Origin of the sequence: Streptococcus huangxiaojuni, from assembly GCF_040930515.1 — a bacterium.
Taxonomy (GTDB): domain Bacteria; phylum Bacillota; class Bacilli; order Lactobacillales; family Streptococcaceae; genus Streptococcus; species Streptococcus huangxiaojuni.
Genome location: NZ_JBFQEG010000014.1, coordinates 1 through 54,735, shown reverse-complemented (window position 1 = coordinate 54,735; position 54,735 = coordinate 1). Strand labels below are relative to the sequence as shown.

Here is a 54,735-nt window from a genome sequence, read left to right as displayed (position 1 = left end):
GGATAGTGAAGTGGCCGAACTGCTGAGTCCTTACACCATGGAGAATTTATGGGACAGTCAGGCAGAGGCCCAAAATCTGGCCGAAGCTGATGCCTACCAGAACAGGATGATGGCTTTTGCGGATAAGCTGGATGCAGCAGCTGATAACTTAACAGCGGCGGATCAGGAAGGGGCAGCTTTGTTTTCGACTAACAACAAGTAGGCAGATAAAGGGCATTGTCACTTATTGGAACTGAACACGCCCTAAACGCTGCGGGAAAAAGATGTCCTGACTTAGAATCTGGCGATTCGTCAGTCAGTCCCCTATTTTCCTTTTGCGTTCTTAACGGGCTTTGTATCTTGTTGGAACTGAACACGCCCTAAGAGCTGTGCAAAAAAGATAAAATTTCCTATTTTTGCTGTGCTCTTTTAACGGGCTTTGTATCTTGAGGAAGGGATGTTATGGGAGTAACGGCTGATTTAGACACGCTTGTCCAAGCGGCCAAAGAGACTAAGAAAGCGCAGGAGCGTTTGGCCATTCAGGGGGCTTTGTCGGCAAAGCAAGGCGATTGGGAGAGCTAATCGTTTGATTTACAGAACCGCTTAGAGACGAAAGCTTCTGAGCTGCAGACTTTAGCGCAGGGGACGATAGCTTCTGAGCTGGCGGATTGTTTTATGGGTCAGGCAGCTGACAGTGCAGCGGCCTATCTGGCCGAATGGCCTCAGGCAGACTTTAGCAGCTTGATACGGGCTTAGAATCGCTGGCACAGCTGCAGATAGAAGAAGCCAGTCATTATCAGAACCTCTCTGATTTATTGAATCTTTTATAGAACAGCCGGTCTTTAGACTGGCTGTTTTTCATTAGGCTTTATCGGCAGTGCGGACACATTAAATAGGGTTAGTAAAAATGATATGGCACTGAGTAAAAAAATAAAAAATATCAAAAAAGAGGAAAATTTTTTAAAAGATATTGACAGCGCTTGCATTTCGATTTATAATAATTCTGTAAAAAGTTACGGTTTTTTTTGACAAAAATTTCACAAAAAGAGGTGAACTATGGACTATAAAGAATTAGCTCAGGCTATTGTAACAAATGTCGGCGGCCCTGAAAATATTAATATTTTGTCGCATTGTATGACCCGTCTGCGCTTTAACCTGAAAGATGTTTCTAAGGCCAATAAGGAGAATTTAGAAAATCTCAACGGTGTTATCGGTGTCGTTTATGCCGGCGGCCAGTATATGGTCATTTTAGGCGAGCATTTGCTTCAGACCTATGATATTCTGATGAAAGACTACGATATTAAATCCGGCGGTGTCGTTGATGAGAATCTTGATGGGGACCTTGCTCCCAAAGAGCCTTGGACCTGGCGGAATGCAGGAAATAAAATCATCGGCTTTGTCGCAAATTCCGTGACACCGATGATTCCTGGTCTGATTGCCGGCGGTATGCTCAAAGTTGCACTTTTGCTGGTTGTCACTTTTGTCAGTTCTGATTTTGAAGCGACATCAAGCTATGCTTTGCTATCAGCAATTGCCGATGCACCGTTTTATTTTATGCCTATTTTTGTTGCTTACGGTGCAGCCACAAAGCTTGGCGGCACACCTATTTACGCTATGGCAGCTGCAGCCTCTCTGCTGCACGGCAACTTTACAGAATTAGTCACGCAAGGCGATCCTATCAGCCTTTTTGGCCTAAATGTCCGCCTGCTTTCTTATGGCACATCGCTTCTTCCTGCCTTACTGATTGCTATTGTTGCTTATTATACTGAAAGATTGTTGAATAAGCTGATTCCTAATATCTTTAAGGCAATTTTTGTCGGAATGGGAACAATCTTTGTCGCCGGAAGTCTGGGCTATTTGATTTTAGGACCGCTGGGCAACATGATCGGACAAGGCATAGCGGCTGCCTTTATGTTCTTAGACAATACAGTCGGTCCGCTGGCAGTCGGTTTATTGGCAGCTGTTCTTCCTTGGCTGGTTATGGCCGGAATGCATACAGCCCTGACCCCTTTTATGCCGCAGCTTTTGGTGAAACCAGGTTACGATGCTATGCTGCGTCCCGCCTTTCTTATGCATAATATGGCTGAGGGCGGAGCAGTCATCGGTGTTATTGCTCGTACGAAAGATAAAATCAAGCGCAGTGAGTATATTTCTATTGCCATCGGCTGTATTGTTGCCGGCGTAACTGAACCAGCTATTTACGGGGTCAACCTGAAATACAAAAGGCCTATGTATGCTGTCATGGCGGGCGGTTTTGCCGGAGGTGTTGTCGCTAGTTTATTAGGTGCCAGAGCCTACGAGATGGGCTATTCTAATGTCTTAGCCCTGCCAATCTTTGCTGAAACCGCCATGGCAGCCGCTGTTGGGATTGTTGTAACGATTATTGTTGCTGCAATTGTCAGTTATATTTTAGGAGTTGAAAACGATGCAGAAAAAGAGCAGAAGCAAGTGACAGAACCTGTCCAGCAAAAGGTTGCCGATTCAGCTGTTTTAGCTGTTGCTGATGCCGAATTGCTTCCTCTTGAAAAGGTTGATGACCCTGTATTTGCTCAAAAACTTATGGGAGACGGTGTCGCTTTTAAACTGGAAAGTGATTTTATCTCTGCTCCAGCTAACGGTGAGCTGACAACTGTTTTTCCAACCGGACATGCCTTTGGTCTGACACGCCCTGATGGCGTAGAGATACTCGTACACATCGGCATTAATACAGTTGAATTAAACGGCGAAGGCTTTGATGTTCTGGCAAAGACCGGTGATAAGGTGCGTGCCGGTCAGCCGATTGTTAAAATTGACCGGGAAGCTATCGCTAAGCAAGGCTATGATGCTACAACCATGCTGATTATTACGAATTCGAAAGATAAGACTATTAAGCTCCTAGCATCCGGTAAGGTGAAACAGGGACAAATCCTGAATGAGGAGGAATAAGACTTATGACTTATGAATTGCCCAAAGGCTTTTTATGGGGCGGAGCTACAGCTGATTTTCAGTACGAAGGCGGTTTTTCTGAAGGCGGCCGCGGTCTGTCATCGCACGATTATGAAACGGACGGCTCCAAGGATAATCCCAGACATCATACGATGAAGATGCCGGACGGTCAGATTATTGCTCCCAGAAGTTCTTTCTTTTATGCCGATCCAGTTCCTCCGGAAGCACAGCCGGTCTTTCTGGAAGATGCCTACTATCCCAGCCATCAAGCAGTAGATTTTTACCACCATTACAAGGAAGACATTGCCTTGATGGCCGGGATGGGCTTCAATGTTTTTCGTTTTTCAATCTGCTGGAGCCGCATTTTCCCAACAGGTGAAGAAACGGAACCAAATGAAGATGGACTTGCCTTTTATGATCAGGTTATTGACGAGATGCTCAAATACGGCATGGAACCGCTCATCACTATTTGCCATGATGAGATGCCCATGCATTTAGCTCTGAAGTATGACGGCTGGTCCTCCCGCAAGGTTATTGACTGCTACCTCAACTATTGCCGGGTGCTTTTCGAACGCTACGGCGACCGCTGCCGTTATTGGCTGACTTTTAATGAAATCAATGCTGTCCGCGGCTTTGGTCCTTGTGGAACTCGGGAATCAAGCGGACAGGCGCATTACCAGGCTGTGCATCACATGTTTGTAGCCAGCGCCAAAGCGGTAAAATTGGGACATGAGCTCATGCCTGGCAGTCAGTTTGGTACCATGTACGCGATGAGTGAACTTTATCCAGCCAGCTGTAAACCTGAAGATGTCTTCCACCGTCTGCAGGAACGCCGAGAGAATTGGTATTTTATTGACACGATGGGCCGCGGTTATTATCACCCTTATGCTAAAGACATTTGGAAGCGGCGGGGGGTCAAGGAGATTGTAATGGAAGCTGGGGATACAGAGATTCTCTTAGAGGGTCAGCTGGATTTCATCTCTTTCAGCTATTACCGCTCGAATACGACCAAGGCAGGTGATGATTGGTTTACTGTCGGTGGTTCACCTAATCCGTATCTGGAGGAAACACCGTGGGGATGGCCGGTTGATCCGCTCGGTCTGCGCCATGTAATGAACGAGATCTATGACAGGATACAAAAGCCGATTTTTATTGTGGAAAATGGTATGGGGGCTGTTGATGAGCTGGATGAAAACGGCCTAGTTCAAGATGACTACCGCATTACTTATCTGCGTGACCATCTCCAGACAATGGCCGATGCCATTAATATTGATGGTGTTGACTGTCTGGGTTATACGATGTGGGGGCCTATTGACTTGATTTCACTGTCAACAGGAGAGATGAAGAAACGCTACGGCTTTATTTATGTGGATATGGATGATAAAGGCCGGGGCAGTCTTAAGCGGACCCCTAAAAAATCCTATTATTGGATGAAGGAAATCATTGCTTCAAATGGCGCTAAATTAGCAGAATAAAAAAGGGCGGAACAGATCGGTCAGTATCAGAAACCGATTGTCCCACTCTCTTTTATTTTTCACTGAATTGACTGAGACGGATAACTTCGATTTTGTATCCATCAGGATCAGTGATAAAGTAATACATGTTTGGCTTGCCAGGCAGACCTGACAGCTTTGTCACAGGATAGCCCGCTTCTTCATGAGCTGCATGGCTGGCTTCAAGGTCATCAACGCCGACAGCGATATGGCCGTAACCGTTTCCTAAATCATAAGCCTCATGGCCGTAGTTGTAAGTTAGCTCCAATTCATAATCAGCGTCATCCGGTAAGGCCAGATAGACCAGAGTAAATTCAGCATCAGGGAAATCATTGCGGCGCACTTCCTTAAATCCAAGAGCTTCTTGATAAAAAGCCAATGATTTTTCCAAATCTTTAACACGGATACAGGTATGTAAAAATTTCATAAAAACCTCCATTTACACAAGATACAAAGCCCGTTAAGAACGCAATGGGAAAATAGGGGATGGCAAGTGATGTCTTGCATCACGCTGACATCCATCTTTTTCCCGCAGCGTTTAGGGCGTGTTCAATTACACAAGATACAAAGCCCGTTAAGAGAGCACAGCAAAAATGACGGTAAGCCAGAAATCTATGATTTCGTAGGCGCACCCCTGCCAGAACGACTAGAAGGGTGCGGTCGGCTGTAAAGACGACAAAGCCTTCAGACGTTTACGGCTGACGGTAAGCCAGAAATCTATGATTTCGTAGGCGCACCCCTGCCAGAACGATTAGAAAGGTGCAGTCGACTGTTAAGGCGACAAAGCTTTCAGTCGTTTACGGCTGCCTAACTGTGAAATCAGTTCTATATTTGACAATGCTTTTTCCCGCAGCGTTTAGGGCGAGTTCAATTAACAAGATACAAAGCCCGTTAAAAGAGCAAAGCAAAAATAGGAGCCTGACCTCCGAGTCATCAAAGACTCAAGGGAGGGCTATCTTTTTTGCACAGCTCTTAGGGCGTGTTCAATTCAAACAAGATACAAAGCCCGTTAAGAACGCAACAGGAAAATAGGCGCACCCCTGCCAGAATGATTAGAAAGGTGCGGGCAGGCCTTTTTGCTGCTTCAGTGTTTTTTAGCGAGGCTGGTCGTTAAAAATAACTTCAGCCCGCGGTTTGCGGGAGCGTGGATGCTTAGGGTCACGCAGGCGGTATCCCAGAGAAAGCATTGAGGCAATCCCTTCTTTTTCCTGATCAATCAAGCCATACTGGGCTAAGATACTATTGACTTTCTCATAGTTAAAACCTTCAATAGGACAAGAATCAATACCAATCATTGCTGCCGCTGTCATCATATTAGCTAAAGCAATATAGGTTTGTTTAGCTGTCCAGTCAAAAAGAGCCCTTGGATTATCAGCTATCTGCATATCATTTTTCTGAAAAGACTCATAAGTAACTAAGCGTTTAGACAATGCCTCACCTTCACCGACCCCTCGCCTTACTAGGCTTTCTCTGACAGAATCAGTGTCATAGCGGGCGTTTTTCTCAGCGATGAGCAAAACAAAATGACTGGCTGTTTCTAACTGATATTCAGCTCCCCAAGAAGCATCTTTAAGCGCTTTTTTAATAGCTTCATTTTCCAGAAGAATAAAGCGCCAGGCTTCCAGACCTATTGAAGAAGGGCTGAGCCAGGCAGCATCCAAAATATAATCCAAATCTTCCTGAGGAATTTTTTGGTCATTATAAACACGGACCGCCATCCGAAAATCAAAAGCAGCACGAACCTGACGCTTGATATCCTCTTTATTACTCATAAAAAACCTCCATTCCACAAGATACAAAGCCCGTTAAGAACGCAAAAGGAAAATAGGGGACTGACTGACGAATCGTTAGATTCTAAGTCAGGCCATCTTTTTCCCGCAGCGTTTAGGGCGTGTTCAATTAACAAGATACAAAGCCCGTTAAAAGAGCAAAACAAAAATGGCGGTAAGCCAGAAATCTTCGATTTCGTCTGCGCACCCCTGCCAGAACGACTAGAAGGGAGCAGACGCTCTTTTCTCGCAACCTTTAAATATGTTCTTACCCCTATAATAGCATTTTCATAAAAAACTTGCTAGCTTTGCTGTTATTATAAAAACGGTAAAATAAACTGGACCCAAATAAAGGATAAAGGCATGACGAGTACCATAGCCGGAATCATGTCGGCAATGGGGAACATTCTCAGTCTAGCTATTCGAAAACCCGTCGCCAGCATAAGAAAACCGCCGCAGGCTTTAAAATCAGCAATCATATCAGGAGTTGTCAGAGGCATGATGAAAACTGCCAGATAGAAAAGACAGCTGAGAATGATAAACTGCGGGACAGCAATCAGTGAGACGACATAGCCTAAATTACAGGCAAAGATAGCAGCGGTAAAGAAGTCTAATATAGATTTTGAAATAAGGATAGTGGAATCGCCTGTTATTCCCGCATCCAAACTGCCATAAATACCTGTGCCGCTGGCACAAAAAAGCACAATAATTGTTAGCAGGCTGGCGAGGTAGTCTTCCTGTGAAAGGGCTGAATGGCCATTTGGAACTAATTTTGCCATACTGCGCTGCATCAGTGCACCGCCTTTGTTAATCCAGTCACCAAGGTGGAGAGCAAGTCCAATCCCTGTTCCGATAACAAGGGCAAAAATGACTGCAGGCATATATTTCATCAGTCCGATAGATGAGATGCCCATTCCCATTGAACAGACGCCGAAAATCATGTTGATTTGTGTTTTAAAATTCTCAGAAAATTTATTTCCAATGAGACCACCCAGCAGTCCTCCCAAAACAACAGATAAAGAATTGGTTATAACACCGGTAGGCATACCGTTTCCTCCTTGATATATTTATCATTATTTTATCACGAAATCTTTAAAAACAATACGAAATAAGCATAGGCTTTCCTCCAAAATTTGATTTGCAAAACGAAGGATTCATTAAAATAGTGATTAAATACAGAAAAATAAAAAAAGTCTTGACAACGCTTTCACGTTGGTGTAGTATAAGAGTATAACTAAATAAGGATTGTAACTCTTCGTTGAGGCATTACCGTAAAACATTTCAGTAAAGGGGTGTGGTGTGTCTTCGGAGAGTTTTTTTGCAGTCTGGGAGAAAAGTCCCGCAGTTAAAAAGAGGTTAAAGGTAGACAGAAGATGAAGGTTATTAAAAAGATTAATAACAATGTTGCTGCATGTGTAGATGATAATGGCAAAGATTTAATTGCTTTTGGGCGCGGAATCGGCTTTCCCAAAACACCATATCAGTTAAATGATTTATCAAAGATTGATATGACATTTTATAAGCTGGATTCACATTTCCAAATGCTCTTGGATGATATTCCTGAAGACCTGATGCTGCTCAGTGTGGAAATTGTTCAAAAGGCTCAGAAGAAACTAGCTGGCAGGCTCAGTCAGACTCTGGTTTTCAGTCTGGCCGATCATATTCAGTTTGCAGTTAAGCGCCTGAAGGAGTTCAAGGAAATGAAAATTCTTTTTTCACAAGATATTGCTCAGCTTTATCCTAAAGAAACCAAGCTGGCAGAAGAAGCCTTAAGTATTATTAATGCTTCGCTGGATGTTACCCTCCCTCACAGTGAAGTTACTAATATTGCTATGCACTTTATCAACAGCCGGACAGATTTCACGATTGATGAGGAAGAGCAGGCTATTGAGGAGCGTATTGAAATCATAACTCAACTTATTGAAAAGCAGCTGAACATTGTGATTGACCGAGATGAATTTAATTACCAGCGTTTTCAGGCCCATGTCCGTTATTATTTGAAGCGCCTGAGTTCAGGCGAAACTTTTATTGACGGTAATAAAGCCATTTTACAGCATTTACGTGCAGCACAGCCTGCTGTCTACCAAGCCGCTGCAGCCATCATGGACTATATCCGGCAGACTCAGGATATGGTTCAATCTGATGACGAGTTACTTTATCTTATGGTACATCTCAATAGGTTAAACGAGAAAAGCGGCAGGAGAGCGGTCTCCAATCATGATTAAATCATCTGTTTTCTACCGTATTTTCCTTGACTGATTACCTGAGAGTAAAAACATTACTAGAAATGGAGAAGAAAATGACTGATAATAATAAATTAATGGCTGAAAAAATTCTTGCAGCTGTCGGCGGCAAGGAAAATATCAGCAGTGCAACCCATTGTATGACACGTTTGCGTTTGAATTTAAAAGATACATCAATTCCCAAAAAAGACGATTTAATGGCGGTTCAAGGTATTATTGCAGTTGTTGAGTCCGGCGGGCAGTACCAGATTGTTATTGGACAAAATGTTGCTATAGTTTATCCAGAGTTTACCCGGCTGGCAGGCTTGACAGCTGAAAAGCCGATTGATGAAAATTTAGACCAGCCGAAGGAAAAACTAACCTTAAAAGGAATAGGCTCCCGTATAATGAATTATCTGTCTGGTTCAATGACGCCGCTAATTCCTGCCTTAATCGGGGCAGCCATGTTTAAGACGATTCAGGTCGTTATCGGGCCAGATTTGCTTCGCTTGGTTTCTGCCGAAGATGATACTTATCTATTGTGCGGTTTTGTCTACAGTGCTTTCTTTTATTTTCTGCCTATTTTCTTAGGCTTTACAGCAGCAAGAAAACTGGGGGCCAGTCAGTTGCTGGGCGCCATGCTGGGGGCTCTCCTTTTAGTTCCCGATTTTACAGCATTAAATGGACAGACTTTTCATATTTATGGCTTTTTGTCTACCAAAGTTTATGATTATTCACAGTCCATTCTGCCCATTATTTTGACCGTATGGGTGATGACTTATATTGAACGGTTTTTCAAAAGAATCGTACCGGATGTTTTATCCACTATCTTCGTTCCTTTTTTAACGCTCTTAATCACGGTTCCGATTGAATTAATCGCTTTAGCACCGCTGGGAAATGTCCTTGGTGATTTTATCGGCCGAGGGCTGATTGGTTTTGGAGATTTTGGCGGCTTTATTGCGATAGCGCTTGTCGCAGCACTGTGGGAATTCTTGGTCATGACCGGCATGCATCAGGTTTTAATCCTTTTTGCTATTGCAGGTATTGCACAAAATGGCTATGATAACTTTGTTACAGTGGCTGGCTTTGCTGCAACATGGGCAGCTTTTGGCATGGCTTTTGGTGCCTTTATCAAAATTCGCAATAAGGAACAAAAGGCAACGGCCTTTGGAGCTTTTGTATCAGGTATATTAGGCGGGGTGACTGAACCTGCTCTGTATGGTATCGGTATGCGCTATAAACGCCCATTTATTGCTTTAGCTATAGGTGGTGGGCTTGGCGGCCTTTATGCCGGTCTGACCGGTGTTGCCAACTATTTGATGGGGGCGACTAATTTTCTGGCTGTCCTCGGATTTGTTGGCGGCGGTACAACGAATATCATCAATGGCTGTATCGGATCTTTCATCGCCTTCTCTGCTACAGCCCTGTTAACTTACTTTATCGGTTTTGAAAAAGAGAGCCAAGCTTTGAAAGAAGGGAAATAATGAAAAAAATTCTTTTACGTGCAGATGACCTCGGTTATTCTGAGGCGGTTAATTACGGGATTGAAAAAACCATCAAAGCTGGTCTTATCCGCAGTCTGGGAGTTATGGTTAACATGCCGGCTACCCAGCACGGTGTTGATTTAATCAAAGACTGTGATCTGGCTCTTGGCGTACATACTAACATTTGTGCTGGTAAGCCTTTAACGAATCCTGCGCTTATTCCAAGTCTGGTTGATGAGAATGGTGAGTTTAAATCATCGAAAGTATACCGTTCTGCTAAGGAAGACTTTGTTGTCTTTGAGGAAGTGGTCTTGGAAATTGAAGCACAGTACCATCGTTTTGTAGAACTTTTCGGCCGGCAGCCGGACTATTTTGAAGGGCATGCGGTAGCTTCAGAAAATTTCTTTAAGGGATTGGAGCATGTGGCAGATAAATACCATTTGAAATATTCCGGTTTTTCTATGGGAGGAGCTCCCCTTAGGATAGGCCAGTCACAGGTCCAGTTCAATATGGAATCGATGGCGCCAGATTACAATCCTTTTGATATGTTAAAACGCATGGTGGCAAAGGCAGATGAGGAAGTGGTCCAGCTGGCTGTTTTTCACCCCGGTTATCTTGATGATGAGATTCTAACGCACTCCAGCCTAACCATCCCTCGAACACAAGAAGTTGCTGTGCTAACAAGCCCTGATGTCAAACAATGGCTTAGCAGGCAAGACGTTGAACTGATTGATTACCGAGATTTATAAAAAGTATCAACAATATTTTAAAAGTGATAATCTGTCTTATTTCTGAAAAAATGGGTGTAGGGCTTGCATATCACTTGACTTAAACAGAAAAAGGCAGGGAACTCCCTGCCTTTATTGTTACACCTCGTTTTGTCTCAGCTTTTAAACCATTTTTACAGCTGTTTAATCAAGAGCACCCCAGCTTTCATGCTTACCCTTCAAAGTAAAGCAATTCTTTTGGTGTTTGTGTAAAGACTTCAAAGCCAGATTTTGTGACATGGCCGCAATCTTCAATACGGACACCAACTTTTCCAGGAATGTAGATACCAGGTTCAACCGAGAAGCACATGCCCTCCTCCAGTATTAAATCATTTCCTTCCATAATGGAAGGAAACTCGTGCACTGCCATACCAAGGCCATGTCCGAGACGGTGGTTGAAGTAGTCACCGTAGCCTGCTTTTTCAATAACGTTTCGAGCTGCAGCATCTACTTCAGCAGCAGTGACACCAGGCTTGATAAACTCTTGGGCAGTTAGTTGTGCTTCTAAACAAAGTTTATAGATACCTTTTTTGAAATCATCGGGATTGCCGACAGCCACTGTGCGCGTCATGTCACTGGTATAGCCCAGTGTTTCGACCCCCAAATCAAAAAGTAAAAGCGCATCGTTCTCAATTTTATTTCTACCAGGGATACCATGTGGGTTGGCAGCATTGTTTCCGGTCAAAACCATTGTGTCAAAACTCATCTTACTGATGCCCTGTTTTTTCATTTCAAATTCAATTGCCGCAACGATATCTGTTTCTGTAGCCTCCAGTGAAATGTGCTCAAAGCCTATTTGAACCGCTTTGTCCGCAAACTGACCGGCTGTCATCATTTTTTCAATCTCATCTTGTGATTTGATGAGACGCATCTTCTGAATCTGAGGTGTCAGGTTTTGAAAATGTCCCTCAAAGACCGTTTGCAGGCCTTGGAATTTTGTCACATTAAGATGATCAAATTCGGCCAGAACAATTTGTCCAGCTGTTGAGGGCAAAACATTTTTCAGTATCTGCCAAGGATTTTCAGAATCATCATACCCGATAACTGTAACATCTAAAATCTGACTGGCGCGTACGGTTTCAAGGGCTGGCAGGAAAAGAACCGGCTGCCGGTCACTGTATACAAAGAGAAACATTTGCCGTTCGTGCGGGTCGCAGTAAAAACCCGTTAAATAATTAACGGTTACAGGATCAGACAAGACGGCAATATCAGCCTTTTTGTCATTGAGATAAGAACGGATTTGATCTAATTTTGTCATTAAAGTAACCTTCTTCTGATAGGATAAACGGAGAAGATAAGCTGCTGCAAAGAGTTATCTTTTTATCTATTTTTTCAAAAAAGAAAGGAAAAATCAAGTGTATTTAAAATGCTTTTTTGAAAACTAAGCGCTAAGTAATCTGTAAAAATTTGTTTGAATTCTTTTGTTCTGAACAAATTATGAAGTTGATAGAATATAATAAAATTAACTAATTACCTATTTATTACCCCTTTTACAGCTTGGTATGAATATGTTTATGAAAATTCATTTGCATCTCCCAAAATTGCAGGTGCATTAGCGTTGGCTGCAGATAAATGCAATGAGTTTACCATTAACTATAATAGTGAAGAAAATAGGTTTAATGAGAGAGGAGCCGTCACTTTGAGAAATCAAAAATGATTACTCAATACTGGATTAGACAAGGGGAATTTTGATAAGTCTAGGTTTAATACTTTTGATTCTTGCCCTATACATAAAAGGAAAATAAATAATAAAGTATATAGTGATAGATAATGATACAATAGACTTAATAATAAAATTGGAGTGAAAAAGTGTATAAAATCTTAATAGTCGACGATGATAAAGAAATATTGAAAATGATGCGTATTGCACTTGAAATGAAAAATTATATGGTAACAACATATTCTTCAGTTTCACTTCCGCTAAATACTAATGATTTTCGAGGGTATGATTTGATTTTGCTTGATATTATGATGTCAAATATTGAAGGAACCGAAATCTGTCAAAGAATACGTAACGAAATTTCAACTCCCATCATCTTCGTTAGTGCAAAAGATACGGAGGAAGATATCGTAAATGGTCTTGGAATCGGGGGAGATGACTACATCACTAAGCCGTTTAGTTTAAAACAATTAACTGCAAAAGTTGAGGCAAATATAAAGCGCGAAGAGCGCAATAAACAGGCTGTTAATGACTTTTCTAATATTCGTCGAGACATTGGAGCTGTGACATTTTATTTAGAAGAGAGAAGTATATATGTAAATGGGCAGACAGTTCCACTTACAAGCCGAGAATATAATATTCTAGAATTATTATCACGCAGGACTTCAAAAGTTTATACTCGGGAGGAAATTTACAATGAAGTTTATGATGAATATGCCGATGCACTTTTTCGTTCAATATCGGAATATATTTACCAAATAAGAAATAAGTTTTCTACTTATAAAATAAATCCAATAAAAACTGTAAGGGGACAAGGGTACAAATGGAATGATTAAAAATTATTCTATTAGACAAAGAGTTTGGTTTTTTGTAATTGAGATAGTCATTGCTACCGTTTTAATGATACTATTAGTTATTGGTTTGACCATATTTTTGAAGCAAGCAGGACAAATTAGTGGTACGGGGACAATTCATATGTCTTTAGATTCAGATGATATCACTATTTCGGATATAAAAAAAGAAATGAAAAAGTACGCTTATGATTATGTAGTGTTTGATAATAAAACTAATAAAATTGTTTATGGAAATTATATGCCCTCTGATGTAGGAGATTATGAGACAGTTAAGCAATATTCTCAGGATATGACATTTGGAAGTGTTGTTTACACGTACTCAAGTAATACAAATTGGAGTCTCACTATAAGGCAAAATAGTATACCTGAATTTACAAACCATAGTCTTCGTTCGATTTCTTACAATAGTTTTACATATGTTTTCTTTTTTGTTGGTGAAATTTGTGCTGCTATTTTTCTTGTTTATAGATTGGTTAAGGAATTTTCTAAAAGCTTTCAGAATATACAAGAAATTTCACTAAACATGGGGAAAATCACAGTGGCACCTGCATACAGCAAATCTAGAATATTAGAGTTTGAAGAAATTTTAACTCATTTATATGAAAAGAGTGGAGAATTAGCAAAACTTATTAAGGCAGAGCGACAAGAAAAAAAAGATTTGTCCTTTCAGGTTGCAGCTCTTTCTCATGATGTTAAGACCCCAATAACTGTTCTAAAAGGAAATATTGAACTTCTTGAGATGACTGATTTAACTGAACAACAGACAGATTTTATCAACTCAATGAAAAATGGTTTATCGGTTTTTGAAAAGTATTTCAATTTAATGATTAGCTATACCCAGCTTATTAATGATGACAGTGATTACAAATCAGAAGTCAATCTTAGCGATTTTTTAAATGATTTGTCAGTAGTATTGGAGGAATTAGCGAACACCTATCAAATTGCCTATCAATTAAGGGTTTTAACGAGTGTATTATACTTTCATGGTAGTGCAGTAGCTTTAAGCAGAGCGATTACAAATATTTTTGTGAACGCATGTCAGTATGCCGAAAGTAATGCCGGTGAAGTAATCTTAACAGTAAAGAATGACAATAAAAATATATACTTTGAAATATGGAATAACGGAAAGCCATTTTCAGAATATGCAAAGAAAAATGCGACAAAACTTTTTTATACAGAGGATACTGGAAGAAGTGGGAAGCATTATGGGATTGGTTTGTCATTTGCTCAAGGAGTTGCAAGAAAACATAAAGGGGATTTAATCGTCTCAAACCCTCAAAGTGGAGGTGCAATTGTTAGCTTAAAAATTCTAATATAAGAGTATAATAGAGAAACATGAAGTATATAAAAAGTAGCCTTTCCAATTAGGATACGGCTACTTTTTCTTTTTACTTAATAATGCATAAAGAATGATGGTACATAAGATTATCCAAAAAACTGTAATTATTACATAAGTGATATTACCTGTTAAAATTAAATTGATAGGTAAAGCAACAGGACACCAATAACTCCCAATTAAAGCTTTATTACTTGCAAAAATTATAAATAAAATTTCAATTATTGAAAGTAGTATATTTTCCCCTTTACCAATAATAAAATTCATCATTCCATGTATATGATTTTGGAAAATTGAAAGTAACCAGCTTGCTGATGCAATCACTAAACTTGTATATATGTCATTTTGGATCAATCCAGTAGCTAGCCATATAAAAGCAGTGGGAAAAAATAACAAACAGTCTATTACAAAAAATTTCACTAGTAAGATATTTTTCCCTTTTTTATTTGCTTTTATTTCTTGAAAGTTATTAGCTGACATTTCCTGTTCAAAAGACATAATAGTTAAAATAACTATTAGTATAGGATAAATTAGCATAGTAACTATAGATAAATTTGTCATTGAAATCTCTACATTTATATAGTGTAAGTATATAGGGATTGTACAAATTTCAAGAATAGTAAAAATAAATATCAAATAGAGAGCTATACTATTTTTCAACTTAAGGAGTTCACTTTTAAACATTTCTTACTCCTTTAAACTTTTTAGGCCAAATGTAAACAGGATTAATGAAAGTATAACTGGTAGTGCGATTCCAATAATAATATTATTACTAGTGCTCACCATCATATCCCCAGAAGGTTTGATTTGTAGTAAAGTCTCTGCCACCCTGTAATGATAAGAGTAAGGGAAAATAAACCAAAAGCTTGTCTTTGCAAAAATGGGAGCAACTAATAAACAAAGTAAAGTATTTGTTGCTAAAAGTACGTATGAATTAATCCATTTAGACAAAATATAAAGTAAAGGAATGTCCCAGATAATCGATGTAAGAATAAAAAATAAAGCTATACTTATTTTTAAAAAATCAATATCGATAACACCTTGATATATTTTAGAAACTATATACATTAATATTAAAAGAATAAGACTTGAAAATATTAATCTAACAAAGAGTAAAACTATTTTCACTACTCTAATATTCCAACTAAGTAAACTGATGTTTATATTTTGGAAATTTCCCGCTCTTTCTTCTGCATTAAAATCGTAAAGAAAGAGCAAACTAATTAATAGAAATAGGAATCCCGCCTCCCACCAGTAAATGGAAAATGAAGAAAAAATTTGGACGCCGCCTATTAAAAAAGCTATAAATATTGTTATTAATGGAATTAATAAAACTAATCTCATTGTTCCAGAATGCTTCAGTTTTATTGCTTCAGAAGAAAAAATCTTTTTCATTTTATAATCCTCCGTGCACTACGTTAAAGAATACTTTCTCAAGGTCATCATTTTCAATATTTTCATGATTGTAACAAATGGTACCTTGATTTAATATAACTATTTGATCAGAAACCCTACTAATTTCGTGGAGTTGATGACTGGATATTAGTATTGTAACTCCCTTAGTCTTTAATGATTGAACTAAGTTTAGTAATTCAGTTATTCCATCAGGATCTAAACCGTTAGTAGGTTCGTCCAGAATTAAAAATTTTGGATTTGTCAAAATTGCCATGGCGACACCAAGTCTTTGTTTCATACCAAGAGAAAATTTACCTACTCTTTTCTTTCCAACATTTTCAAGACCAACTAACTCTAATGTTTTAACTATTTGATTATCGGGGATATCAAATAAAAGTGCTTTTGTTTTTAGATTATCAAAGGCTGATAGATTTCTGTAAATTGCTGGTGATTCAATCAAAGCGCCAGTATATTCTTTAACACTTTTATCTCCATTAAAAAGAATTGTACCACTGTCTGCTGGAATTAAACCAAAAAGAATTTTCATTAAAGTTGATTTACCTGCTCCATTAACGCCTAATAAGCCACATACAGTGCCAGGTTTAATTCCAAAGCTTACATTTTTAAGAATTTGTTTCCCTTTAAATGTTTTTGAGATATTTTTTATTTCTATTTGCATTTTACTCACCTCTTTTTATTTTTCTAAAATTAATTATAGATGCTAAACTTCAGTATTAGTTCATTATGGTGTTATCCGGAGTTTAATACGACACTTATGGAAAACATTAAAAAGAGAGCTTGTCAATGATGCAAATTTCGCAACCATTGACCAAGCTCAGCTTAAAATCTTTAAATATATTGAAGCCTATTACAATCCGAAACGTCTCCATTCTGCCTTAGTATATCAGTCACCAATAGAGTTTGAAAAAAATAATGACTAATTAATTATCTTAACTTTGTGTCTATTTTTCTTGATAGATCCAAATCTTTTATTATTTCATTGTCCACTGGACAGGGAGCACTTCAACCATTTTTAAAGCTTTATCTAAATATTTGAAATCATGACCTGAAAAAAATTCTTTTACATGCAGATGACCTCGGTTATTCTGAGGCGGTTAATTACGGGATTGAAAAAGCCATCAAAGATGGTCTTATCCGCTAAAAGAAACAAATTTTTGCTGTAGCTCATCTTCTGGTTCTTTATAACCAATTGCCTAATTGATTCACAGTTGGTAAACTATTTTCTAGAATGTCGAGCATTTTGTTAGTTTTTATATTAATGTAACAATAAAACAATCAAAGTGTAACATAATATCGATAAATTTGTTTTAAAATGGAATTACACAAATTGAGTACTTACTTTTTCAATTTGTTAAAAAATTTATAGGAGGATTTTACAATGATTGTAACACGTGAAGAAGCTCGTGAAATGCACGTACGCTGCTGATTTAATTGAGTAAAGAGGCTGGAAGGTAAACTCTATTTCAGAATTACTTACCAGCCTCTTTTATAGTTCTACTGATATAGTCAAAAATATTTAAAGTAAGGGAAGTAATTAAATGTATAAATTAAAAGAGGCAGTATTATTCTTTCACATTAAAAATGAGACTATTATCCAACTTGGGAAGAAAAAATGGAAAGTATTAGATGCCCAAATGGAGCTGTATGATTTTTTAAAACATGATATAAAAGTAACTAACGATGAGGAACAAAAATATTTTAATTTTTTAATGGAAGAAAAATTACTAACTGAAAAAATGATTTACTCTAAAGATAGGTTTTTGAAAAATAGATTTTATTTTGAAGATATTTCAAAAGGTATTAATAATAGATATCAGGAAGATTTTTTTAAAAAGAAGGTAATGATAATTGGATTAGGAGGAGTAGGCAGTGTTGTTTTATTCAATCTTGTAGCTATGGGTGTGAAGCATTTTATCCTAATTGATGGCGATAATGTGGATATATCCAACTTTAATAGGCAAATTATGTTTGATATAGATGATATTGGCAAATCAAAGGTTGTTGCTCTAAAAGAAAAATTACATAAGATTGATAATAGTATAGAGGTTGAAATTTGTGATAGATACATCGAAAATAGCGATGATATTAACAAATTAACTTATTTTGATTATGAATTATTAGTTAATGCTGCAGATACTCCACAAAATTTGAATGTACTTTTATTGGAAAATATAAAAATGAAGAAAAACGATTTTATAACAGCTGGAGTTGGACTTCATTCGGGGAAATTCACATCAGTAATTTCGAATTATTACTTAAATGATGCCTTAGCTTATTTTCAAAATACAATCCCTGAAGAAAAAGGTACAATTCTTAAAGCTTCAATTTCACCAACAAATATGTTAATTAGTGCCTTGTTATCTAATGAAATTTTAAAATATTGGACAAGTGATAGATTAACAATTCCTAAAATTAATTATATAGATTTTGATAATTATACAATTGAAAGTGAAGGTATTTTAAATGAAAATAGGAGTTGATGTTCTCCCTGATACATTAAACCCTGCTAAAATATCAACGTATGCAAGTAAAAGTGTAATGACACTATTTTTTGAACCAATTTATTCTGATGTAGAGGATCGTGGGTTATGTTGGGTCAATAGAGTCAATGATTATCTGTGGAAAATAGAGCTGAAGGAGAAATATTGGTCAAACGGTGAAAGAATCAGTACGGCGAATATAATCAACACTTTTGTTTATTACCAAAAGAATAATCTGTCACTTTCAAAAGAGCTTGACGTAATTGAAAATTGGCAGCAATATAGAAAAGGAGCGAGAGAGTTTACTGATGTTGGTATTATACAGGAAAACAATAATATTTTTTATATTAAAACAAATTGTACCTGCAATCTCTATAATTTATTTTCAAATGTGGAGTTCACACCGTTATATTTAATAAACAATGAATTTCTTCAGATTGGTTCTGGGATATTTATTCCTGAAGAAAATAAAGAATATAGGTATAATTCAAATAAATTTCATCAGGCAAGTATTGAGGAATCTTTAGAATTAATACTAGTAGAAGATCCCGATAGTGTACTTTTCTATAGTAAAAATAATATAATTGACACAACACCTACTACCTTATATAAACGGGATATTCTTGATAAACTTCCTGGAAGAATTGTTAAAAAATCTTCAAGCATTCATGTGTCCTTACTATTAAACAGTAATCGTTCAAGAGAAGAACGAAATAAAATAAAAGATATAATTGAAAATACAGAATTTGAAAATATTACTAGTACTTTTGGCTATTTTTTCGAAGAAAAAAATAAAAAAGTAAATAAAAGAAATTCTGATAAAGAATGTGTTATAGAACTTACATTTAGTGCTACAAATTATTATCCAAACTATAAAAATATAAAGAAGATATCTCCCTTAGCTCATATAAAGGAAATACCATTATATGTACCACCCTCAGATTATGTAAATGATAATTCAGACGTTGTGTATATGCTATTTCGTTTGAATATAGAAAGTGAATATACATTACTATTAAGCTATATTTCTTATATTGATGAAGATTATATAGATGATTATATTGAATTATTAAATCTGCATAACATTTTCCAGTTATCAGAGGAAGAAAAAAAAAGAATTAATAGGTTTTTAGAAAAGCATTCAAATTTGATTCCGATAGGAAATGTTGAGCACCAATATAAAAATAATCCTGAAAATAATCTTAGATTATGCATAGATGCTAACGACTGTTATTATTTAGATTATGGAGATGAAGAATGAAGTTAAAAATGAATATTGAAAGTAATTCAAAAAATGTAATTTATATCAAAGAAATGTTTGGAATAAACAGTGAATGTTATAGGAAAATAGTTTTTCCAAAGGATTTAAACAATATAAAAGATGTAAATATCACATATATTACAGGACCATCAGGAAGTGGAAAGTCCTTATTAGGAAAATATATCAAAAAAAAATTTAACTTTGTTGAAAATGATATGAAGTTTAATAAAAAGGTTCCTATAATTGAAGCATTATCAGGGACATTTAGAGAGAATCTTTATTATCTTAATATGGTAGGACTATCAGAAGCCTTTTTATACCTTACTACATATGAAAAATTATCTGATGGACAAAAATTTCGTTTTGAGTTGGCGTATATGTTGTCTCAAGATTTTGACTATATTTTGGTGGATGAGTTCTGCTCTTTATTAGATAGAGACTCTGCTAAAATTGTCAGCTATAATTTGCAAAAGATTATGCGAAAACTTAATAAACATATAGTGGTAATAACCAGCCATAGTGATATACGGGACTACCTATCACCTGATATTATTATTGAATTTGATGAGTATGGTAACAGTAAACTAGAAAGTTTTAAGCATTATAAAGTTGCTAATTTGCATCAAGAATTTGAAATAAGGAATGGGAACTATAATGAATTTAAATTGCTGGAGAGGTATCATTATTTTGGAGATGTTTCTTTAAATACATTACAGAGAAGAGATGCTAGATACTATTCTCTTTATAGAGATAATAAATTAATGGGAATTTTAGTAACTGCTTCTCCTTATCCGCAGGACGATAACAAGTTAGAGGAAGATCTTGAAAGAATAAATCATAATTTAAGACTAGTTTTTCGCTTAATATTGCACCCTAAAGTTAGAGGCATAGGAGCGACAAAAATATTATATGATTCTGTTGTAAAAAATGAAAATTATTTAATACTTTTAAGGAGTGCATTGGCAAAAAAGTATCCGTTTCCTAAAAAATTGAAAATGTCCCAAAATTACTATAATGATATGCTGTCGTTCCAAGAATATCAAAGAGTATTAAAAATAAGTTCTTCAAACTCTACAAGATTCAAATATAGCAGATATGTTTTAGCTAAGATGATGTATAGAGATTTTCAACGATATAATGAGCTCATTAAGTTTAAAATTAAAAGCAGTCTAGGAATTGGATTTTTTTTCAACATTGTGAAAAGTGTTTTTCCTGATATACAAGACTTTAAATTATTGAAAGAAGTTATAAAGCCTATAGAAATGGAGGAATACTATTTTGACAACAGATAAATTTTCATGGGATTTAACTGATATCTATATTAATGATAATGCATTCTTGAGTGATCTTAAAACTTGCCATTCAAATATTGAAGAATTTATCATTAAATTTAATCCAGAATTTTCAGAGGATAATAATGTTATTTATATTTTAAGTGAAATCGAAAATATCTATGTTCATTTAAACAAATTATATTCGTATGCTTTTTTGAATCTTTCGAAGAATAGTAGAGGTGAAAAAGAGCAAAAAAATTTCCAGTCAATATCAAACATATATGATAGATTTGATATTGAGGTAATAAAAATTCAACATAGTATAGAGAATTATTTTAGAAATAATATAGATAAATTAAAAAAAATAAAATCAGAAGGAAAATTTCTGTTCTATCTTAATAATTTATACTCGGAAAATAATAGTCTTATTTATGAAAAATTCTCTCCAAAAACAGAATATCAAAAATTAATTTATTCAGAAAATAGTAGAGGCCACATTATCTACAATGATAGAATAATAAATTTAAATTATACTAATCAGCTAGAGTATTTAACAGATGACTCAGCAGAGTTGCGGAATATGACTTATAACTTTTTTCTTGAGTATTACCGTAGCATCTCTTTGCCGATTTATTATCTATATAAATTAACTTTATTGAATTATAATATACAGTCTCAAAATAAAGGGTATAGCAACTATTATGAAATGTATGGAAATACTATCCTAGGAAACTATATGTCTGTAATTATTAAGCGCATTTCTTATCTTACGAAAATTATCAATAAAATCTTCGTTCAACAGAAAACTATAACTAATCTTGACATGATAAGTTATGCAGATCTATACTATATCGAAAACTATTCCGATATTTCTATAAAAATTAGTGAAGCAATTGATATAGTTTATAATGTTTTTTGCAGTATTGATGAAAAATGGGGAAAGTTATTCTTAAAAATTGTTGATGAAAAATGGATTGATTGGTTGCCATCTATTGGTAAACGTCAAGGAGGATTTTCAATCAATGTTTACACAGTGCATCCTTATATTCTAATTAATTGGGATGGGCATTTAGATGGTATATACGCTCTTGGGCACGAAGCAATTGGTGCGATATTGAATTACAGTTCGAAGCATAATGAATTCAGCCAGTCATCCCATAGTATTCTAATAACAGAATTGTTTTCACAATATATTGAATTTGAAATAACAAAATATCTCAAAAAAACAAGAAAAGATCTTAAAAATTACTTAGTCAAGCGAGAATTGATTGATTTTAAAGACAAAGTTCTTATGACTCTTATCAATTCCCTATTTGAGATGAAATGTTTTTCTAAAAGCTCAGAGGGAGAAATTAGTTTAGGAAAAATAAATGAGTATTATTATGAAGCAACAGAAAAAATATTTGGAAATAGCGAGTTGTTTGATAATAAAATAAAAAATAAATACAATTGGGTGGCGCAGGGGCATATTTTCACACCATTCTACGATAGTTCATATACTGTTGTTTATTTTTTAGCAAAATATTTTTCCAAAAAGAAATATTTGACGGACAGATTTTTAGAAATAGCAAAGTTAGGTAGCAAATTTTCTGATGACTATATATTTTCTAACTATTTTAATATTAGCGTTCAAGAATTCGAGTCTATATTTATGGAGGTAATAAGTGAGTTTAAATATAAAGGAGAATAAAATATATCTTTACGCATTTTGGGGGACGTTATTTTTTGAAAGGTCCATTTGGTCAGTGTATCTGCTTCACCAAGGGATAACAATGATTCAAATAGGATTATTACAGACAGTGCTATCTACGGCAATGTTCATTTTTGAATTTCCTTCTGGAATTTTTGCTGATAGGTTTGGTGAAAAAGTCACATTATTTTTGGGACATGTTTTTAATATTATTTATTTGAGTATCATGCTACTATTTCCAAATTTCCCATTGTTACTGATTGGTTTTTTTGCATATGGAATAGGCTTTGCTATGGTTTCAGGAAGTGATCAAACATTGCTATATCATTATGATGACGGAAGACAATATCAAGAAAAAATAGGACTTTATAATGCTATTGGAATTGGTAGTTTAGCATTAAGCTCTTTTTTAGGGGGTATTCTTTCACAGCACTCATGGTCAATTATATTTATTGCAGGGATTTCAACACAATTTATCGCATTCTTAATTTTATTATCAATTTCGGGTTCTCGAAAAAAAAATAAGAACGAGGAAGAGCTGATTACCTTTGAAATACTACTTTTATCCCTTAAATCAATTACAAAAATGAACTTAAGTTTAAGGTATTTAGTTGTTGCTATTATTACTTTCCAAAGTATATTATCAGTACTATATAATTTTATTCAATTACTACTTGTTGAGAAAGGTTTGGATTCGTTTCATATATCAATTGTTATGACACTAGCGTTAGTTTTTTCAGTTATCTCATCTCTACACATGAATTTTTTAAATAAAAAGATTGGTAAGCGAAAGTCTCTTCCAATTTATTTAATATTTATAACTATCACTGGATTGCTCTTTAAATTAGATAATATCTTTATTGTAGTTATAGCATTTTTTATATATGGATTTGGGTATGAATTTATCGATACTACTCTAAACACTGTATTTCACGATAATATTAGCGACAGCATTCGCACTTCTTTATTATCTGCCGTCAATACTTTAACTTCATTATTGATGTTAGGAGGTAATCTGCTATTTTCATTTAGTTTAAAGTTTATGGAGGTTGGGAACGTTTTTTTTATAGGAATAATACTTTGTACAGCAATGACTGCCACCTTTTTAATATTATTTAATAAAAATTATCAATAAATGAAGTTATATACTTTCTTTAAAGTGAGTAGTGAAAAAATCACTATAAACAATTGAACAGCATTCCGAAAGTTAGACATGAAGTCTAACTTTTGAGGTGGACTTGGTATAATAAAGTGGACACGAAATTAAGTGAAAACGAGGAAAGTCATTATTCCAAGAAAAGTATTTGATAATGCGTTTAAACTATCTGCTGTAAAACTCGTTCTCGAGGGAAGAGCAGTCTGTCAAAATGGTTAGTTCAATTTTAGGTGTTCATCCAAATAGTCTTTATCGTTGGGTTCAAGATACGAAAAATATGGGGAAGTGCGTTTCCAAAACATGGGAACGCTTTTCGTCGTACCCAATTTGAGATTAAAAAACTCGAAAAAGAAAATAAGATATTGCAAGAGGAGTGAGATCTGCTAAAAAAGTTTCAGGTCTTCTTGAAGCCATGCTGGAAATAAAGTTTCAGTTTCTAAAAGAGAATCAAGCTACCCTAACTATTAATCATGCTTGTCAAACGCTTTTAGTTTAACGTTCAGGCTTCTACGCGTATTTAAAACGTCGGCCTTCTTCAAGACAGATAGAGAATGGAGTATTAAAGGGGGATAATTAAAGACATTTTCGATGAACATAAAGAACGTTATGGTAGCGTTCGAATCGCTCAGGAACGGGTTAACTGTTAACCATAAATTAATTCATCAGCTCAGTCTCTACACCAAAGGAAGTCGCTATAGGCACAAGTACTATAATCGTCAGCGTTTCCCAATAACACGACAAAGTGTTTGTGAACAAAAGCTAAAAATGAAATCCGGCTGGGGGATTTAACCTATATATCAACAAAAGCAGGCGCTCCTTATTTATCCATATTTATAGCAGAAAGATTATTGGTTGGGCAAGGGGAAGCCGGATACATGATAAGTTGGTTTCAATCAAGCTTTTCATAGAGAAAAAGCTAAAGAAGGGTTAATCGTCCATACAAATCAAGATTCTCAATAAATCGGAGCACGATTCCAAGACTTATTTAGGAAGAAAAAATGCAAATTCAGTATGAGTCGAAAGGGAAATCCATACGATAATGCACTCATGGAATCCTTTTATAAAACATTAAAAAGAGAGCTTGTCAATGATGCAAATTTCGCAACCATTGACCAAGCTCAGCTTAAAATCTTTAAATTTATCGAAGCCTATTACAATCCGAAACATCTCCATTCTGCCTTAGGATATCAGTCACCAATAGAGTTTGAAAAATAATGACTAATTAATTATCTTAACTTTGTGTCTAACTTTTGGAGTGCAGATCACTGCAAAGAGTTATCTTTTTATCTATTTTTTCAAAAAAGAAAGGAAAAATCAAGTGTATTTAAAATGCTTTTTTGAAAACTTTTTCAAAAAAGGTTATTAGAGCTTGAAAGTGTTTCCAAAAGGTGTTAAAATAACATTGAAAGCGTCATTTTCAAATAGAAAGGAAGAAGTCTAATGAACACAGATGATACAATCACAATTTACGATGTTGCACGAGAAGCCGGTGTTTCAATGGCTACAGTCAGCCGTGTTGTTAATGGGAATAAGAACGTCAAAGAAAATACCCGAAAAAAAGTTCTTGAAGTCATTGACCGTCTGGATTATCGTCCTAATGCCGTTGCCCGCGGTCTGGCTAGTAAGAAGACGACAACTGTCGGTGTTGTTATTCCTAATATTGCTAATAATTATTTTTCCATTCTTGCTAAAGGGATTGACGATATTGCAGCCATGTACAAATATAATATCGTTTTAGCTTCAAGTGATGAAGATGACGATAAGGAAGTAAATGTGGTCAATACACTGTTTGCTAAACAGGTAGATGGCATTATTTTTATGGGGCATCATTTAACAGAAAAAATCCGGGCAGAATTTTCTCGTTCACGGACACCGATTGTCCTTGCGGGAACTGTTGACTTGGAACACCAGCTGCCTAGTGTCAATATTGATTACAAACAGGCCGCAACTGATCTTGTCGATATCTTGGCAAAGAGGCACAGCAACATTGCTTTTGTTTCCGGACCTTTGATTGATGATATCAACGGGAAAGTCCGTTTGGCTGGTTATAGAGAAGGGCTTAAGAAAAACCAGCTGGACTTCAAAGAAGGTTTGGTTTTTGAAGCTAAGTATAATTATAAAGAAGGTTACGACCTGGCTCAGCGTGTTATCAATTCCGGAGCTACCGCTGCAGTAGTGGCTGAAGATGAATTGGCTGCCGGTCTTTTGAACGGTCTATTTGCTGCTGGGCGAAAGGTACCGGAAGATTTTGAAATCATGACCAGCAATGATTCGCCAATCACCCAGTATACTCGACCTAACCTCAGCTCAATCAGCCAGCCGGTTTATGACTTAGGTGCTGTCAGTATGAGAATGCTGACGAAAATTATGAATAAGGAAGAACTGGAAGAAAAAGAAATTTTACTCAATCATGGAATAACTGAACGAGGAACAACCCGGTAAGTGCAGCCTATTTCTGTTTGTCAGCTGAATTCAGGCATCAGGCGGGCTAAACCTGCACTGCAGCAACTCATTAAAGAAAGAGCAGATGACCTAAATGGTAAATGAAACGATGATGCAGGCTTTTGAGTGGTATCTGCCTGCAGATGGGGGACATTGGCGCCGTCTGCAGGAGGATTTGCCTCTTTTTCAAAAATTGGGACTGACTAAAATCTGGCTGCCGCCGGCTTTCAAGGGGACAAGTGCAGATGATGTCGGTTATGGTGTCTATGACTTATTCGATTTGGGAGAATTTGAGCAAAACGGTACTGTCAGGACAAAATACGGCAGTAAAGAAGATTATCTGGCTCTTGTTGAGTCTTTGAAAAAAGCTGATATTATGCCAATTGCTGATATTGTGCTGAACCATAAGGCTAATGGAGACAAGAAGGAGCGGTTTTCCGTCCTCAGGATGGATCCGGACAACCGTCAGAACCCGCTGTCTCAACCCTTTGAAATTGAAGCCTGGACTGAGTTTACCTTTCCCGGACGGCACGGCACTTATAATGATTTTAATTGGCATTGGTACCATTTTACAGGGGTAGATTATGACGCCCTGCATGATGAAACAGGAATTTATCTTATCTTGGGAGATAACAAAGGCTGGGCGGATCAAAGCCGTATCGACAATGAAAATGGCAATTTTGATTATCTGATGTATGATGACCTTGACTTTAAACATCCAGAAGTGGTTAATCACCTGAAAGACTGGGTGGGCTGGTTTTTAACAGCAACTCAGATAGGCGGTTTCCGGCTGGATGCGGTTAAGCATATTGACTCGGAGTTCATGTCTGATTTCATTCAGCATATCCGCACAGCTATCAATCCTGATCTTTATGTTTTTGGTGAGTATTGGAAAAATGATGCGGCTATGACCCAGGACTATCTTGAGCAGGTGGGAGAATCATTCAGTTTGGTCGATGTCGTCCTGCATATGAATTTTTATGAAGCCGGACAAAAAGGCAGCCAGTTTAATCTTTCTGCAGTTCTTGATGGCAGTCTGATGCAGGCAAATCCTGATTTAGCGGTTACTTTTGTGGATAATCACGATTCACAGAGAGGACAGGCTTTAGAGTCAACGGTAGAAGAATGGTTCAAGCCTCTGGCCTATGCGCTAATCCTTTTGCGCCAGCAGGGTCTGCCTTGTATTTTTTACGGTGATTACTTCGGTATTTCAGGAGATTTTGCCCAGCAGGATTTTCGCCAGCTTCTAGATAAGTTAACATTTTTACGGCAACATTATGTTTATGGTGAGCAGGTTGATTATTTTGACCATCCTAACTGTATTGCCTGGACCTGTTTAGGCAGTGAAGAGCATCCGAACGGATTGGCTGTTTTACTCAGTAACAGTGATAAGGGCTGGAAAAACGTTAATATGGGAACATTTAATCAAGGCAAAGTCTTTATTGATTATTTGGGAAACTGCCCTGATGAGGTGGTAATCGGTCAGGACGGCTGGGCCGAATTTCCGGTCGAAGCAGGCTCTGTATCTGCTTGGCTGGATAAAGACAGCCTGATGAACTGAACACGCTCTAAAATCCTAGTGAAAAAGATGGCTGCCATCGTGATGCTTAGGCATCACTTGCCCTCCCCTATTTTCATACGGATTTTTAAACGGGCTTTGTATCTTATTTAAACTGAACACGCCCTTAGAGCTGTGCAAAAAAGATAAAATTTCCTAGAGTCTTAGCGACTCTTCGTCAATTTTCCTATTTTTGCTTTGCTCTTTTGACGGGCTTTGTATCTTGATGAACTGAACACGCCCTAAACGCTGCGGGAAAAAGATATGGCTAAGTTTAGAATTGATTTCAAGTTAGCTAGCCGTAGACGTCTGAAGGCAGACAAAAATCCTTGCCGCCTAAGTCATTGCTTGAAGTATAAACAAGACGCAGTAGCCTAGCGGCATTTTAGTCGCTTTTTCAAAGCTTTAAAATGTCTGCTAGGCTTTGCAGGGGCGAGACATCGAACTTTACGGTCTGGGGTTCTGTCTCGCTCCCTAGTCGTTCTGGCAGGGGTGCGCAGACGAAATCATAGATTTCTGGCTTACCGCCATTTTTGCTTTGCTCTTTATAACGGCCTTTGTATCTTGTTATCAGTCTTAGGGCTGATTTTTTTTTGTTCTCTTGCTGAAAATTTATGAAAAATGAGATATAATAAGGACTATGAAGGTTTTACTGTATCTAGAGGCTGAGAATTATTTGCGAAAATCAGGAATCGGTCGTGCTATTAAGCATCAAAAGCGGGCTCTTGACCTAGTTGGTCAAGCTTATACAACGGATCCTGATGAGGACTACGATCTGGTTCATATTAATACTTACGGATTTAAGAGCTGGCGTCTGATGAGTAAGGCCCAAAAAGCTGGTAAAAAGGTCATTATGCACGGGCATTCGACAGAAGAAGATTTTCGTGATTCTTTTATTGGTTCTAATTTGCTTGCCCCTTTATTTAGGAGGTATCTCTGCCATTTTTACCGTAAGGCAGATGCGATTATTACTCCCACAGTCTATTCAAAGACTTTAATAGAAGGCTATGGCATCAATAAACCTATTTATGCTGTTTCAAACGGTATTGACTTGTCACGCTATACAAAGGATAAAGAAAAAGAGAAGACCTTTAGAGCTTATTTTGGTTTGTCATCTGAGCAGAAGGTTGTGATGTGTGCAGGACTCTATTTTATCCGTAAGGGGATTGATGAATTTGTTCAGGTTGCCGAAGCTATGCCGGATGTCCGTTTTATTTGGTTCGGTGAGACAAATAAGCTGGTTATCCCGCATCGGGTTCGCCAGATTGTTGGCAAGAACCATCCTGATAATGTAACTTTTGCCGGCTATATTAAAGGGGATGTTTTTGAAGGTGCAATGAGCGGTAGTGATGCCTTCTTTTTCCCTAGCCGTGAAGAAACTGAAGGGATTGTTGTCCTTGAAGCTTTGGCCAGCCGACAGCAGTTGGTTTTGCGCGATATTCCTGTTTATCAGGGCTGGCTGGATAAGAGTGAAGCTGAGTTTGCCAGCGATGTTTCTGGTTTTGTAGCTGCCCTGCGGTTTGTTTTAGGCGGCAGCAATGACAAGCCCCAAAAAGGATATGCAGTTGCCGAAAGCCGCAGTTTGGACAGGGTAGGCCGGCAGCTTGTTGAGGTTTATGAAAAAGTAATGGAGTTATAAGATGCGAGTAGGTCTTTTTACGGATACGTATTTTCCGCAGGTTTCAGGTGTGGCAACCAGTATCCGGACACTAAAGGAAGAGTTGGAAAAAGAAGGGCATGAGGTTTATATTTTTACTTCAACAGACCGGAATGTGAAACGTTTTGAGGATCCGACTATTATCCGTCTGCCGAGTGTTCCTTTTATTTCCTTTACGGATCGCCGTGTTGTCTACAGGGGATTAATTTCTTCCTACAAAATTGCCAAAGCCTATCAGCTGGATTTGATTCACACTCAGACTGAGTTTAGTCTGGGCTTGCTGGGAAAGCTGGTTGCCGCTGCTTTGCGTATTCCTGTGATTCATACCTATCATACCCAGTATGAGGATTATGTTGGCTACATCGCTAAAGGCCGACTGGTTAAGCCGGGTATGGTCAAATATATTGTCCGTGGTTATCTGAGTGATTTAGACGGGGTTATTTGCCCGTCACGGATTGTTTACAATCTCTTAGAAAGTTATAATGTAAAAATTCCTAAGCGGATTATTCCCACTGGTATTAATGTTGAGGAATATAAGCGGGCAGATATTACCTACGATCAGATTGCCGATCTGCGGGAAGAATTGGGTATTTCTAAGGGTGAGACCATGCTTCTTAGTTTGTCCCGGGTGTCTTATGAAAAGAACATTCAGGCTGTTTTGCAGCAGTTCCCCGCCATTTTGGCGGTCAATCCCCGAGTGAAATTAGTTATTGTAGGTGATGGTCCCTATTTAGAGAAATTAAAAGACTTAGCAGAAGAACTGCAGCTCGGACAGTCTATTCTTTTTACAGGAATGGTTTCTCATGATCAGGTAGCGCTCTACTACAAAGCAGCAGATTTTTTTATCAGTGCTTCTACCAGTGAAACACAAGGACTGACTTATGTGGAAAGTTTAGCCAGCGGCCGGCCGGTGATTGCGCATGGCAACCCTTATCTCGATGATTTGATTACTGATAAAATGTTTGGGACTCTGTTTTACAAAGAAGAGGACTTGGCTGATGCCGTCATAGATGCTATTGTCAGTACACCGGCAATGACCGAAAAAGCCTACGAAGCCAAGATGTACGAGCTTTCAGCCCAGCATTTTGCTAAGTCTGTCTATGCTTTTTACTTGGATGTTCTAATTTCAGAAAAGTCTAAAAAACAAGAGAAGTTTTCCTTAACCGTAAAAAGTGAGCAGAGACCAGCGTCCAGCCGTACTTTTCGTCTGGCTAAGCGGGCAATCAGCCTGCCCAGCAAGGCTGTCAGAGTGACGGCCAAAACATCTGTCAAGGTAGTTAAAGCGCCGGGAAAACTTGTCAGCTCTATTCGGGAGTTTTTAGATTAGAGACTTGAAAATTTTAGAAATCATGCTATAATAACAAACGAAGACATGTTAGGCAGTTTATACTCTTTAGAAATTTGACAGCGAGCGCTTGGTGGTGGAAGAAGTGCAAAGAGTGCTATCTAATACTCCTTCCTAAGTTTTTATGCAAACATAAAAGGGTGGCAACCTTAGAGCCCTAATGAGGTCTGCGGTTTGTTTTGGCTTTTGTAAAGGCTATTGCTGAACTGTCAGATAAATAAAGGTGGAACCACGTTACGACGTCCTTTGCGGGCGCCGTTTTTTTTTTGAGGTGTTATTATGCTATTAGAGGAGCTGCTGCAGCGCAGTCACTCAATTAGAGAAGTTTACCATCAGTTAGAAAAACAGCATCATGGTTCAAAATGGTCAGTAGAAGAAGATTTATTGGCCATGACAAATGATGTTGGTAATGTTACTCGTTTAGTAATGACTAAAAAAAGGCGTTATTATGACGAAACACCATATCAGCTTGAGTCTAAGTTGGCCGAGCTTATATGGTGGGTGGCAGAATTATCTCAGCGGCTGGATATCGATCTTCAAGAAGCTCTTGAACAATTCCTATCTGACAAAGAACAATTGCTGAAAATTGATGATGATAATTGAACACGCCCTAAGAGCTGTGCAAAAAAGATAAATTTCCTTGTTTCTAAAGAAACATCGTCAATTTCCTATTTTTGCTTTGCTCTTTTGACGGGCTTTGTATCTTGATATAAGGAGAATTATATGGTTAAAATCACTTTTCCAGATGGCGCTGTACGCGAATTTGAATCTGGTATCACAACTTTTGAAATTGCTCAAAGTATCAGTAATTCACTGGCTAAAAAGGCTTTGGCAGGTAAATTTAACGGGAAACTGATTGACACTACCCGTGCTATTACTGAAGACGGCAGTATTGAAATCGTGACGCCTGATCACGAAGATGCGCTTGCAATCTTACGCCATTCTACAGCTCATCTTTTTGCTCAGGCGGCTAAACGGCTTTTCCCAGACCTTCATTTAGGGGTCGGTCCGGCTATTGAAGACGGCTTTTATTATGATACCGATAATGAAGATGGACAAATCCGTGATGAAGATTTACCGCGTATCGAAGAAGAGATGCGCAAGATTGTTAAAGAGAACTTCCCCAGTGAGCGTAAAGAAGTTAGCAAAGAGGAAGCGCGGTCTATTTTTAAAGACGACCCCTATAAGCTGGAATTGATCGAAGAACATTCGGAAGACGATGGCGGTTTAACCATTTACCGCCAAGGAGAATATGTCGACTTATGCCGCGGTCCTCATGTTCCCTCAACCGGCAGGATTCAGGTGTTCAGCCTGCTCAATGTTGCCGGAGCTTATTGGAGGGGTGACAGTAATAATGCCATGATGCAGCGAGTTTACGGAACGGCTTGGTTTGATAAAAAGGATATGAAAGCCTACCTGAAGCGCCTTCAAGAGGCTAAAGAGCGCGATCACCGTAAGCTTGGAAAAGAGCTCGATTTATTTATGATTAGTCAGGAAGTGGGGCAAGGGCTGCCTTTCTGGCTGCCTGACGGTGCGACGGTTCGGCGTATTTTGGAGCGCTATATTATTGATAAGGAACTCGCCTCTGGCTATCAGCATGTTTATACACCGCCTCTGGCTTCTGTAGACCTTTATAAGCAGTCGGGTCACTGGGAGCACTATCAGGAAGATATGTTCCCTACAATGGACATGGGAGATGGTGAAGAATTTGTCCTGCGGCCTATGAACTGTCCGCATCACATTCAGGTTTATAAAAACCAAGTCCACTCATACCGAGAGTTGCCAATTCGCATTGCTGAGTTAGGAATGATGCACCGTTATGAGAAATCCGGTGCATTGTCAGGTTTACAGCGGGTTCGTGAAATGACACTTAATGATGGGCATATTTTTGTCACTCCAGAACAAATCAGGGAAGAATTTAAGCGGACACTGCAGCTGATTATTGATGTTTATGAGGATTTTGATCTGACAGACTACCGCTTCCGTCTGTCTTACCGTGATCCTAAGGACAAGCATAAATATTACGATAACGATGAAATGTGGGACAATGCTCAGGTTATGCTGAAGGCAGCCATGGATGATATGGCGCTTGACTATTATGAAGCCGAAGGTGAAGCGGCCTTTTATGGTCCAAAACTTGATATTCAAGTAAAAACCGCGCTTGGCAATGAAGAAACACTGTCAACTATTCAGCTGGATTTCTTGCTGCCGGAACGTTTTGAGCTCAGCTATATCGGAGCTGATGGTGAGGAACACCGTCCTGTTATGATTCACCGCGGAGTTATTTCAACGATGGAACGCTTCACTGCTATTCTCATCGAAACGTATAAGGGAGCTTTTCCAACTTGGCTGGCACCGCATCAGGTTACAGTTATTCCGATTTCAAATGATATTCATACGGATTATGCCTGGGAGGTAGCTAAAGAACTGCGCGATCGCGGTGTACGGGTGGATGTTGATGACCGCAATGAAAAAATGCAGTACAAGATTCGGCAGAGTCAGACCAAAAAAATTCCTTATCAGCTGATTGTTGGTGACAGAGAAATGGCCGAAGGAACGGTCAATGTCCGCCGATACGGCAGCAAGCAGACTCATACGGAAACTGTAGCTGAATTTACACAAACGATTTTGGCTGACATTGCCCGTTATTCACGTCCGCTTGAAGAAAATAAGGAATAGAAATAAGGCAAAAGCGGGGGAAGCTAATTCCCAGCCGTTCAATCAAATTTTAGTTTGTCTGTTGCACAGGCACAAGCTGTCCGGCATCATTTTGATTGCTTTTTCAAAGTTTTAAAATGCCTACCGGATCTTGCTGTGGTGGGGGTGAAATGTTAATCGGTGATCAGAAATTTTTAGCTTTTTGGCAGAAGAGCAGTATCAATCTGACTCAAAAATCTGCCCGTTTGTTACTAAAAGAGCTGCTGCAGCTGGCAGCAATGCCTGCAGAACTCAGCGGTGACATTAAAGAAACAAAGGGACTTCTGTCTTCTTTTGATGATGCTCTGACGCCCAACCATGCTTTTTGGCAGGACTTGTCATCTGTTGTACAGCGGGCTTTCCCCAAAGAAACGCTGAGCCATTCGGATGATGAACTCGCACATCAGATACACCAATTTCGATACGCTATCTCTGCTTATCAGGCTCAGTGGGTCCGCCGTCATTTCCCTGCAGGTACAGATAGGGAATCGCTCCTAAGTTACCTGAGGCCCAAAAGGATGAAACGCTTTTGGCGCCGGCATTTTGATTTTAACTTAGGAGAATCTTCCCGCCTGCATAATAAATTGCCGCGGAATACCAAGGAAGTCACTCTACCAGTCAATCTTAAGATTGTTATGGGCTTCCATACAGAGTTTATCCTTGACAGCAAAGGAAATTTTGCCAATGAACTTGATCCTCAGAAAGTGACACTCAATGGTCTGGTTAACGGTGCCAGTTTTAATTATGCTGACCGAAATGACCACCGTCACAGAGAGCTGGATGTTTTTCCAGTTAAGGTTCACGATCCTTTGTTTCGCAGGCAGGTCCTTGCTAATGCCGGCGACCCTTTTCGGGCACCTAAGGTGATTTACAGACGCTGGCACAGCCTTTGGGATGTGAGTTATATGAATAAAAAAGGTCATTATGCCAGAAAGGGCAAATCGGCCAAACAGGAAGTGACAGCCCTCAGACAAGCTTTTGCTAAAAGTTTACAGCAGAATACATGACAGGTCTAAATTGGCAAAAATGGGCAGCATACCCTTTTGGTGCTGTTTTTTACCCGGCCTTACTTCTTTAATCGAGGTAAGGCGGTGAAAAGCAGTAGTCCTATTTCCAAATAAACAGTCTTAAAGAAAAGAGGAAAGCAATGGCTAAAGTTTATGTAGCCGGTTGTGAAGAAAAAATACAAGATCTGCTGGCTTTTTTTCTGCGTGAAGAGGGGGTGGAAGTCGAGACCTTCGCTGCAAGAGATGAGTTACTTGAGCATTTGACAAAATCAGAAGCAGACCTTCTGATTTTGGATATCGCAATAGCTGATAAAGACGGCTTTGAGCTGATAAAAACAATCCGCCGGCATCATGAACTGCCCATTATTTTGCTGACGGAACACGACAGTGATTATGAACTTGTAACTGCCTTTGCAGCCGGTGTAGATGACTATTTTGCTAAGCCCTTTTCTCCGCTTAAACTGACCCTGCAAGCAAAGGCTATCTTATCCCGTCAGTACGGGGCAAGCCGCCAGTCGGATAAGTTGATTTATGAAGGACTGGCTTTATCTCCTAAAAGCCGCTCTGCTTTTTATCAGGGACAGATTATAGAGCTGACTAAGACCGAATTTAAACTGCTAAAATACCTATTAGAACGTAAGGAAGAAGCTGTAGCACGGAAAGATCTTTTAACAGAAGTCTGGGGTTATGAAGATATCGTTGAGACTAGGGCTGCAGATGATACCGTTAAGCGTCTGCGGAAAAAGCTTAAAGCCGCTCAGGCGCCGATTTATATTGAGACAATCTGGGGTTATGGTTTCAAATTGACCAAAAATAATTGAGGTCACTAAATATTTCGGTACCCTGCCTGATTCAGTCTTTTTTAAGGTGCTGGCTCATTCAGATACTATTTTATAGCAGTCAACCGGCTGGTCTTTTTTGCTTTCAAACCTTGACTGCAGCATTTGCCTTGCTTTAATCAGACTGCCACACTTTTGCCTCATTTTCAACAATCAAAAACCAAGCTTTCGGGCTTGGTTTTTGATATACTAAAAGTAGAGAATAAGGAGATACTGCAGCCGAACAAGCTCACAGCTGTTCCATCATTTTTAAAAACTTGGTGAATGAAGCAGGATTCAAGTGCTGCGATAAAAAGAAGCACACTTTCAAATTCTCCTTGCGTTTTTAACACCCTTTGTATCTTGTTTGAACTGAACACGGGCTAAGCTCTGTGCAAAAAAGACATATCTAAATTTAGAATTGATTTCAAGTTAGCCAGCCGTAGACGTCTGAAGGCTTTATCGTCCTAGCGGCCGATTGCAGCCTTCTAGTCGTCTTGGCAGAGGTGCGCCGACGAAATCGAAGATTTCTGGCTTACCGTCATTTTTGCTGTGAGCTTGAACGCCCTTTGTATCTTGGTGAATTGAACACGGGCTAAGGCTCTGTGCAAAAAAGACAGCCCTCCCTAGAGTCTTTAGTGACTCGGCGGTCGGTCTCCTATTTTTGCTGTGAGCTTTTAACGCCCTTTGTATCTTGGTGAAGAAGGTGGTTATTATGAAAAGGCGATCGTTGAAAATCGGTCTTCCGCTTTTAGTAATTATTATTGTTATTGGCGGGCTTATTTTTGCTTATATGCGTCCGCACTATAAACTGTCTGCGCAGCAAGCACAGTCTATCGCTCTAAAGCATGCGGGATTGACTGCTTCGGATGTCACTTTCAGCTCTACAAAAAGGGACACTGAAAACTTTAGAGCTACCTATGAAGTTGAATTTCATACAAAAGACACAGAATATGACTATACCATCGATGCGGCAGATGGCAGTGTCTTAAGTCATGATTTAGAAACAAAAGGAACTTCTGCATCAAGTTCAACAAGTGCCAGCTCGAGCACAGCACCAAGTTCTGATACAAGCTCGGACAAGAGCGATCAGGAACTTACGGCAGATCAGGCCAAAGCAATTGCACTCACAGATGCCGGTTTAGAAGAGTCTGCTGTTATCAATCTGAGAGTTGAAAAAGAATTTGAGTACAACCGGTCTTACTATGAAGTGGACTTTGACGATCCGGTAGCCGGTTTGGATTATGATTACGATATTGATTCTGTAAGCGGTGAAATCCTTAAGCGCAGCCAAGAACCGCTCAATGATTAAGATGAGCAGGGAGAAGTATTGTTTTGACAAAATTAGATTCATTTCGTTTAGGAGAGCTTTATAGAGAATTGCGAATAGCTAGAGGCCTAAAAATGAAAGACATTGTTAATAGTGAGTTGTCCCAAGCACAATTATCCAAATTTGAGAATGGTCAAACAATGCTGTCAGCAGATAAATTATTGATTGCAATCTCTGCTATTCATATGAGTTTAGCCGAATTTGAACATGCTTATCATCAATATGAAGATAGTTCCTTTTTTAAACAAGCTAAGCTAATTATTCAATATCATTCCAGTAAGAATATCGAAGGTCTCGAAGAACTTCTAACAATTTATGCTGACAGTTCTGAGACTTATGATATTTATAATAAACTTAATAGCATTGTTATACACTGTGCTATTCATGACTTAAAGCCAGAACATACCATCTCAGATAGCGATAAAGATTTTATTACAACCTATCTTTATAGTATTGAAGAGTGGACAGAATATGAATTGTATATATTTGGTAATACTTTACAAGTATTGTCAAATAGCGACATCATATTTCTTGGAAAAGCTTTTACAGAAAGGGACTCGCTATACTTATCAATTCTAAATAATAAATATCGAACTCAGCTAGTCTTGCTAAATATTATTTTTGTGTTGTTAGAAAGAAAGCAGTACTATTATGCTGATTATTTTGTAAAGCATTTAGAAACTATTCTGACTTATCAAGATATGTTTGCAAAGACTGTTCTTATTTTTTTGAAAAAGGTTTTAGATTATCAAGAAGGAAGAGACACTAAGCTGACAGATTTAGAGGATTACATCTGCAATGTTAGGAATTTAGGACACGAAGATGTTGCAGCATTTCTTCAAGATAATATTGATAATTTAATGAAAGATTAAAGAGGCTGGGACAAAAGTCCTGCCTCGTTTTGCTTTTTAGACATATGTGCAGTGGTTGATAAGAATTTCCTATCAACTGTGTGGAGGAGGTGGCACAACAAAACCGAAATTTCGTCATTTATGACGATTTACCGATTTTTGTCCTACCTCTTTTGGTTAGAAACAGACTGATTATTATCAGTAATAGAGCGTAAACAATGAAACTGGAGTAAGCAAGAATCATACTGATAGTTGATATCATCGGAAATATCAAGCTTGTCAGTGGGGGGACGATTACTAAAAGAGCATTAACACTTGTAATGATTCCCCCTATTCTTTCTACTGGTGAACGATTGACAACATCTGCAGAAAACCTTGGAGCAACAATCCCCAGTAGGAAGGCAAGGCAGCTATTGGCTAAAAGAATTATCCAAATATTATTAAAAATGAAACCGACTCCTACTAAAATAATCATCAGATCAGACCAGACATTGATATGAAAAGTCGAATATTTTCTAAAAACTTTTGTAGTTAAACTATTTCCAAAAACCATGGATAAAGTAATCATTCCTGACAAGAGAGAAATTTTAACAGGGTTGCTCAAAAGGGTTAAGTCATTGTTATCCTTGATAAACAGGGCAAATAAAGGGGTTAAACCTCCAAAAAATCCATTGAGCATTGCTAACTGAATTAAATTATTTAATAACATATGATCAGATAGAAAAGAACGTAGATTAGATGTGACAATTGAAAATGTTTTTTCATGTTCAGATGTTTTTATCTTAGTTTCTTGTTTTTTGAGAGACGGCTTAAGTAACAAGTAAAGTAAAGCAACGATTAGAAAAATGAAGGCATTTATCATTGCTAATGAACTTTCTGTACAGACAGTCAGTAACGATGCCCCAATGAAGGTGGCTAAAACAGTAACTAACTGAGTCCCTACGCTGACAAATCCTTGCGCCTCTTCCATGTCCTCTGCTTTAATCAGCGTTTTTGTAAAAGGTGAAAACAATGCTGTTGAGTAATTTCCGCTAATATCGGACAGTAAATTTAAGAAGGAGGTAAATAGAACTAAAATTAAAGTTGGAGGATATCTAAAAATAAATCCTATACCAATATACATAAATGCTCTGAAAAGTGAGCTTCCTATTAAATACCGTAGTTTTTGATTCTGTCGATCGGCTACTGCACCTAAGTATAAACTAATTAGGATAGGAAGCGTCTCTGAGGCTGATACGATCATGACAGCTAAGCTTCCGTTTGGAAGAGAAGTTGCTATTGTTAGCATTGCTGTATAAAATAGCTTATCTCCGATTTTAGATACTAAATTAATACTAGTAAGTTGAACGAAGAGTTTATTTTTTTTAAAAAACTTGAACATCAGACAAATATATTTTTCCTATAAGTAAGAGTGATCAAAAAAGTCATTTATAGCATTTGATTGAGCCTTTTCCTTTTCAACGTCTCTTATTTGTTCTAACTTCAAATTTATCACCTCGACTTCTTGCATACATCATATCACGAAAAATATAAAAGTCATCATTTATTCAAATATGAATATAAAATACTGCTAATATTCATATTTGAAACAAGCAAGAATTTGCAGAGGGGTTTGGATTAATTTGTATTTGCAATATGACAGATATTACAATTGTCAATAAAGCTATCTCTATGCTAATTGGGTTTTATTAACACGCCATACAAAAATGGATAAAGAATTTCTAGCTGCAAAAAAATATTATAGAAATCGAAACAAATCTATTTTTAAGTAAATAAAAAGCCCTAAACAAAGGGCTTTACAGTCGAATTTTTCCAAGAACATCAACAACCTGTTGCTAAAAAAATATTCTCTGATTCTTAAACTGGAGAAATAGCAGAGCGTATTGCGACTAAGTTTGGTTTTCAAAAAAATCACAGCTACCCGTTAAAGTAGCCATGATTGAGATATGATGTTTATATATTTTTCCTTTGCTGTTATAAATTTACTCGGCTGCTTGTTCCCATCTTTTTGCTAAGCGTCTGGAAAAAGCAGAGATAGTAAAGTTAATGATAAAATAGATTCCTGCTATCAAGGCGTACAGGGTAAAGACTTGGCTGGCCTCGAAGTAGCGTCCCATTAGGATTTGACTTTTTCCGAAAAGTTCCTGAATGGCGATAACAGAATACAGAAGTGATGTATCCTTAATGACCGTCACGAATTGAGAAATAATGGCAGGCAGCATTTTTCGGAAAGCTTGAGGAAAGATAATATAGACGAAAACCTGAAAATTTGTCATGCCTTGGGACAAGCCGGCTTCAGTCTGTCCGTTATCGACCCCGTTTAAGCCGCCGCGGATAATTTCTGCCAGAGCAACGGAGGTGAATACGGTAAATGCAGTGATTCCGGCAGGTGTTGATTTCATCTGAAACACTAAAAAGATGATAAAAATCCAAAGAAGGTTAGGAACATTGCGCACAAACTCAATATATACACTGGAAATCAAGCGCAGCAGCCTATTTTTTCCATTGCGCATAACCGCCAGAAGCGTTCCAATAAGGGTTGAGAGCACAATAGAAATAAAGGAAATATAAAGAGTCAGTCCTAAACCTTGGAGAATAAAATTCAAATTGGTTTGTGTTAAAACTGATGACATAGATAGAATCTCCTTACAATCAGGATATAAAAGCGTCTAAACAAAGGGCATAGAGTGCACTGTTATTTTGCGGACACTTTTTAAATTACAGTGAATATGATTTCTTGTTTTCTTCTTCCATCCGGCGAGCCCAAGTTGCGAGTGGGAAACACATAATAAAATAAAGAAAGGCGGCACCGGCAAAAGCAGGGACATAGTTGGTTGTGTCATAGGCCCAAGCCTTGGACACAAACATGATATCGGCTCCGGAAATAATAGCCACGGTTGATGTGTTTTTTATCAGGTTAACCACTTGATTAGTCATTGGCGGCAGGATAGTTCGGACAGCCTGCGGTAAAATGATCAAGCTCATGGTTTGACTGTAGGTAAAGCCTTGAGAAAGTGCAGCTTCTGTCTGTCCGCGCGGGACAGCTTCGATACCTGAACGAATCACTTCAGAAATATAAGCACCATGATAAATCCCGACACAGAGAACAGCTGTGAAAAAGGTTGAAATCATAATCGCACCGCCGCTGATGATTGCAAGACCATAGTAGACAAACACAAACTGGACAAGAAGCGGGGTGTTTTGAAAAACTTCAACATAGACACGGGCAATGGCCTTGAATATTTTATTTTTAGATGAGCTCATAGCTCCAAAAATAATGCCTAACATTAAAGCCAGCAGCAGGGCGGCAGCAGACATCCCCAATGTATAGAAGAAGCCCTTGATAAACTCTCCAAAATGAGCAAAGAAATCACTCCAGCGTGATAAAGCAAACGGACTGCTTGTTGTTAATATAACCACATGATCCTCCTTTAATAAGATACAAAGGCCGTTAAAAGAGCAAAGCAAAAAAAGGAAAATTGACGAAGAGTCACTAAGACTCTAGGAAATTTTATCTTTTTTGCACAGCTCTTAGGCTGTGTTCAATTCACAAGATACAAAGGCCGTATAAAGAGCAAAGCAAAAATGATGGTAAGCCAGAAATCTGTGATTTCGTCGGCGCACCTCTGCCAGAACGACTAGAAGGGTGCGGTCGGCCGCCAGGACGACAAAAGCCTTCAGACGTCTACGGCTGGCTGACAATGATCTGATAGGTATACCCCTTTTCCCGCAGCGTTTGAGGCCTAATTTAATCGTCGGGATTATTCGCTTACAGATTAAAAATAAATCAGGAAGTTTAAGTTAAAATGAATTTTAGAAAAAGGCCGGCTCATTAGCGGCCGCTGCCTTTTTGGATAAGAAGCACTCTTAGATAAAAGCCATTTCTGCGGTATGTAAACAGCTGAGAAAAGGTTTTATTTTTGGAAGCACTGTTCTATTCAGCAGTTGCAGGGGTCAAATCATATTTATCATAGATTTGCTGGAGACTTCCGTCTTTGTTCCACTGACTGAGCAGATTATTGATATAATCAATGACACCGGTATTTGATTTTTTAGTAGCAATGCCATATTCTTGTGTGTTAAACCCTTCTTTGAGGATTTCTGTCTTCTTGCTGACATAACCTGTAAGAATAGATTTATCAACGGAAAAAGCATCAATACGTGTCGCATAAAGCGAGATAGCCAGCTCAGGGAAGCTCCCCAGCTGCACATACTTAAAGGTCAGATTGTGTTCTTTGGCATAAAGTTCCAAGTTTGCTTTTGTTGTCGCACCTTGTGATACGCCGATAGTCAAGCCGTCTAAATCATCGATGGTTTTGATCTGGCTCGATTTTCTGACTAAAAAGCCAATTTCATCATAGTAATACGGATTTGAAATGCTGTAATTGGCCTGACGTTCTTCTGTAATGGTATAGGTTGCGATTAAAATGTCAATCTGTCCGTTATCCATAAGCGGCTCACGAGTTTGAGTTGTGACAGGGACATACTCGACTTTAACGCCCAGCTCTGCAGCAATTTTTTTGGCAATGTCGATTTCCATGCCCTCATACTTACCTGTATCAGCACTGTAATAACCGAAGTTAGGAACATCTTGTTTGACGCCTACCCTCAGAACACCAGCATCTTTAATTTTTTGAATTTGTTCTGACTGACTGGCAGCGGCAGCATCTTTCTGTCCAATAAATAGGAGGGCAATAATTAGCAGAAAAGCAGCTAAACTTGTCAGAAAAGGTCTTAATTTCATAGCGCCCCTCCCTATTTCACTGATACACGTTCGCTGGTATGATTGATAATTTTACTTAGGAACTGTTTAGCTCGCGGTTCTGTAGGATTATCAAAGAAACCTTGAACATCGGTAGTATCGACTAAAATTTCTCCATCAGCCATAAAAATGATACGATCGGCAACTTCTCTGGCGAATCCCATTTCGTGTGTAACAACAATCATGTTCATGCCTTCTTTTGCCAGATTTTGCATAACCGCAAGAACATCACCGATTGTTTCGGGGTCAAGTGCTGAAGTTGGCTCGTCAAAAAGCAGAAGTTCGGGGTTCATAGCCAGACCGCGGGCAATAGCAATCCGCTGTTTTTGTCCTCCGGAAAGCATCCCAGGGAAGGAATCTTTACGGTCCCACATATTAACATAAGTCAGATATTGTTCAGCAATGGCTTCCGCCTCTTTCTGAGATTTTCCCAGAACTTTGGTTAGAGCCAAAGTAACATTTTCTAACACTGTTTTATGAGGATAGAGGTTGAAGTGCTGGAAAACCATCCCAACTTCTTTACGAAGCTGCACTAAATCTTTAGCAGAAGCATTAGCAACATCATGCCCGTTAACAGTCAGTGTTCCGCTGTCAATAGACTCCAGAGCATTCATTGTCCGAATGAGTGTTGACTTGCCTGAGCCAGAAGGCCCCAGCAGCACAACAACCTGTCCGGCTTCAATTTCTAAGTTGATATTGCGCAGAGCATGATATTCCCCATAGTATTTTTCAACATTTTTATATTCAATAAAGGCCATATAATTCTCCTTTTACCATTGTGAGATTTTCTAACATCTGAAAACAGTTTACCACAGATAGGCTTTCGTGTCAATCATCAGAAGAGCAGAATGTTATTTTTTGTAAGGCTTTTTGAAAAAATGTTCAGATAAATCCTTTTGAGCAGTCAGGCTGGCAGTCTTTCATTGGCAGAAATACTGAGCTGGTTTTTTAGCGGAAACTTCTCACAATTTGCTCTTTGCCTTTACATACCTAATGTTTTAAAATAGTTGCTTTTTTTGCTATAATTAAAAAGTGTATGGTTTTTAGTAAAAACATACTCAGGCCATGGCCGAACGACGAGCGTTGGGAATGGCTAAATAAACCTGAAGAGGTGTACAAATGAAGAAAATTCTTATCGTAGATGACGAGAAGCCAATTTCTGATATCATTAAGTTTAATTTGGCTAAGGAAGGTTATGATACAGTGACGGCCTTTGATGGCCGTGAAGCACTGGAAAAGTACGGGGAAGAGAATCCTGATTTGATTATTCTCGACTTAATGCTGCCTGAACTGGATGGCTTAGAAGTCGCAAAGGAAGTGCGTAAGACCAGTCACATTCCGATTATTATGCTCTCTGCAAAAGACAGTGAATTTGATAAGGTTATCGGTCTTGAAATCGGCGCGGATGACTACGTCACCAAGCCTTTCTCAAACCGCGAACTTCTGGCTAGGGTTAAGGCCCATTTACGCAGAACAGAAAACATTGAAACGGCGGTTGCGGAAGAGAACGCATCGACTGAAATGCCAGAAATTACTATTGGTGAGCTGCAGATTTTACCAGACGCCTTTGTTGCTCTGAAACGCGGCACAGAAGTGGAACTGACTCACCGTGAGTTTGAACTGCTGCATCATTTAGCAACACATATCGGTCAAGTCATGACACGTGAACATTTACTTGAGACTGTTTGGGGCTATGATTATTTTGGTGATGTCAGAACAGTCGATGTTACTGTGAGGCGTTTGCGTGAGAAAATTGAGGACACACCCAGCCGGCCGGAGTATATTTTGACCAGACGGGGTGTCGGATATTATATGAAGTCTTATGAATAATAATATCGTAGGAAATTTAAATACTTTTGAATTTGCTATCCTGCTTCTGCTTGTTTTTGTGGCATTTTATTTTATTCATCTGGCTATCCGGGATTTTCGCTTCTCTAAAAATATCCGCATGCTCAGCGATAAGGTCAGAAACTTAATCACTGGCAACTACACCGGTGATATTAAGGTCTCCGGAGATGCAGATATGAGGGACTTGGCTGAGCATCTCAATGATTTGTCCAAAGTTTTTCAGCTGACTCATGAAAATTTAGCCCAAGAAAAAAATCGTTTAGCTAGTATTCTGGCTTATATGACTGATGGGGTGCTGGCAACAGACCGAACTGGGCAAATTATAATGATTAATGAAATGGCGCAGAAGCAGCTGAATTTAAACCGTGATGAAGCCCTTCAGCTGAATATTGTAGATATTTTAGGACAGGACAGTCCCTATAATTACAGCGATTTGGTATCAAAGACACCAGAGATTGTTTTAGATCAGCGCAATGAATATGATGAGTTTATAACGCTGCGTATCCGATTTGCTCTTAACCGGCGTGAAAGCGGCTTTATTTCAGGTTTGGTTGCTGTTTTGCATGACACAACAGAACAGGAAAAGGAGGAGCGTGAGCGCCGGCTGTTTGTTTCCAATGTCAGTCATGAGCTGAGAACTCCTCTGACTTCAGTAAAATCTTATTTGGAGGCGCTGGATGAAGGAGCGCTGAAAGAGGATATTGCGCCCAGTTTTATCAAGGTTTCTCTGGATGAAACCAATCGGATGATGCGGATGATTTCGGACTTGCTGAATTTATCCAGAATCGATAATCAGGTCACGCAGTTAGACATTGAAATGATTAATTTTACTGCTTATATGACCTCTGTTTTAGATCGATTTGACCACATTAAGAATCAGGAGAGTTTTGGCGGAAAATATTATGAAATTGTCAGAGACTATCCTGCTGTGCCTATTTGGATTGAAATCGATACAGACAAGATGACACAGGTGCTGGACAATATTATCAACAATGCAATAAAATATTCTCCGGACGGAGCCAATATCACAGTCAGTATGAAGACGACAGATACACAGCTGATTATTTCTGTCGCTGATGAAGGACTGGGAATTCCTAAAAAAGATCTACCTCTGATTTTTGACCGCTTTTACCGAGTAGATAAAGCAAGGAGCCGAGCTCAGGGAGGGACAGGCCTGGGGTTGGCTATTGCCAAGGAAATTGTTAAGCAGCATCAGGGATTTATTTGGGCTAAAAGTGATTATGGCAAAGGGTCGACCTTTACCATTGTTTTACCATATGAAAAGTCTGCTAATATTTATGAAGAATGGGAGGAAGACAGCAACTGATTATGTCAGAAAGCGGATTTAAATACAGTATCTTAGCTTCAGGCTCAAGCGGCAATAGTTTTTATATCGAAACAGACAAAAAACGTCTTTTAGTTGATGCCGGTCTGACCGGCAAAAAGATAAGCAGCCTGTTGGCAGAAATTGACCGAAAACCGGAAGACCTTGATGCTATTCTGATTACACATGAACATTCGGATCATATAAAAGGTGTGGGGGTTTTGGCTCGTAAGTACCATTTGGATATTTATGCCAATGAGAAGACCTGGCAAGTAATAGATGATCATCAGATGATCGGTCAGATCAATCAGGAACAAAAACATATTTTTAAACGCGGAAGTCTGATGACCTTTGCCGACCTTGATGTTGAAAGCTTCGGTGTCAGTCACGATGCAGCTGAACCCCAGTTTTACCGTTTTATGAAAGATAATAAAAGCTTTGTAATGCTGACGGATACAGGCTATGTCAGCGATCGGCTGGCTGGATTGATTGAAAATGCAGATGCCTATCTGATTGAATCCAATCATGATATTGAAATTCTTCGATCAGGCTCTTACCCATGGCGGCTTAAGCAGCGTATTCTTTCAGATAAAGGTCATTTGTCCAATGATGATGGGGCTCAAGCTATGATTAGGACAATCGGCAGAAGGACACAGAAGATTTATCTGGGCCATCTGAGCAAAGAAAACAATATCAAAGAATTAGCGCATATGACGATGGAAAACAGCCTGTTATCAGCTGATTTGGGGGCAGGTACTGACTTTAAGGTTTTTGATACTTCGCCTGATACCGCTACTCCCTTGACTAAAATTTAGGAATCGGTAGACTGCGGACAGCAAAAAATCTCAGAGTCAGGGATTCTTTAAATCGCTTTTTGCTTAATTTTATTTATTGAATGACAAGGGGCAGGACAGGGTGAAAACGGCTTTTATTTGCAGGTTTTTGTCTGTTTCCCTTTTTTTATTAATTTTTGCTATAATGAATAGGGCTGTTAAGTCATTAAAATACTTAAAAAAAGGAGATACAGCAGCTGATACCAGAAACAGTGTCTACAGAGGCGGTTTGTAACATTTTACAGTTTTTCAGTGCTTGCTGAAGTTTCGCAGGTATTGAGCAAAAGAAAGATAGAGTGGTCTTCATCACCGCTGTTTCTCAGACGCTTTCCAAACAGCTTTTGTATCTTATTGGAACTGAACACGGCCTAAAATCCTAGTGAAAAAGATGGCTGTCATCGTGATGCCAGCATCACTTGCCATCCCCTATTTTCATACGGATTTTTTAACGGCTTTTGTATCTTATTGGAATTGAACACGGCCTAAGCTCTGTGCAAAAAAGATATGGTTAAGTTTAGACTTGATTTCAATTGGCCAGCCGTAAACGACTGAAAGCTTTGCAGTCTTTACAGCCTGCCGCACCTTTCTAGTCGTTCTGGCAGGGGTGCGCCTACGAAATCAAAGATTTCTGGCTTACCGCCATTTTTGCTGTGAGCTTTATACGGCCTTTGTATCTTATTGGAACTGAACACGGCCTAAAATCCTAGTGAAAAAGATGGCTGTCATCGTGATGCCAGCATCACTTGCCGTCCCCTATTTTCATACGGATTTTTTAACGGCCTTTGTATCTTATTGTTAAAGGAGAGGTTTATGCAGGAGTTGGAACGTCAGTTGCTTACTGATTTTAATATTTGTTTTAGTGATTCAAGTCTGTTGGAAACGGCTTTTACTCATACGTCTTATGCAAACGAGCACCGTCTCCTAAACATTTCACACAATGAACGTTTGGAATTTTTAGGAGACGCGGTTCTGCAGCTGCTGATTTCACGGTATCTATTCAGCAGATATCCTAAAAAAGCAGAAGGTGAGCTGTCTAAAAGGCGTTCAATGATTGTTCGTGAAGAAAGTCTGGCGGGTTTTTCCCGGCAGTGCGGCTTTGATCAGTTCGTCAAGCTGGGAAAAGGTGAGGAAAAATCAGGCGGCCGAAACCGTGATACAATTCTAGGAGATCTTTTTGAGGCATTTCTAGGAGCTCTTTTTTTGGATCAGGGTTTGGAGACTGTCAGCACTTTTTTGGATCAGGTGATGATTCCGCAAGTTGAAAAAGGGAATTTCGAGCGTGTTAAGGACTACAAGACAGGGCTTCAGGAACTCCTGCAGACTCAAGGAGATGTTCTGATTGATTATCGAGTTGTTGCTGAGTCGGGTCCTGCGCACAATAAACTTTTTGAAGTAGCTATTTTTGTTAATGAAAAAGAAATCAGCCGCGGCAGCGGCAAATCAAAAAAATTAGCCGAGCAGGCTGCTGCCAAGGAAGCTTTGAATCGATTCCAGTGAGGAAGAAATGTTTTTAAAAGAGATTGAAATGCAGGGGTTTAAATCCTTTGCCAATAAAACAAAGATTACCTTTGATAAAGGAGTGACAGCTGTGGTTGGCCCCAATGGTTCCGGTAAAAGCAATATCACTGAAAGTCTGAGGTGGGCATTAGGGGAATCCAGTGCCAAAAGTTTGCGGGGCGGTAAGATGCCGGATGTTATCTTTGCAGGGACAGAAAATCGTAAAGCGCTCAACTATGCTCAGGTAGCGGTTGTTTTGGATAACAGTGATGGTTTTATCAAAGGTGCAAAGGATGAAATCCGTGTTGAACGGCATATTTACCGCAGCGGTGACAGTGATTATTTAATTGACGGACGCAAGGTACGTTTGCGTGATATCCATGATTTATTTATGGATACTGGTCTGGGTCGGGATTCGTTTTCGATTATATCCCAAGGTCGCGTTGAAGCTATTTTTAACAGTAAACCTGAGGAGAGGCGGGCTATTTTTGAAGAAGCTGCCGGTGTTTTAAAATATAAAACACGTAAAAAAGAAACACAAGGCAAGCTCAGCCAGACTCAAGACAACTTAGATCGTCTGACTGATATTATTTATGAGTTGGATACACAGATTAAACCGCTTGAAAAACAGTCTCAGACAGCTAAAACATTTTTAGAGCTTGAAGAAGAGCGTAAGCAGCTTCATCTGGATATTCTCGTTGAGGATATTGACAGCGATAAACTTCAGCTGGATCAGAATACCCGTGAACTTGAAGATGTCAAAAAAGAACTGTCTGTTTATTATCAGCAGCGGCAGAATTTAGAAAAGGACAATCAAAGCTTGAAAAAACAACGCCAGACTGTCTCAGAAGAAATGTCCAAGAAACAGTCCGGTTTAGTTGATATCACTCGCTTAATAGCTGATACTGAGCGGCGGATTGACTTGTTCAACTTAGAATCCAGTCAGAAATTGGAACGCCGTCAGGAAGCGGATCAGCGCTTAAAAACGCTCAATGCAGAAGCCGATTCCTTAAAAATAAATATAGCTGATAAGGAAAAACATTTGCAGGAGCTGTCAGAAAAACTCGTTTCGCTGGCTGATGAGATTGCAAGATTGGAAGACGAAGCAAAACGATTCTCGTCGGATCCGGATCAAATGCTGGAAAGCTTGCGAGAAGGCTATGTGCGGCTGATGCAGCAAGAAGCAGATACATCCAATAGCCTGACGACTGTCCAAGCCGAAATAGACAGTCACAAACAGTTTTCGGAATCTCAGGCCGAAGAAATGCAGCAGCTTGAGGAAGAACTGGCAGCGGTCAGGGAGGAAGTCAAAAAGGCTTTATCAGCTGCTGCTGAGGCTAAGCAGGTACTTAAGGAACTGCTGGAGAACTACCGCAGCTTAAATCAGGAGCTTCAGGAAGATGAAGCTGTCTATAAAAAAGCGCAAGAAAAGATGTTTGTTCAGGCCGATTCACTTAAGACCAAGCAAGCACGGCAGGACAGTTTAGAGGCTATTTTAAAAAATCACAGTCATTTTTATGCAGGAGTCAGAGCTGTTTTACAAGCTTCGGAAAAGCTAGGCGGAATTATTGGTGCTGTCAGTGATCATTTAAATTTTTCACACGATTACCAGACCGCGTTTGAGATTGTCCTGGGCGGCAGCAGCCAACACATTATTGTGGCTGATGAGGGGGCAGCAAAGCGCGCGATTGCTTATTTGAAGCAGCATAGGCAGGGAAGAGCCACTTTTTTGCCTTTAACCACTATTAAGCCCAGAGAGCTGTCGCAGCAGAATCTATCTAAATTGGCCTCTTGTCAGGGATTTTTGGGGTTAGCCAGTGATTTAGCGACTTTTGCACCGGATTTAGAAAAGATTTTTAAAAATCTTTTAGGGCTGACGGCTCTTTTTGATACTGTTGATAATGCCAACCGAGCAGCCCGTCTCCTCAAATATCAGGTTCGTTTGGTAACACTTGATGGGACAGAGATACGTCCGGGAGGATCATTTTCCGGCGGCAGCAGCCGTCACAACCAGACAAGTTTTGTTAAACCCGAGCTGGAACATTTGAAAGCTGAAATAGCAGCTGAAAAAATAAAACAGCAGCAGCAAGAAAAAAAGGTTGATGAATTAAGACAGGCTCTCTCCGAAAAGGAAAAAAGGCTGAATCACATAAAAGCAGAAGGTGAAACAGCCCGTCTGGCTGAACAAAAAGCAGAGCTTGAATACCGTCAGCTGTCAGAACGGTTCGGCGATTTGCAGGATGTTTATCAGGGTCTGCAGGCTAAGAGCACAGATCAAGGAGAAGAAGATCTAAAAGCCGAAAAAGAAAAGCTTGAAGAGCTTTTAAATGACATAACTGAGCAAAAAGAAAAAATAAATACAGAAATTGAACAAATCAAAGAAAATAAGGGCGCTCTCAATCAAAAAGCAGATAAGCTGGCCAATAAGCTGGCTCAGGCTCGGCTGGATGAACGGGAACTCCAAAGTGAAAAAAAGTTTGAGGAGTCTGATAAAAAACGGTTAGAAGCCAGTCTGGCAGAGACCGCAGCTAATATTGATGAACTAAAAACTGTTTTAAATGAGCAGTTAGCTTCATCTTCTGATCAAGAGCTGCCTAAGCTGCAGGAGCAGTTAGCAGAAGCCAAAGCAAGAAAAGAGGAAGATGAGAAGCGTCTGGTACAGCTGCGCTTCGAACTGGAAGACTGTGAAGCCCAACTTGATGAACTCGCATTACGGTCCCAAGAGACAAACCAGCAAAATGAACGGCTTATTCGCAAACAGGCTCAGTATGAAGCTGAAGTCGAGCAGATTTCAGAGCGGCTGAGAACTTTTGCCCGCAGTCTGGCTGAGGACTACCAGATGACTCTGGATGAAGCCAGAACGAAAACAAAAGCCATTGAAGACAGTAAGCTGGCACGACAAAAACTGCAGACACTGCGCCGGCAGATAAAGGCTTTGGGCCCTGTTAATATTGATGCTATTGAGCAGTATGATGAGGTTAATGAACGCCTGCTTTTTCTAAACAGTCAAAAGGATGATTTGGTAAGGGCAAAAAATCTTTTGCTTGAGACCATCCATGATATGGACGATGAAGTAAAAATGCGTTTTAAAGCCACTTTTGCTGCTATTCGCGACAGCTTCAAAGAGACATTTCGGCAAATGTTTGGAGGAGGCTCCAGTGACCTCATTTTAACTGAAGGTGATCTTCTGACAGCAGGTATTGAAATTTCTGTTCAGCCGCCAGGCAAAAAGATTCAGTCGCTTAATCTAATGAGCGGCGGAGAAAAAGCTCTCTCTGCTTTGGCACTGTTATTTGCCATTATCCGTGTTAGAACTATTCCCTTTGTTATCCTTGATGAGGTTGAGGCTGCTTTGGATGAAGCTAATGTAAAACGTTTCGGCGATTACCTCAACCGCTTTGACAAGTCCAGTCAGTTTATCGTTGTCACCCACCGCAAAGGAACCATGGCAGCAGCCGACAGCATTTATGGTGTGACAATGCAGGAATCGGGAGTATCAAAAATTGTTTCTGTTAAACTAAAAGAGGCTGAGGAAATGCTGGATTAAAGGTGAGTTTATTCAAAAAGCATTTCGGGCTGCAGCTGTATAAAAACAGCTATTAGCTGATTGGAAGATGGAATTTTTGGATTGAATAGAGAAAGCAAACTATTTTTGCTACAATAAAGAGGGATAATGAGGTTAAGTATGATAAAATTAGTGGCAACGGATCTGGATGGGACCTTTTTAGCCCCAGATGGCAGTTTTGACCGGCAAAGATTAGCCAACCTGCTGGATAAATTCCAAGAGCAGGAGATAGTGTTTGTTGCTGCCAGCGGCCGCTCACTTATCACTTTGGAAAAATTATTTGCAGCTTATACAGACAGAATCGCTTTTATTGCAGATAATGGCAGCTTGGTAAAAGCAAGTGGTGAACTTCTCTTTGAGGCCAGTATCAGTCCGCAGCAATATCAGGAGATTGCGGCTCTTTTGTCACAAAGTCCTTATATGTCATCCTATGACTTTTTGCTTTCCGGGCGGCAGGGCGCTTATCTGCATACCGAAGCCAGCAGTGACTATTACTCTTTTATCAGCCGCTATTATGATAATATCCAGTATGTTTCTGATTTTTCAGCTGTTTCAGATACTATTTTGAAGCTGACTGCTAATTTTTCAGAAAAAACACTTAAAGAGGGAGAAGCCTGGTTTAATAAGCAAGTTGATTATGCTCGTGCAGTGACGACTGGCTTTAGCTCTGTTGACATTATTCTCAAAAATATCAATAAGCGGGTCGGACTCGAGCACCTTTGCAGAAAGTACGGGATAGCCTCTTCACAGGTATTGGCTTTCGGAGATAATTTAAATGACTTTGAAATGCTGTCTTTTGCCGGAACAGCTGTTGCAACTGGCAATGCAAGATCTGAAATTAAAGATTTGGCCGATGCTGTTATCGGCTCTTGTGCAGACGGTGCCGTGCTGGATTATATGGAAAGAATGGTTAGGTAAACGATGACAAAGATTAAATTATTGGCCCTTGATTTGGATGGAACTCTTTATAACAGTCAGAAGCAGGTTTCAGATGAAAATAAAGCTGCTTTAAAAGCTGCCCGGTCAAAAGGGGTTAAGGTCGTTATTACAACCGGCCGGCCCTTAAAAGCAATCGGCAATTTATTGGAAGAACTTGATTTGTCAGGTGCCGAAAATTACAGTATTACTTTTAACGGCGGTCTTGTACAGCGCAATACCGGTGAAATTCTGGATAAGAGTGAACTGAGCCGCCAGCATTTAGAAGCTATCTATGATGTCTTTGAACCCTTAGGTCTGCCGCTGGATGTTTTGAGCGACGGAACGGTCTACAGTATTTCCAGCAAGGGGAACCACTCGCTGTATCATAAGGCCAACCCGCTCTTGACCTTTATCGAAGTAGCTAACCTGGCTGCGGTTCCTGATAATATTGTCTATAATAAGGTAGTCAGCGTGATTGACGCTGCTTACCTAGATCGGCAAATTCAGAAGCTGCCGGCTGATTTTTACAAGGAATTTGAAGTTTTTAAATCGCGGGATATTATTCTTGAGATTATGCCAAAAGGTGTTCATAAGGCCGTAGGTCTGGAACGTTTGACCAAGTATTTAGGGCTTGAGAGCCGGCAGGTGATGGCGGTAGGTGATGAAGAAAATGATTTATCTATGCTTTCCTGGGCCGGCTTAGGTGTCGCTATGGCTAATGGCACAAAGGCTGCTAAAAATATTGCTGATGCTGTCACCGTTCGTACTAATGATCAAGCGGGAGTAGCAGAAGCGATTGACCATTATATTTTAAGCGAGGATTAGTGATGGGATTATTTGACCGTTTATTTGGAAGTAGAAACAAAAAAGAAGAAGATAGTCAGAACCCAGCTGAGTCTGGCGATAAGCAGCAGGAGGAGATTGTTCCTGAATCTGCTGATACAGCTGACAAGTCTGGAGAAACAGTGCCTTTTTCTTCGGATGCAGAAGCCCAGCCAGCTGACACTGACAGACCAAAGCAGGCTGAGACTACCCCTAAAGAGCACTTAAATCATGAGAAAGAAACAGTGGATTTGGCTGAAACTTCTCCAGAAAAGCAGCAGCCTCAGCTGTCTGAAAATGATGCAGCAGAGAAAGAGCAGGATAGCTATAGATCTGAAGAAGCAGAGGATAAGCTAAGTCAACAGGGACAGGCGAATCAGGAAGTTTCCGATGATTCCGCAGATGATGAGGCGAACCAAGCGACTGCGGACTTTATGGCTAATTATTATGCACAAAAGAAAGCCATTGAAAAAGCAATAGCCGATGGCACCTATGTTAAGCCGCAAAAAGAGAATCAATCCGACAGCAGACAGGAAGATGTTCCATCAGAACAGCCAACAGCAGCCGAGGAATCTTCCGAAAGCAAGGTATCTGAGGAACAGGCGGAAACAAAAGAAGAAAAGTATAACCGCAGCCTTAAGAAAACCCGGACAGGTTTCAGCGCGCGCCTCAATGCTTTTTTAGCTAATTTTCGACGTGTGGATGAAGACTTCTTTGAAGAATTAGAAGAAGTCCTTATCCTTTCGGATGTGGGGGTTAATGTTGCTTCAACCTTATCGGAGGAACTGCGCTATGAAGCAAGAATAGAAAATGCTAAAAAACCTGAAGATCTCAAGCGGGTCATCATTGAAAAGCTTGTAGATATTTACGAAAAAGATGATATTTACAATGAAAAACTTAATTTTCAGGAAGATCTGACGGTTATGCTTTTTGTCGGCGTTAATGGCGTCGGGAAAACAACCTCTATTGGGAAGCTCGCCTACCGTTATAAACAAGAAGGCAAAAAGGTGATGATGGTAGCAGCAGATACATTTAGAGCCGGTGCCGTTGCTCAGCTTGTTGAATGGGGCAGGCGCGTGGACGTTCCTGTTATCACCGGAGCAGAGAAAGCTGATCCGGCCTCTGTTGTTTACGACGGTGTTGAAAGGGCTGTTGCTGAAGACGTTGATGTGTTATTGATTGACACGGCAGGGCGTCTGCAAAATAAAGATAATTTGATGGCAGAACTTGAAAAAATCGGCCGAATCATTAAGCGTGTGCTGCCCGATGCTCCCCATGAGACTCTTCTGGCCTTGGATGCTTCAACGGGCCAAAATGCTCTTAGTCAGGCTAAAGAGTTTTCAAAAATACTGCCACTGACAGGTTTGATTCTGACAAAAATTGACGGAACTGCCAAAGGCGGTGTTGTTTTGGCTATCCGTCAGGAATTGGATATTCCTGTTAAGTTATTGGGCTTTGGAGAGAAAATTGATGATATCGGTGAATTTAACTCGGAAGACTTTATGAGAGGTCTGTTAGAAGGTATCTTTTAAACACATAAAAGCCAAAAAATCAGGCGGGACACAGATCCAATGTCATTAAGATAAGCTCTCACTCTGTCAAAAAACCTATTCCAAAGCACCTCTATTATGACTGAATTTGGAATAGTTTTATGATTTATAGAATTTAGAGCGCACAAAAGTAAAGGTTTCTCAC

General features: G+C 39.1%; 43 protein-coding genes and 3 pseudogenes. 34 read left to right on the top strand and 12 right to left on the bottom strand.

The genetic code is table 11. The annotated features are described in order from the left end of the window. The 3 genes and pseudogenes from AB3329_RS08295 to AB3329_RS08285 form a co-directional block, all read left to right on the top strand. A pseudogene (locus AB3329_RS08295) lies at positions 1-202 on the top strand (hypothetical protein); the annotation flags it as partial. 833 nt (positions 203-1,035) lie between these two features. After that, the gene (locus tag AB3329_RS08290) at positions 1,036-2,904 is read left to right on the top strand and encodes a glucose PTS transporter subunit IIA (RefSeq protein WP_368395448.1); all 1,869 of its coding nucleotides are present in this window, start codon (positions 1,036-1,038) and stop codon (positions 2,902-2,904) included. A 5-nt stretch (positions 2,905-2,909) separates the two neighbouring features. Then, positions 2,910-4,379, top strand: a complete 1,470-nt coding sequence (locus AB3329_RS08285; protein WP_368395447.1) for a glycoside hydrolase family 1 protein — start codon at positions 2,910-2,912, stop codon at positions 4,377-4,379. Between the two features lie 52 nt (positions 4,380-4,431). Here AB3329_RS08285 and gloA read toward each other — a convergent pair whose 3' ends face one another. The 3 genes from gloA to AB3329_RS08270 all read right to left on the bottom strand — a co-directional run bounded on the left by gloA (position 4,432) and on the right by AB3329_RS08270 (position 7,212). After that, positions 4,432-4,824, bottom strand: a complete 393-nt coding sequence (gene gloA, locus AB3329_RS08280) for a lactoylglutathione lyase (RefSeq protein WP_368395446.1) — start codon at positions 4,822-4,824, stop codon at positions 4,432-4,434. A gap of 667 nt (positions 4,825-5,491) precedes the next feature. Next, positions 5,492-6,169 (bottom strand): NAD(P)H-dependent oxidoreductase, encoded by a 678-nt coding sequence (locus tag AB3329_RS08275; RefSeq protein WP_067060686.1) that lies wholly within the window; start codon positions 6,167-6,169, stop codon positions 5,492-5,494. 314 nt (positions 6,170-6,483) lie between these two features. Then, positions 6,484-7,212, bottom strand: a complete 729-nt coding sequence (locus AB3329_RS08270; protein ID WP_368395445.1) for a DUF554 domain-containing protein — start codon at positions 7,210-7,212, stop codon at positions 6,484-6,486. A gap of 327 nt (positions 7,213-7,539) precedes the next feature. Between AB3329_RS08270 and AB3329_RS08265 the strand changes: the two genes are divergently transcribed. The 3 genes from AB3329_RS08265 (at position 7,540) to AB3329_RS08255 (ending at position 10,621) form a co-directional block, all read left to right on the top strand. Then, positions 7,540-8,391, top strand: coding sequence for a PRD domain-containing protein (locus AB3329_RS08265; protein ID WP_368395444.1), 852 nt, complete (start codon positions 7,540-7,542; stop codon positions 8,389-8,391). Positions 8,392-8,465: 74 nt separating this feature from the next. Next, on the top strand, positions 8,466-9,872 hold the full coding sequence (locus tag AB3329_RS08260; protein ID WP_368395442.1) for a PTS transporter subunit EIIC: 1,407 nt from the start codon (positions 8,466-8,468) through the stop codon (positions 9,870-9,872). Continuing rightward, positions 9,872-10,621, top strand: coding sequence for a ChbG/HpnK family deacetylase (locus tag AB3329_RS08255; RefSeq protein WP_368395441.1), 750 nt, complete (start codon positions 9,872-9,874; stop codon positions 10,619-10,621). Before AB3329_RS08260 ends, AB3329_RS08255 begins: the two co-directional genes overlap by 1 nt. Before the next feature lie 190 nt (positions 10,622-10,811). Here AB3329_RS08255 and AB3329_RS08250 read toward each other — a convergent pair whose 3' ends face one another. Next, complete coding sequence (locus AB3329_RS08250) at positions 10,812-11,897, bottom strand: M24 family metallopeptidase (RefSeq protein WP_368395440.1); 1,086 nt, start codon at positions 11,895-11,897, stop codon at positions 10,812-10,814. Between the two features lie 551 nt (positions 11,898-12,448). On the opposite strand from AB3329_RS08250, the gene AB3329_RS08245 reads away from it, so the two are divergent. Both AB3329_RS08245 and AB3329_RS08240 read left to right on the top strand, forming a co-directional pair. Continuing rightward, entirely contained in the window at positions 12,449-13,135 is a 687-nt protein-coding gene (locus AB3329_RS08245) for a response regulator transcription factor (protein WP_368395439.1), read from the top strand. Beyond that, positions 13,128-14,471 (top strand): sensor histidine kinase, encoded by a 1,344-nt coding sequence (locus tag AB3329_RS08240; RefSeq protein WP_368395438.1) that lies wholly within the window; start codon positions 13,128-13,130, stop codon positions 14,469-14,471. The genes AB3329_RS08245 and AB3329_RS08240 overlap by 8 nt, the downstream gene beginning before the upstream one ends. A 57-nt stretch (positions 14,472-14,528) precedes the next feature. Here AB3329_RS08240 and AB3329_RS08235 read toward each other — a convergent pair whose 3' ends face one another. From AB3329_RS08235 to AB3329_RS08225, 3 genes are read right to left on the bottom strand one after another with little or no spacing between them, the layout of a single operon-like run. After that, positions 14,529-15,173 carry an ABC-2 family transporter permease gene (locus AB3329_RS08235; RefSeq protein WP_368395437.1) on the bottom strand — a complete coding sequence of 215 codons (645 nt, stop codon included), beginning with the start codon at positions 15,171-15,173 and terminating at the stop codon, positions 14,529-14,531. Positions 15,174-15,176: 3 nt separating this feature from the next. Then, positions 15,177-15,884, bottom strand: coding sequence for a lantibiotic immunity ABC transporter MutE/EpiE family permease subunit (locus AB3329_RS08230; RefSeq protein ID WP_368395436.1), 708 nt, complete (start codon positions 15,882-15,884; stop codon positions 15,177-15,179). Between the two features lies 1 nt (position 15,885). Next, a complete protein-coding gene (locus AB3329_RS08225; RefSeq protein WP_368395435.1) occupies positions 15,886-16,563 on the bottom strand; it encodes an ABC transporter ATP-binding protein in 678 nt (225 codons plus the stop codon). Positions 16,564-16,636: 73 nt separating this feature from the next. Here AB3329_RS08225 and AB3329_RS08220 point away from each other — a divergent pair, with 73 nt between their 5' ends. The 18 genes and pseudogenes from AB3329_RS08220 (at position 16,637) to AB3329_RS08130 (ending at position 37,492) form a co-directional block, all read left to right on the top strand. Then, the gene (locus tag AB3329_RS08220; protein ID WP_368395451.1) at positions 16,637-16,825 is read left to right on the top strand and encodes an IS3 family transposase; all 189 of its coding nucleotides are present in this window, start codon (positions 16,637-16,639) and stop codon (positions 16,823-16,825) included. 125 nt (positions 16,826-16,950) lie between these two features. Continuing rightward, a pseudogene (locus tag AB3329_RS08215) lies at positions 16,951-17,040 on the top strand (ChbG/HpnK family deacetylase); the annotation flags it as partial. A 403-nt stretch (positions 17,041-17,443) separates the two neighbouring features. Then, on the top strand, positions 17,444-18,385 hold the full coding sequence (locus AB3329_RS08210; protein ID WP_368395433.1) for a ThiF family adenylyltransferase: 942 nt from the start codon (positions 17,444-17,446) through the stop codon (positions 18,383-18,385). Then, positions 18,369-19,646 (top strand): hypothetical protein, encoded by a 1,278-nt coding sequence (locus tag AB3329_RS08205; protein WP_368395431.1) that lies wholly within the window; start codon positions 18,369-18,371, stop codon positions 19,644-19,646. The genes AB3329_RS08210 and AB3329_RS08205 overlap by 17 nt, the downstream gene beginning before the upstream one ends. Then, entirely contained in the window at positions 19,643-20,938 is a 1,296-nt protein-coding gene (locus AB3329_RS08200) for a hypothetical protein (RefSeq protein WP_368395430.1), read from the top strand. The genes AB3329_RS08205 and AB3329_RS08200 overlap by 4 nt, the downstream gene beginning before the upstream one ends. Then, the gene (locus AB3329_RS08195; protein WP_368395429.1) at positions 20,925-22,610 is read left to right on the top strand and encodes a M3 family metallopeptidase; all 1,686 of its coding nucleotides are present in this window, start codon (positions 20,925-20,927) and stop codon (positions 22,608-22,610) included. The genes AB3329_RS08200 and AB3329_RS08195 overlap by 14 nt, the downstream gene beginning before the upstream one ends. Continuing rightward, positions 22,585-23,745 (top strand): MFS transporter, encoded by a 1,161-nt coding sequence (locus tag AB3329_RS08190; protein ID WP_368395428.1) that lies wholly within the window; start codon positions 22,585-22,587, stop codon positions 23,743-23,745. Before AB3329_RS08195 ends, AB3329_RS08190 begins: the two co-directional genes overlap by 26 nt. Before the next feature lie 132 nt (positions 23,746-23,877). Continuing rightward, positions 23,878-24,981 (top strand): annotated as a pseudogene (locus tag AB3329_RS11660) (IS3 family transposase). A 225-nt stretch (positions 24,982-25,206) separates the two neighbouring features. Further along, complete coding sequence (gene ccpA / locus AB3329_RS08175; protein ID WP_368395426.1) at positions 25,207-26,208, top strand: catabolite control protein A; 1,002 nt, start codon at positions 25,207-25,209, stop codon at positions 26,206-26,208. Between the two features lie 94 nt (positions 26,209-26,302). Further along, positions 26,303-27,769, top strand: a complete 1,467-nt coding sequence (locus tag AB3329_RS08170; protein ID WP_368395425.1) for an alpha-amylase — start codon at positions 26,303-26,305, stop codon at positions 27,767-27,769. A 637-nt stretch (positions 27,770-28,406) separates the two neighbouring features. Further along, positions 28,407-29,405 (top strand): LTA glycolipid anchor biosynthesis glycosyltransferase, IagA/BgsA family, encoded by a 999-nt coding sequence (locus tag AB3329_RS08165; protein WP_368395423.1) that lies wholly within the window; start codon positions 28,407-28,409, stop codon positions 29,403-29,405. 1 nt (position 29,406) lies between these two features. After that, positions 29,407-30,750 carry a glycosyltransferase family 4 protein gene (locus AB3329_RS08160; RefSeq protein WP_368395421.1) on the top strand — a complete coding sequence of 448 codons (1,344 nt, stop codon included), beginning with the start codon at positions 29,407-29,409 and terminating at the stop codon, positions 30,748-30,750. Positions 30,751-31,047: 297 nt separating this feature from the next. After that, positions 31,048-31,371 carry a nucleoside triphosphate pyrophosphohydrolase family protein gene (locus tag AB3329_RS08155; protein ID WP_368395419.1) on the top strand — a complete coding sequence of 108 codons (324 nt, stop codon included), beginning with the start codon at positions 31,048-31,050 and terminating at the stop codon, positions 31,369-31,371. Between the two features lie 120 nt (positions 31,372-31,491). After that, positions 31,492-33,447 carry a threonine--tRNA ligase gene (gene thrS, locus AB3329_RS08150; RefSeq protein WP_368395418.1) on the top strand — a complete coding sequence of 652 codons (1,956 nt, stop codon included), beginning with the start codon at positions 31,492-31,494 and terminating at the stop codon, positions 33,445-33,447. Between the two features lie 149 nt (positions 33,448-33,596). Then, entirely contained in the window at positions 33,597-34,472 is an 876-nt protein-coding gene (locus AB3329_RS08145; protein WP_368395417.1) for a DUF3114 domain-containing protein, read from the top strand. A 140-nt stretch (positions 34,473-34,612) separates the two neighbouring features. Further along, positions 34,613-35,293 carry a response regulator transcription factor gene (locus tag AB3329_RS08140; RefSeq protein WP_368395416.1) on the top strand — a complete coding sequence of 227 codons (681 nt, stop codon included), beginning with the start codon at positions 34,613-34,615 and terminating at the stop codon, positions 35,291-35,293. Between the two features lie 712 nt (positions 35,294-36,005). Continuing rightward, positions 36,006-36,602, top strand: coding sequence for a PepSY domain-containing protein (locus AB3329_RS08135; protein WP_368395414.1), 597 nt, complete (start codon positions 36,006-36,008; stop codon positions 36,600-36,602). Positions 36,603-36,625: 23 nt separating this feature from the next. Next, entirely contained in the window at positions 36,626-37,492 is an 867-nt protein-coding gene (locus AB3329_RS08130; protein ID WP_368395413.1) for an Rgg/GadR/MutR family transcriptional regulator, read from the top strand. Between the two features lie 118 nt (positions 37,493-37,610). On the opposite strand, the gene AB3329_RS08125 is transcribed toward AB3329_RS08130, so the two are convergent. From AB3329_RS08125 to AB3329_RS08105, 5 genes are all read right to left on the bottom strand, one after another. Then, positions 37,611-38,852, bottom strand: coding sequence for an MFS transporter (locus tag AB3329_RS08125; RefSeq protein WP_368395412.1), 1,242 nt, complete (start codon positions 38,850-38,852; stop codon positions 37,611-37,613). Positions 38,853-39,453: 601 nt separating this feature from the next. Further along, positions 39,454-40,104 (bottom strand): amino acid ABC transporter permease, encoded by a 651-nt coding sequence (locus AB3329_RS08120; protein ID WP_368395410.1) that lies wholly within the window; start codon positions 40,102-40,104, stop codon positions 39,454-39,456. Positions 40,105-40,189: 85 nt separating this feature from the next. Beyond that, complete coding sequence (locus tag AB3329_RS08115; RefSeq protein WP_067060747.1) at positions 40,190-40,891, bottom strand: amino acid ABC transporter permease; 702 nt, start codon at positions 40,889-40,891, stop codon at positions 40,190-40,192. A 514-nt stretch (positions 40,892-41,405) separates the two neighbouring features. Next, a complete protein-coding gene (locus tag AB3329_RS08110; RefSeq protein ID WP_368395408.1) occupies positions 41,406-42,215 on the bottom strand; it encodes a transporter substrate-binding domain-containing protein in 810 nt (269 codons plus the stop codon). Between the two features lie 11 nt (positions 42,216-42,226). Then, positions 42,227-42,991 carry an amino acid ABC transporter ATP-binding protein gene (locus tag AB3329_RS08105; protein ID WP_368395406.1) on the bottom strand — a complete coding sequence of 255 codons (765 nt, stop codon included), beginning with the start codon at positions 42,989-42,991 and terminating at the stop codon, positions 42,227-42,229. Between the two features lie 361 nt (positions 42,992-43,352). On the opposite strand from AB3329_RS08105, the gene yycF reads away from it, so the two are divergent. The 8 genes from yycF to ftsY all read left to right on the top strand — a co-directional run bounded on the left by yycF (position 43,353) and on the right by ftsY (position 54,572). Continuing rightward, entirely contained in the window at positions 43,353-44,063 is a 711-nt protein-coding gene (yycF, locus tag AB3329_RS08100) for a response regulator YycF (RefSeq protein WP_368395405.1), read from the top strand. Continuing rightward, positions 44,056-45,408: a cell wall metabolism sensor histidine kinase VicK gene (gene vicK, locus AB3329_RS08095; protein ID WP_368395403.1), complete on the top strand. Its 1,353-nt coding sequence runs from the start codon at positions 44,056-44,058 to the stop codon at positions 45,406-45,408. The genes yycF and vicK overlap by 8 nt, the downstream gene beginning before the upstream one ends. A 2-nt stretch (positions 45,409-45,410) precedes the next feature. Further along, positions 45,411-46,220 carry an exodeoxyribonuclease WalJ gene (locus AB3329_RS08090; RefSeq protein ID WP_368395401.1) on the top strand — a complete coding sequence of 270 codons (810 nt, stop codon included), beginning with the start codon at positions 45,411-45,413 and terminating at the stop codon, positions 46,218-46,220. Between the two features lie 828 nt (positions 46,221-47,048). Next, positions 47,049-47,735: a ribonuclease III gene (gene rnc, locus AB3329_RS08085; protein WP_368395400.1), complete on the top strand. Its 687-nt coding sequence runs from the start codon at positions 47,049-47,051 to the stop codon at positions 47,733-47,735. Between the two features lie 7 nt (positions 47,736-47,742). After that, positions 47,743-51,282 (top strand): chromosome segregation protein SMC, encoded by a 3,540-nt coding sequence (gene smc, locus AB3329_RS08080; RefSeq protein ID WP_368395399.1) that lies wholly within the window; start codon positions 47,743-47,745, stop codon positions 51,280-51,282. 138 nt (positions 51,283-51,420) lie between these two features. After that, positions 51,421-52,218 (top strand): Cof-type HAD-IIB family hydrolase, encoded by a 798-nt coding sequence (locus tag AB3329_RS08075; protein ID WP_067065069.1) that lies wholly within the window; start codon positions 51,421-51,423, stop codon positions 52,216-52,218. A gap of 3 nt (positions 52,219-52,221) precedes the next feature. Then, complete coding sequence (locus AB3329_RS08070) at positions 52,222-53,043, top strand: Cof-type HAD-IIB family hydrolase (RefSeq protein WP_368395397.1); 822 nt, start codon at positions 52,222-52,224, stop codon at positions 53,041-53,043. Positions 53,044-53,045: 2 nt separating this feature from the next. Beyond that, the gene (ftsY, locus tag AB3329_RS08065) at positions 53,046-54,572 is read left to right on the top strand and encodes a signal recognition particle-docking protein FtsY (protein ID WP_368395395.1); all 1,527 of its coding nucleotides are present in this window, start codon (positions 53,046-53,048) and stop codon (positions 54,570-54,572) included. Positions 54,573-54,735 lie beyond the last annotated feature (163 nt).

Bases quoted from the DNA above. Each gene is read 5' to 3' on its own strand.
- AB3329_RS08290 (WP_368395448.1), top strand. From the start codon at position 1,036: ATGGACTATAAAGAATTAGCTCAGGCTATTGTAACAAATGTCGGCGGC.
- AB3329_RS08285 (WP_368395447.1), top strand. From the start codon at position 2,910: ATGACTTATGAATTGCCCAAAGGCTTTTTATGGGGCGGAGCTACAGCT.
- gloA (WP_368395446.1), bottom strand. From the start codon at position 4,824: ATGAAATTTTTACATACCTGTATCCGTGTTAAAGATTTGGAAAAATCA.
- AB3329_RS08275 (WP_067060686.1), bottom strand. From the start codon at position 6,169: ATGAGTAATAAAGAGGATATCAAGCGTCAGGTTCGTGCTGCTTTTGAT.
- AB3329_RS08270 (WP_368395445.1), bottom strand. From the start codon at position 7,212: ATGCCTACCGGTGTTATAACCAATTCTTTATCTGTTGTTTTGGGAGGA.
- AB3329_RS08265 (WP_368395444.1), top strand. From the start codon at position 7,540: ATGAAGGTTATTAAAAAGATTAATAACAATGTTGCTGCATGTGTAGAT.
- AB3329_RS08260 (WP_368395442.1), top strand. From the start codon at position 8,466: ATGACTGATAATAATAAATTAATGGCTGAAAAAATTCTTGCAGCTGTC.
- AB3329_RS08255 (WP_368395441.1), top strand. From the start codon at position 9,872: ATGAAAAAAATTCTTTTACGTGCAGATGACCTCGGTTATTCTGAGGCG.
- AB3329_RS08250 (WP_368395440.1), bottom strand. From the start codon at position 11,897: ATGACAAAATTAGATCAAATCCGTTCTTATCTCAATGACAAAAAGGCT.
- AB3329_RS08240 (WP_368395438.1), top strand. From the start codon at position 13,128: ATGATTAAAAATTATTCTATTAGACAAAGAGTTTGGTTTTTTGTAATT.
- AB3329_RS08235 (WP_368395437.1), bottom strand. From the start codon at position 15,173: ATGTTTAAAAGTGAACTCCTTAAGTTGAAAAATAGTATAGCTCTCTAT.
- AB3329_RS08230 (WP_368395436.1), bottom strand. From the start codon at position 15,884: ATGAAAAAGATTTTTTCTTCTGAAGCAATAAAACTGAAGCATTCTGGA.
- AB3329_RS08225 (WP_368395435.1), bottom strand. From the start codon at position 16,563: ATGCAAATAGAAATAAAAAATATCTCAAAAACATTTAAAGGGAAACAA.
- AB3329_RS08210 (WP_368395433.1), top strand. From the start codon at position 17,444: ATGTATAAATTAAAAGAGGCAGTATTATTCTTTCACATTAAAAATGAG.
- AB3329_RS08205 (WP_368395431.1), top strand. From the start codon at position 18,369: ATGAAAATAGGAGTTGATGTTCTCCCTGATACATTAAACCCTGCTAAA.
- AB3329_RS08200 (WP_368395430.1), top strand. From the start codon at position 19,643: ATGAAGTTAAAAATGAATATTGAAAGTAATTCAAAAAATGTAATTTAT.
- ccpA (WP_368395426.1), top strand. From the start codon at position 25,207: ATGAACACAGATGATACAATCACAATTTACGATGTTGCACGAGAAGCC.
- AB3329_RS08170 (WP_368395425.1), top strand. From the start codon at position 26,303: ATGGTAAATGAAACGATGATGCAGGCTTTTGAGTGGTATCTGCCTGCA.
- AB3329_RS08165 (WP_368395423.1), top strand. From the start codon at position 28,407: ATGAAGGTTTTACTGTATCTAGAGGCTGAGAATTATTTGCGAAAATCA.
- AB3329_RS08160 (WP_368395421.1), top strand. From the start codon at position 29,407: ATGCGAGTAGGTCTTTTTACGGATACGTATTTTCCGCAGGTTTCAGGT.
- AB3329_RS08155 (WP_368395419.1), top strand. From the start codon at position 31,048: ATGCTATTAGAGGAGCTGCTGCAGCGCAGTCACTCAATTAGAGAAGTT.
- thrS (WP_368395418.1), top strand. From the start codon at position 31,492: ATGGTTAAAATCACTTTTCCAGATGGCGCTGTACGCGAATTTGAATCT.
- AB3329_RS08145 (WP_368395417.1), top strand. From the start codon at position 33,597: ATGTTAATCGGTGATCAGAAATTTTTAGCTTTTTGGCAGAAGAGCAGT.
- AB3329_RS08140 (WP_368395416.1), top strand. From the start codon at position 34,613: ATGGCTAAAGTTTATGTAGCCGGTTGTGAAGAAAAAATACAAGATCTG.
- AB3329_RS08135 (WP_368395414.1), top strand. From the start codon at position 36,006: ATGAAAAGGCGATCGTTGAAAATCGGTCTTCCGCTTTTAGTAATTATT.
- AB3329_RS08125 (WP_368395412.1), bottom strand. From the start codon at position 38,852: ATGTTCAAGTTTTTTAAAAAAAATAAACTCTTCGTTCAACTTACTAGT.
- AB3329_RS08120 (WP_368395410.1), bottom strand. From the start codon at position 40,104: ATGTCATCAGTTTTAACACAAACCAATTTGAATTTTATTCTCCAAGGT.
- AB3329_RS08110 (WP_368395408.1), bottom strand. From the start codon at position 42,215: ATGAAATTAAGACCTTTTCTGACAAGTTTAGCTGCTTTTCTGCTAATT.
- AB3329_RS08105 (WP_368395406.1), bottom strand. From the start codon at position 42,991: ATGGCCTTTATTGAATATAAAAATGTTGAAAAATACTATGGGGAATAT.
- yycF (WP_368395405.1), top strand. From the start codon at position 43,353: ATGAAGAAAATTCTTATCGTAGATGACGAGAAGCCAATTTCTGATATC.
- vicK (WP_368395403.1), top strand. From the start codon at position 44,056: ATGAATAATAATATCGTAGGAAATTTAAATACTTTTGAATTTGCTATC.
- AB3329_RS08090 (WP_368395401.1), top strand. From the start codon at position 45,411: ATGTCAGAAAGCGGATTTAAATACAGTATCTTAGCTTCAGGCTCAAGC.
- rnc (WP_368395400.1), top strand. From the start codon at position 47,049: ATGCAGGAGTTGGAACGTCAGTTGCTTACTGATTTTAATATTTGTTTT.
- smc (WP_368395399.1), top strand. From the start codon at position 47,743: ATGTTTTTAAAAGAGATTGAAATGCAGGGGTTTAAATCCTTTGCCAAT.
- AB3329_RS08075 (WP_067065069.1), top strand. From the start codon at position 51,421: ATGATAAAATTAGTGGCAACGGATCTGGATGGGACCTTTTTAGCCCCA.
- AB3329_RS08070 (WP_368395397.1), top strand. From the start codon at position 52,222: ATGACAAAGATTAAATTATTGGCCCTTGATTTGGATGGAACTCTTTAT.
- ftsY (WP_368395395.1), top strand. From the start codon at position 53,046: ATGGGATTATTTGACCGTTTATTTGGAAGTAGAAACAAAAAAGAAGAA.